The organism is Marivita sp. (assembly GCF_051251565.1).
Lineage (GTDB): Bacteria > Pseudomonadota > Alphaproteobacteria > Rhodobacterales > Rhodobacteraceae > Marivita.
Window position 1 is genome coordinate 1 of sequence record NZ_JBPOFB010000012.1, and the last position, 56,221, is coordinate 56,221.

The 56,221-nt window shown below is 60.1% G+C and carries 52 protein-coding genes (1 of these 52 cut by a window edge); 26 read left to right on the top strand and 26 right to left on the bottom strand.

The genetic code is table 11. The features are described from left to right. Window positions 1-192 precede the first annotated feature (192 nt). The 5 genes from ACSHXH_RS14260 to ACSHXH_RS14280 form a co-directional block, all read right to left on the bottom strand. Entirely contained in the window at window positions 193-948 is a 756-nt protein-coding gene (locus ACSHXH_RS14260) for an ABC transporter ATP-binding protein (protein ID WP_435672481.1), read from the bottom strand. A gap of 51 nt (window positions 949-999) precedes the next feature. After that, on the bottom strand, window positions 1,000-1,755 hold the full coding sequence (locus ACSHXH_RS14265; protein ID WP_435672482.1) for an ABC transporter ATP-binding protein: 756 nt from the start codon (window positions 1,753-1,755) through the stop codon (window positions 1,000-1,002). A gap of 12 nt (window positions 1,756-1,767) precedes the next feature. After that, window positions 1,768-3,009 carry a branched-chain amino acid ABC transporter permease gene (locus ACSHXH_RS14270; protein ID WP_435672483.1) on the bottom strand — a complete coding sequence of 414 codons (1,242 nt, stop codon included), beginning with the start codon at window positions 3,007-3,009 and terminating at the stop codon, window positions 1,768-1,770. Window positions 3,010-3,012: 3 nt separating this feature from the next. Then, entirely contained in the window at window positions 3,013-4,044 is a 1,032-nt protein-coding gene (locus tag ACSHXH_RS14275; RefSeq protein ID WP_435672484.1) for a branched-chain amino acid ABC transporter permease, read from the bottom strand. 111 nt (window positions 4,045-4,155) lie between these two features. Beyond that, on the bottom strand, window positions 4,156-5,499 hold the full coding sequence (locus ACSHXH_RS14280) for a substrate-binding protein (protein ID WP_435672485.1): 1,344 nt from the start codon (window positions 5,497-5,499) through the stop codon (window positions 4,156-4,158). Window positions 5,500-5,718: 219 nt separating this feature from the next. On the opposite strand from ACSHXH_RS14280, the gene ACSHXH_RS14285 reads away from it, so the two are divergent. The 5 genes from ACSHXH_RS14285 (at window position 5,719) to ACSHXH_RS14305 (ending at window position 11,563) form a co-directional block, all read left to right on the top strand. Then, entirely contained in the window at window positions 5,719-7,035 is a 1,317-nt protein-coding gene (locus ACSHXH_RS14285) for a helix-turn-helix domain-containing protein (protein WP_435672486.1), read from the top strand. 93 nt (window positions 7,036-7,128) lie between these two features. Further along, window positions 7,129-7,497, top strand: coding sequence for a response regulator transcription factor (locus ACSHXH_RS14290; RefSeq protein ID WP_435672487.1), 369 nt, complete (start codon window positions 7,129-7,131; stop codon window positions 7,495-7,497). After that, window positions 7,494-7,763 (top strand): hypothetical protein, encoded by a 270-nt coding sequence (locus ACSHXH_RS14295; protein ID WP_435672488.1) that lies wholly within the window; start codon window positions 7,494-7,496, stop codon window positions 7,761-7,763. Before ACSHXH_RS14290 ends, ACSHXH_RS14295 begins: the two co-directional genes overlap by 4 nt. Then, window positions 7,760-10,447 carry an ATP-binding protein gene (locus tag ACSHXH_RS14300; RefSeq protein ID WP_435672489.1) on the top strand — a complete coding sequence of 896 codons (2,688 nt, stop codon included), beginning with the start codon at window positions 7,760-7,762 and terminating at the stop codon, window positions 10,445-10,447. Before ACSHXH_RS14295 ends, ACSHXH_RS14300 begins: the two co-directional genes overlap by 4 nt. Before the next feature lie 87 nt (window positions 10,448-10,534). Next, the gene (locus ACSHXH_RS14305) at window positions 10,535-11,563 is read left to right on the top strand and encodes a FliM/FliN family flagellar motor C-terminal domain-containing protein (protein WP_435672490.1); all 1,029 of its coding nucleotides are present in this window, start codon (window positions 10,535-10,537) and stop codon (window positions 11,561-11,563) included. Here ACSHXH_RS14305 and ACSHXH_RS14310 read toward each other — a convergent pair. The 7 genes from ACSHXH_RS14310 to choX form a co-directional block, all read right to left on the bottom strand. Next, entirely contained in the window at window positions 11,560-11,988 is a 429-nt protein-coding gene (locus ACSHXH_RS14310; protein ID WP_435672491.1) for a TIGR01244 family sulfur transferase, read from the bottom strand. The two genes, ACSHXH_RS14305 and ACSHXH_RS14310, sit on opposite strands and share 4 nt — an antisense overlap. A gap of 9 nt (window positions 11,989-11,997) precedes the next feature. Continuing rightward, a complete protein-coding gene (locus ACSHXH_RS14315) occupies window positions 11,998-12,432 on the bottom strand; it encodes a DUF6691 family protein (protein WP_435672492.1) in 435 nt (144 codons plus the stop codon). Next, entirely contained in the window at window positions 12,432-12,857 is a 426-nt protein-coding gene (locus ACSHXH_RS14320; RefSeq protein WP_435672493.1) for a YeeE/YedE family protein, read from the bottom strand. Before ACSHXH_RS14320 ends, ACSHXH_RS14315 begins: the two co-directional genes overlap by 1 nt. A gap of 4 nt (window positions 12,858-12,861) precedes the next feature. Beyond that, window positions 12,862-13,725, bottom strand: a complete 864-nt coding sequence (locus ACSHXH_RS14325) for an MBL fold metallo-hydrolase (RefSeq protein WP_435672494.1) — start codon at window positions 13,723-13,725, stop codon at window positions 12,862-12,864. Between the two features lie 110 nt (window positions 13,726-13,835). Continuing rightward, entirely contained in the window at window positions 13,836-14,888 is a 1,053-nt protein-coding gene (choV, locus tag ACSHXH_RS14330; RefSeq protein WP_435672495.1) for a choline ABC transporter ATP-binding protein, read from the bottom strand. Next, window positions 14,885-15,721 (bottom strand): choline ABC transporter permease subunit, encoded by an 837-nt coding sequence (choW, locus tag ACSHXH_RS14335; protein ID WP_435672496.1) that lies wholly within the window; start codon window positions 15,719-15,721, stop codon window positions 14,885-14,887. Before choW ends, choV begins: the two co-directional genes overlap by 4 nt. Window positions 15,722-15,776: 55 nt before the next feature. Beyond that, window positions 15,777-16,691: a choline ABC transporter substrate-binding protein gene (gene choX, locus ACSHXH_RS14340; RefSeq protein WP_435672562.1), complete on the bottom strand. Its 915-nt coding sequence runs from the start codon at window positions 16,689-16,691 to the stop codon at window positions 15,777-15,779. A 121-nt stretch (window positions 16,692-16,812) separates the two neighbouring features. Between choX and betI the strand changes: the two genes are divergently transcribed. From betI to mnmH, 8 genes are all read left to right on the top strand, one after another. Continuing rightward, a complete protein-coding gene (gene betI, locus ACSHXH_RS14345; RefSeq protein ID WP_435672563.1) occupies window positions 16,813-17,394 on the top strand; it encodes a choline-binding transcriptional repressor BetI in 582 nt (193 codons plus the stop codon). Next, a complete protein-coding gene (gene betB, locus ACSHXH_RS14350) occupies window positions 17,391-18,848 on the top strand; it encodes a betaine-aldehyde dehydrogenase (RefSeq protein WP_435672497.1) in 1,458 nt (485 codons plus the stop codon). The genes betI and betB overlap by 4 nt, the downstream gene beginning before the upstream one ends. 9 nt (window positions 18,849-18,857) lie before the next feature. Continuing rightward, on the top strand, window positions 18,858-20,516 hold the full coding sequence (gene betA / locus ACSHXH_RS14355; RefSeq protein ID WP_435672498.1) for a choline dehydrogenase: 1,659 nt from the start codon (window positions 18,858-18,860) through the stop codon (window positions 20,514-20,516). Between the two features lie 206 nt (window positions 20,517-20,722). Further along, complete coding sequence (locus tag ACSHXH_RS14360; RefSeq protein WP_435672499.1) at window positions 20,723-21,346, top strand: paraquat-inducible protein A; 624 nt, start codon at window positions 20,723-20,725, stop codon at window positions 21,344-21,346. Next, a complete protein-coding gene (locus ACSHXH_RS14365; protein WP_435672500.1) occupies window positions 21,313-21,939 on the top strand; it encodes a paraquat-inducible protein A in 627 nt (208 codons plus the stop codon). The genes ACSHXH_RS14360 and ACSHXH_RS14365 overlap by 34 nt, the downstream gene beginning before the upstream one ends. A 35-nt stretch (window positions 21,940-21,974) precedes the next feature. After that, complete coding sequence (locus ACSHXH_RS14370) at window positions 21,975-24,080, top strand: MlaD family protein (RefSeq protein WP_435672501.1); 2,106 nt, start codon at window positions 21,975-21,977, stop codon at window positions 24,078-24,080. A 16-nt stretch (window positions 24,081-24,096) separates the two neighbouring features. Continuing rightward, the gene (locus ACSHXH_RS14375; RefSeq protein ID WP_435672502.1) at window positions 24,097-24,669 is read left to right on the top strand and encodes a PqiC family protein; all 573 of its coding nucleotides are present in this window, start codon (window positions 24,097-24,099) and stop codon (window positions 24,667-24,669) included. Between the two features lie 4 nt (window positions 24,670-24,673). Then, a complete protein-coding gene (gene mnmH / locus ACSHXH_RS14380) occupies window positions 24,674-25,729 on the top strand; it encodes a tRNA 2-selenouridine(34) synthase MnmH (protein WP_435672503.1) in 1,056 nt (351 codons plus the stop codon). Here mnmH and selD read toward each other — a convergent pair. Further along, the gene (selD, locus tag ACSHXH_RS14385) at window positions 25,711-27,879 is read right to left on the bottom strand and encodes a selenide, water dikinase SelD (protein ID WP_435672504.1); all 2,169 of its coding nucleotides are present in this window, start codon (window positions 27,877-27,879) and stop codon (window positions 25,711-25,713) included. The two genes, mnmH and selD, sit on opposite strands and share 19 nt — an antisense overlap. 68 nt (window positions 27,880-27,947) lie before the next feature. Then, a complete protein-coding gene (locus ACSHXH_RS14390; protein WP_435672505.1) occupies window positions 27,948-29,354 on the bottom strand; it encodes a helix-turn-helix domain-containing protein in 1,407 nt (468 codons plus the stop codon). 165 nt (window positions 29,355-29,519) lie between these two features. On the opposite strand from ACSHXH_RS14390, the gene ACSHXH_RS14395 reads away from it, so the two are divergent. The 5 genes from ACSHXH_RS14395 to ACSHXH_RS14415 all read left to right on the top strand — a co-directional run bounded on the left by ACSHXH_RS14395 (window position 29,520) and on the right by ACSHXH_RS14415 (window position 35,306). Next, a complete protein-coding gene (locus ACSHXH_RS14395; protein ID WP_435672506.1) occupies window positions 29,520-30,509 on the top strand; it encodes a Bug family tripartite tricarboxylate transporter substrate binding protein in 990 nt (329 codons plus the stop codon). A 119-nt stretch (window positions 30,510-30,628) separates the two neighbouring features. After that, window positions 30,629-31,117, top strand: a complete 489-nt coding sequence (locus ACSHXH_RS14400) for a tripartite tricarboxylate transporter TctB family protein (protein ID WP_435672507.1) — start codon at window positions 30,629-30,631, stop codon at window positions 31,115-31,117. Between the two features lie 14 nt (window positions 31,118-31,131). After that, window positions 31,132-32,649 (top strand): tripartite tricarboxylate transporter permease, encoded by a 1,518-nt coding sequence (locus tag ACSHXH_RS14405; RefSeq protein WP_435672508.1) that lies wholly within the window; start codon window positions 31,132-31,134, stop codon window positions 32,647-32,649. A gap of 32 nt (window positions 32,650-32,681) precedes the next feature. Beyond that, the gene (locus ACSHXH_RS14410; RefSeq protein ID WP_435672509.1) at window positions 32,682-34,211 is read left to right on the top strand and encodes an acyl--CoA ligase; all 1,530 of its coding nucleotides are present in this window, start codon (window positions 32,682-32,684) and stop codon (window positions 34,209-34,211) included. A 117-nt stretch (window positions 34,212-34,328) separates the two neighbouring features. Next, entirely contained in the window at window positions 34,329-35,306 is a 978-nt protein-coding gene (locus ACSHXH_RS14415) for a 2-dehydropantoate 2-reductase (RefSeq protein ID WP_435672510.1), read from the top strand. Here the strand turns inward: ACSHXH_RS14415 and ACSHXH_RS14420 are convergent. Next, complete coding sequence (locus ACSHXH_RS14420; RefSeq protein ID WP_435672511.1) at window positions 35,297-35,638, bottom strand: RidA family protein; 342 nt, start codon at window positions 35,636-35,638, stop codon at window positions 35,297-35,299. The genes ACSHXH_RS14415 and ACSHXH_RS14420 overlap by 10 nt on opposite strands. Before the next feature lie 152 nt (window positions 35,639-35,790). On the opposite strand from ACSHXH_RS14420, the gene ACSHXH_RS14425 reads away from it, so the two are divergent. The 4 genes from ACSHXH_RS14425 to ACSHXH_RS14440 all read left to right on the top strand — a co-directional run bounded on the left by ACSHXH_RS14425 (window position 35,791) and on the right by ACSHXH_RS14440 (window position 39,842). Continuing rightward, on the top strand, window positions 35,791-36,825 hold the full coding sequence (locus ACSHXH_RS14425) for a TRAP transporter substrate-binding protein (protein WP_435672512.1): 1,035 nt from the start codon (window positions 35,791-35,793) through the stop codon (window positions 36,823-36,825). Between the two features lie 61 nt (window positions 36,826-36,886). Further along, the gene (locus ACSHXH_RS14430; RefSeq protein WP_435672513.1) at window positions 36,887-37,471 is read left to right on the top strand and encodes a TRAP transporter small permease; all 585 of its coding nucleotides are present in this window, start codon (window positions 36,887-36,889) and stop codon (window positions 37,469-37,471) included. Continuing rightward, complete coding sequence (locus ACSHXH_RS14435) at window positions 37,468-38,964, top strand: TRAP transporter large permease (protein ID WP_435672514.1); 1,497 nt, start codon at window positions 37,468-37,470, stop codon at window positions 38,962-38,964. Before ACSHXH_RS14430 ends, ACSHXH_RS14435 begins: the two co-directional genes overlap by 4 nt. Before the next feature lie 107 nt (window positions 38,965-39,071). Next, window positions 39,072-39,842 (top strand): FadR/GntR family transcriptional regulator, encoded by a 771-nt coding sequence (locus ACSHXH_RS14440; protein ID WP_435672515.1) that lies wholly within the window; start codon window positions 39,072-39,074, stop codon window positions 39,840-39,842. Here the strand turns inward: ACSHXH_RS14440 and ACSHXH_RS14445 are convergent. Next, window positions 39,829-40,524: a DUF1028 domain-containing protein gene (locus ACSHXH_RS14445; protein WP_435672516.1), complete on the bottom strand. Its 696-nt coding sequence runs from the start codon at window positions 40,522-40,524 to the stop codon at window positions 39,829-39,831. The genes ACSHXH_RS14440 and ACSHXH_RS14445 overlap by 14 nt on opposite strands. A gap of 103 nt (window positions 40,525-40,627) precedes the next feature. Here ACSHXH_RS14445 and ACSHXH_RS14450 point away from each other — a divergent pair, with 103 nt between their 5' ends. After that, window positions 40,628-42,205, top strand: a complete 1,578-nt coding sequence (locus ACSHXH_RS14450; protein WP_435672517.1) for an ABC transporter substrate-binding protein — start codon at window positions 40,628-40,630, stop codon at window positions 42,203-42,205. 88 nt (window positions 42,206-42,293) lie between these two features. Further along, window positions 42,294-43,241, top strand: a complete 948-nt coding sequence (locus ACSHXH_RS14455) for an ABC transporter permease (RefSeq protein WP_435672518.1) — start codon at window positions 42,294-42,296, stop codon at window positions 43,239-43,241. A 17-nt stretch (window positions 43,242-43,258) separates the two neighbouring features. Here the strand turns inward: ACSHXH_RS14455 and ACSHXH_RS14460 are convergent, their stop codons facing one another. Then, entirely contained in the window at window positions 43,259-43,600 is a 342-nt protein-coding gene (locus ACSHXH_RS14460; protein WP_435672519.1) for a hypothetical protein, read from the bottom strand. 127 nt (window positions 43,601-43,727) lie between these two features. Between ACSHXH_RS14460 and ACSHXH_RS14465 the strand changes: the two genes are divergently transcribed. Both ACSHXH_RS14465 and ACSHXH_RS14470 read left to right on the top strand, forming a co-directional pair. Then, window positions 43,728-45,608, top strand: coding sequence for a dipeptide/oligopeptide/nickel ABC transporter permease/ATP-binding protein (locus tag ACSHXH_RS14465; RefSeq protein WP_435672520.1), 1,881 nt, complete (start codon window positions 43,728-43,730; stop codon window positions 45,606-45,608). After that, the gene (locus ACSHXH_RS14470; RefSeq protein WP_435672521.1) at window positions 45,605-46,576 is read left to right on the top strand and encodes an ABC transporter ATP-binding protein; all 972 of its coding nucleotides are present in this window, start codon (window positions 45,605-45,607) and stop codon (window positions 46,574-46,576) included. Before ACSHXH_RS14465 ends, ACSHXH_RS14470 begins: the two co-directional genes overlap by 4 nt. Before the next feature lie 24 nt (window positions 46,577-46,600). On the opposite strand, the gene ACSHXH_RS14475 is transcribed toward ACSHXH_RS14470, so the two are convergent. The 9 genes from ACSHXH_RS14475 to ACSHXH_RS14515 all read right to left on the bottom strand — a co-directional run. Then, window positions 46,601-47,353 (bottom strand): ribonuclease activity regulator RraA, encoded by a 753-nt coding sequence (locus ACSHXH_RS14475; protein ID WP_435672522.1) that lies wholly within the window; start codon window positions 47,351-47,353, stop codon window positions 46,601-46,603. A 24-nt stretch (window positions 47,354-47,377) separates the two neighbouring features. After that, window positions 47,378-48,310 carry a sugar kinase gene (locus tag ACSHXH_RS14480; RefSeq protein WP_435672523.1) on the bottom strand — a complete coding sequence of 311 codons (933 nt, stop codon included), beginning with the start codon at window positions 48,308-48,310 and terminating at the stop codon, window positions 47,378-47,380. Beyond that, window positions 48,310-48,621 (bottom strand): cupin domain-containing protein, encoded by a 312-nt coding sequence (locus ACSHXH_RS14485; protein WP_435672524.1) that lies wholly within the window; start codon window positions 48,619-48,621, stop codon window positions 48,310-48,312. Before ACSHXH_RS14485 ends, ACSHXH_RS14480 begins: the two co-directional genes overlap by 1 nt. A gap of 20 nt (window positions 48,622-48,641) precedes the next feature. Further along, entirely contained in the window at window positions 48,642-49,385 is a 744-nt protein-coding gene (locus tag ACSHXH_RS14490) for an SDR family NAD(P)-dependent oxidoreductase (protein ID WP_435672525.1), read from the bottom strand. 54 nt (window positions 49,386-49,439) lie between these two features. Further along, on the bottom strand, window positions 49,440-51,761 hold the full coding sequence (locus ACSHXH_RS14495; protein ID WP_435672526.1) for a DUF4962 domain-containing protein: 2,322 nt from the start codon (window positions 51,759-51,761) through the stop codon (window positions 49,440-49,442). 79 nt (window positions 51,762-51,840) lie between these two features. Further along, window positions 51,841-53,409, bottom strand: a complete 1,569-nt coding sequence (locus ACSHXH_RS14500; RefSeq protein WP_435672527.1) for an extracellular solute-binding protein — start codon at window positions 53,407-53,409, stop codon at window positions 51,841-51,843. A 27-nt stretch (window positions 53,410-53,436) separates the two neighbouring features. Then, window positions 53,437-54,318 (bottom strand): carbohydrate ABC transporter permease, encoded by an 882-nt coding sequence (locus ACSHXH_RS14505; RefSeq protein WP_435672528.1) that lies wholly within the window; start codon window positions 54,316-54,318, stop codon window positions 53,437-53,439. A gap of 14 nt (window positions 54,319-54,332) precedes the next feature. Then, window positions 54,333-55,328 (bottom strand): ABC transporter permease, encoded by a 996-nt coding sequence (locus ACSHXH_RS14510; protein ID WP_435672529.1) that lies wholly within the window; start codon window positions 55,326-55,328, stop codon window positions 54,333-54,335. Further along, window positions 55,325-56,221: the 3' portion of an ABC transporter ATP-binding protein gene (locus ACSHXH_RS14515; protein WP_435672530.1), read on the bottom strand. 207 nt of this gene lie beyond the right edge of the window; only the last 897 of its 1,104 coding nucleotides appear in the window; its start codon lies off the right edge, out of view; its stop codon occupies window positions 55,325-55,327. Before ACSHXH_RS14515 ends, ACSHXH_RS14510 begins: the two co-directional genes overlap by 4 nt.

The window sequence follows — 56,221 nt, forward strand, 5'->3', positions numbered from 1 at the left end:
TTCGGACTCAGACACGGACCGCGCATACATCTCATCATACCGCGCCGCATCAACATGCGCCCGCAACACCATCTCAGGTGTCGGCGCGTAGGTTTGAACTGTCATTGGGTGTCCTCCTCTTTGGAAAAAGAAAACCGCCCCCACCGGAAAATGGCAAGGGCGGCAAAAGTCGCAGAAAACGGACGGTCCGCCTCAGATTGCCAGGTATTCAGCACGCAGGCTGTCATTTTCGAGAACTTCTTCCGCCGATCCGTCAAAAACGATGGACCCGGTATCAAGAATAATGGCGCGGTCCGCCAATTGCAGGGCGCGCACGGCATTCTGCTCGACAAGGATCGTGGTCATGCCCTGTTCCTTGATCAAACGCAGGGTTTTTTCGATCTCATCGACGATCACAGGGGCCAAGCCTTCGTAGGGTTCGTCCAGCAACAGCACCTTGATGTCACGCGCCAACGCGCGCGCGATGGACAGCATCTGCTGCTCGCCACCGGACAAGGTCACGCCGTCTTGCTTGCGGCGTTCCCCAAGGCGCGGGAACAGATCGTACAGACGTTCAATGGACCAGCCGATGGGCGGGGCGATTTGCGCCAGTTGCAGGTTCTCTTCGACCGTGAGTCCAGGAATGATCCGCCGGTCCTCGGGCACAAGGCCAAGGCCGACACCTGCCGCTTGATACGATGTCATCGTATGCAGCGGTTGGTGATCAAGCCAAATCTCGCCGTGATTAACCTGTGGTTCATCCATGCGTGCGATAGAGCGTAGAGTGGTGGTTTTGCCCGCACCATTTCGCCCCAGAAGGGCAAGAATTTCGCCTTCGTGCACATTAAAGGAGATGCCCTGCACGATATAGCTTTCGCCGTAATAGCTGTGCATGTCCCACACAGACAAAAAGGCGGGGGCCGTTTCGGCCATGTTACGGCCTTTGGAAAAGTCGGGTCTGACGTTCATGTTGGTATCCTCACGAGGGGAGGGGCGGCGGACAGGCCGCCGCCGAATGGGTTAAGCGGCTTCGCCGAGATACGCTTCCTTGACCTTGGGATGGCCCTTGATGTTCTCGGGCGTGTCCTCGACCAAGGGTGTGCCCTGCGCCAGAACCGTGATCCGTTCGGCCAGTGAGAACACGACGTGCATGTCGTGTTCAATGATCGCGATGGTGATGTCGCGTTTTTGCTTGATCTCTTTGAGCAGGTCGATGGTGTTGTTGGTGTCGGCCCGCGCCATGCCCGCAGTCGGTTCATCCAACAGCAAGAGCTTGGGATTCTGCACGAGGCACATGGCCATTTCCAAGCGACGTTTGTCACCGCGCGACATCGAAGCTGAATGCATGTTCCGCTTGTCGAGCATGTTGACATCGGCCAGCATCGCTTCGGCCTGGTCGCGCATTTCGCCCTCGCTTTGGACAGAACGGATGCCATGCAGCGCAAATGACCCGTCACGGCGTGCAAAACAGGGGATCAACATGTTTTCCATCACCGTCAGATCACCGAAGATCTCGGGTGTCTGAAACACGCGACTGATACCCATTTGGTTGATCTCGAACGGGGTGCGGCCCAGCACGCTTTGCCCATCGAACATGACCGAGCCGGTGTCGGGGATCAGCTTGCCGACAAGGCAATTGAGCAGCGTGGATTTACCGGCCCCGTTGGGGCCGATGATCGCGTGGACGGTGTTTTCGGCCACGCTCAGGTTCACGTTGCCCAAGGCTTGCAGGCCACCGAACCGTTTGTTGACGTCTTTGACTTCCAGAAGTCCCATCTGTCCGTTTCCTTATTCTGCGGGTTCGGTTGTGGCGGATTTGGGGTCTTCCGCTTTTTTACGGCGGAACAGCGCCGCGATTTTTTGTCCACCTTGAACAAGGCCCCCCGGCAGGAAGATCACGACCAGCATAAAGATGATGCCAAGCGTGAGGTGCCAGCCCTTGCCGATGAACGGGTAAACCAATGTCACCACAAGGTTTTCCAGACCGTCAGGCAAGAACGCAAACCACGTGTGCAGGATGTCTTCGTTGATCTTGGAAATGATGTTTTCCATGTATTTGATCGCACCGGCGCCCAACACCGGGCCGATCAACGTTCCAACGCCACCAAGGATGGTCATCAAAACCACTTCGCCCGAGGCTGTCCAGAACATGCGTTCCGGCCCGGCAAGCGGGTCCATCGCGGCCATAAGGCCACCGGCCAGCCCGGCATACATGCCAGAGATCACAAATGCCGCGAGCATGTAGGGCTTGGGGTTCATACCTGTATAGCTCAGGCGTTGCTGGTTGGATTTGATCGACCTCAGAACCATCCCAAATGGCGACCGGAAGATGCGGATCGACAGATAGAACGCAATAAGCATGATGATGCCGCTGAAATAGTACCCGGCCGAGAAGGTAAAGACCCAGTCGCCCACGTTGAGCTCCGTGGCGCTGCGCATTTCCAAGCCGAACAGGCTTGGCACCGGGATGTTGCCGTCTGTTGCCGATTGCGCGCTGAAGATGCGCGGGTCTTGCAAGGTTAGCTGAAGGCCGGTTTCGCCGCCTGTGAGGCCCTTTTGCAAGAGGCCTTGCTGGTCCGGTCCGTCCATATCGGTGGCCAGCACCGAATAGGCGAGCGAGTAGGACATCATCGCAAAGGCCAGTGTCAGGATCGAGAAATAGATGCCTGACCGGCGCAGGCTGACGTAGCCGATTAACACGGCAAACAGGCCGGATGTGACGATGGAGAGCGCCAAGGCGGGCAGCACGTTCATGCCAAACAGTTTGAACATCCACATCGCTGCATAAGACCCGACCCCCAAAAAGGCCGCATGGCCAAAGGACAGGTAGCCCGTGAGGCCAAACAGGATGTTGAAGCCGATGGCGAAGATCCCGAAGATCACGAAACGCTGCATCAGGTCGGGATAGCCCGCGTTGAACTGCGCCCAGCCCGAACTTTCGGGAAACGGGTTGAGCAGGAACGGCGCAAAGGCCACCAGCGCTGCCACAAGCAGCAGGAGGGATGCGTCTTTTTTATCCAGTCCGAACATGGATTATTCCTCCATCACGCCCTTGCGACCCATAAGGCCGCGCGGACGCGTCAATAGAATGATAATGGCCACCAGGTAGATGATGATCTGGTTCAAGCCGGGCAGGATATTGAGCACTTCGCGCATCGAGGCGAAGCTTTCGAGGATACCCAACAGGAACCCCGCGAGAACGGCGCCGGGCAAAGAACCCATGCCGCCCACAACCACCACCACGAAACTCAGGACCAGAAAGTCCATGCCCATGTGGTAGTTCGGCGACGTGATCGGTGAATACATCACCCCGGCCAGACCTGCGACCGCTGCCGCCAGACCGAACATGATGGTGAACCGCTTGTCGATGTTGATGCCCAATAGACCCACGGTTTCGCGGTCTGCCATACCGGCGCGCACAACCATCCCGAAGGTGGTGAATTGCAGGAAGGCAAAGACGGCGCCGATGATCACAGCAGCAAAGGCAAAGTAGACCAGACGCCAGTAGGGGTAGATGATCGTTCCGGGATCAAAGCCAATAAGCGCGCCGAAGTCGAACGATCCAACAAATGCCGATGGGGCAGGGGTCGGGATCGGGTTCGCGCCGTAGTAATACTTGATGATTTCTTGCAGCACGATGGCAAGGCCAAAGGTCACAAGGATCTGGTCGGCATGGGGACGCTTGTAGAAATGCTTGATCAGCCCGCGCTCCATGATCACGCCGATCAGGATCATCACCGGGATGGCCAGCAGAATTGACAGGGGCACTGCCCAATCAATGATAGCGGCGCCGGTGCTTTCCCCAAAAATGCCATATATATATGGGACATCTCGGGTTGCCTGATTGCCAAGGAAATCAACCTCTCCGGGGATTTCGACCTTGTGGCTGATGCTGAAGATGCGCGACAGGGTGACGGCGCAGAACGCACCGATCATGAACAACGCGCCATGCGCAAAGTTCACCACGCCCAGCGTGCCGAAGATGAGTGTCAGACCCAGCGCAATCAGCGCATAGGCAGAGCCTTTGTCGAGCCCGTTTAGAATTTGCAGGATTATGGCGTCCATTGCCCCACCCTTTGCGGTCAGAAGTGTGGAAGTGCAGACAGCCCCGGCGAATGCCACGGGCTGAGGCAGAGAAGGGGCAGACCGTGAGGCCCGCCCCGGAGAAGATCAGCTTTATGCGCCGTTGTTGCACGAGCCCAGCGACCCGCCCGCGAATTGCGGGTGATCGGGTTCGTATGTGACCTGTGCCACCGGCGTGACTTCGACGATTTCGAGCAGGTCGAATTCCGATGTCGGGTTTTCTTTACCCTTCACGACGAGCACGTCTTTGAAGCACTGGTGATCTTCGCCACGATACAGCGTCGGACCGTTGCCCATGCCATCGAATTCGAAATCCTTGAGCGCTTCGCCAACCGCACAAGGTGCGAACGATCCTGCACGTTCGACCGCATCTGCGTAAAGCAGGGCCTGAACGTAGCATGTGTGCGCGGCCTGTGACGGCGGGAAGCCGTACTTGGTGCCAAAGGACTGAACGAATGCTTTGGAGCCTTCGTCCTGTAGCGACCAGTGCCAGTTTGTGGACCCGAAGATGCCTTTGACGTTGGCACCCGCACCTTTCGCCATGAGGCGAGAGTAGAGCGGAACAACGATTTCGAACTGCTTGCCGTTCACAATCCGGTCACGCAGGCCGAACTGAACCGCGTTTGTGAGCGAGTTCACCATGTTTCCACCGTAGTGGTTCAGAACCAGAACGTCCGCGTCGGATTGCAGAACCGGTGTGATGTAGGACGAGAAGTCGGTCTGTGTCAGCGGCGTCAGAACTGTGCCGACGGTTTCCCAACCCATGGCTTCGGTCGAAGAGCGGACGGCTTCTTCTGTGGTGTAACCCCAGTTGTAGTCCGCTGTCAGGTGATAGGCTTTGCGGTCTGTGCCGTAATTCGCGGCAAGCACGGGTGCAAGCGCAGCGCCGGACATGTATGAGTTAAAGAAGTGGCGGAAACCATTGGCTTTTTTGTCTTTACCCGTGGTGTCGTTGGAGTGCGTGAGGCCCGCCATGAAGATGATGCCAGCCTCTTGGCAAAGCGCCTGAACAGCCACAGCCACGCCCGAGGACGAGCCGCCGGTGATCATCACGGCGCCGTCTTTTTCGATCATCGACTTTGCCGATGCGCGCGCCGCGTCCGATTTGGTTTGCGTGTCGCCGGTGACGTACACAACCTTTTTGCCAAGGATGCCGTTGCCCTGGAGCGCCTTCGACGAGAAGGTGTTGAGCATGCCGCCATCGCCTTCACCGTTGAGGTGTTCGACGGCCAATTCATAGGCGCGGAGTTCGTCTGCGCCTTCGTCCGCATAGGGGCCGGACTGGGGTACGTTGAAACCCAGTGTAACGGTTGCGCCTGTTGGTGCGTTCGTGAAGCCACTTTCCTGTGCCGACAGATATGTGGGCAGAGCAAGACCTGCGCCTGCCACAGCACCTGTCTTGAGCACGCCGCGACGTGTCAGGTTGCCTTTGGACATATAATCCTCCCAATGTCTTTAAGGGTCTGGCGGAGTTCCTCCACCCGCCAGCACCGCACTTATGTGCACAGTGAGTATCGGCTATGCGTGGAAAACATAGCAATAAGTGCTTTGCACCAAACGAATTTTCTGTCAAAAAATACACAATGCACCGCAGAAATCTGTAAATATGTTTTTTCTGCGACGCAGAAAGGGTTTGATTCATCACAGGATTTCACCATGCCCCGCGACACATTGACCGGAAGTCGAATCCGCGAACGCCGCGTCATGGCGGGGATAAAGCAATCCGAACTGGCCAAACGGGCCGAAATCTCGCCGTCCTACCTAAATCTCATCGAGCACAACCGGCGTAGAATCGGCGGCAAGTTGTTGGTCGACATTGCCTATGCCCTCGGGGTTGAGCCGACGTCTTTGACCGAAGGGGCGGAAACGGCGCTGTTGGCGACATTGCGCGAGGCGGCAACTGGCACCATCATGTCCGAAGCGGAATTTGGCCGGGTGGAAGAATTCGCGGGGCGGTTCCCCGGCTGGGCCGCCCTTTTGGCCGACAGCCAGCGCAAGGTCGAAACGCTGCAACGCAGTGTTGAAGCATTGACTGACCGTCTCACCCATGATCCGCATCTGGCGGCGTCGCTGCACGAAATGCTGTCCACCGTCACGGCGATCCGGTCTGCTGCGTCGATCCTTGCCGAACCCGGCGATATCGAACCGGAATGGCAACGTCGCTTCAACCGAAATATCTATGAAGACAGCGGTCGTCTGGCAGACAGCAGTCGCAGCCTTGCGCAATACCTCGAAGAGGCGGATTCAGAGGCGTCCGAGACCAATGCGCCGCAGGACGAAATTGATGCCGTGTTCCAGAAATCCGGGTTTCACCTGCCCGCCCTCGAACATGCGGGGGCAAGTGTTGATGCCGTTGCAGACAAGCTTGGACAGGGGCTCTCGCAATCCGCGCGGTGGCTTTTGCATGGTGCCTTGACGCGCTACCACCGCGACGCGCAGCGCTTGCCGCTGTCCGATTGTGCCGATGTGGTTGCTGTGCATGGCAGTGATCCGTTGGCTTTTGCCGGGCAGCTTGGATGCGACCTGGCCAGCGCAATGCGGCGCCTTGCGCATTTGCCAGACGAAATTCTGCCTGATGCGGTTGGGCTTGCCATCTGCGACGGGTCGGGAGTGACCACCTTCCGCAAGCCGTTGCCGGAATTCCCCTTGCCGCGCCTTGGTGCGGGTTGTGCGCTTTGGCCGCTCTACCGGGCTTTGGCGCGCCCCATGATGTTGCACACGGACGTGATGGAGCAATCGGCCCGCGCGGCAGCACGGCACCGGGGCTATGCGATTGCGCAACCCACCGGGCTGATGCGCGCTGGCGAAGATGTTTTGTTCGAAAGCCATATGTTGATCGTGCCGGAGCCCAAGCGCGACACGTCTGAGTCAATCCGTCAAGTCGGGTTAACCTGCCGGATTTGCCCACATCCGACATGTGACGCGCGGCGTGAACCGTCGATCATGGTGGCGTCTGCGCCCCGGAGGCTTTGACACGATGCCCGCTGTCCGCAATACTCGCGCCAAGCTGGCAAAAAATAACGGCAAAAGCCGACCAGCAACTTGCGGCATCGGGGGAGGGCACGCATGTCAAAACAGGTTCTGTTGATCGAAGATGAACCCAATATCATCGAAGCGATCAGCTTCATCCTGTCTCGGGACGGTTGGACGGTAAAAACCCATTCAAATGGGGCGGATGCAGTTGAAATGATCAAGGAACGACAACCTGACGTAGTTATCCTCGATGTGATGCTGCCGGGCAAAAGTGGCTATGACATCCTGCGGGAACTGCGCGAAGACCCGCGGGGCGCAGAGCTTCCGGTTCTGATGCTGACCGCGCGTGGCCAGACCAAAGACCGCGAGATCGCAGAACGCGCAGGCTGCAATGCCTTCATGACCAAGCCGTTTTCGAACGCGGATGTTCTGGAAACTGTGCGCGCCCTTGCCGCCAAATGACCGAGCCGACCGAAAGGCCCGGAGTGCCGACCGTCTTTCACGAAAAGCGGACCTATCGTGTGCGCCGCGTTATGGATGCCGCGCGTGTTGCGCCGGTGTTGGCATTGGCGTTGTGGCTGCTGCCTTTGGTATGGCCTCAAACGGGGGTGAACACGGTCAGTAGCGCGACGGCGCTGATCTATATATTTGGGGTCTGGGCCGGTATCATCGTGCTGACATGGGGCCTGTCTCGGTATCTGGATGACCCGTCGGACCCTGACCCATGAGCACGCTCAATCTGCTGGTTGCGGTGTGTGCGGCCTATGTTTTGTTCCTGTTTCTGGTGGCCTTTGTTGCGGACCGAATGGCGCTACAGGGCAAAAAGGCGTGGCTGCGCTCACCGCTCATTTATACGCTATCGCTGTCTATATACTGCACCGCTTGGACGTTTTACGGCGCGGTTGGGTCGGCGGCGCGCAACGGGTTTGAATACCTGACCATCTATCTGGGGCCAACGCTTGTCATGGTCAGCTGGTGGTGGCTGCTGCGCAAGTTGATCCGCATCGGGCGGACGCAAAAGATCACATCAATCGCCGATCTGATCTCGTCGCGCTATGGCAAATCCAGCTTGTTGGCCGCTGGAGTGACCATACTCGCCGTGATTGGGACCACGCCGTATATCGCGCTTCAGTTGCAATCCGTGACGCTGTCCTTTTCGGTGTTTGCCGCGCAATCGGATGGCGCGACACCTCAGGATCAGGGAGACCTTGCCCTTTGGCTGTCGCTGGGCCTTGCGGTATTCACCGTTCTGTTTGGGACCCGGAACCTTGACGCGAAAGAGCGCCATGACGGTGTTGTCATGGCCATCGCCGTCGAGGCGGTGGTCAAGCTGGTTGCGCTCTTGTCTGTCGGCATCTTCGTGGTCTGGGGCGTGTCTGGCGGTCTGACCGAGACGCTCAACCGGATCGATGCGTCCGAGTTCGGGCACTGGCACACAGACCGCAGTCGGTGGGCCGGGCTGATCTTTCTGTCAGCGGCCGCGTTTCTGTGTCTGCCGCGCACGTTTCAGGTGCTCGTGGTGGAAAACGACGATGAAAGCCACCTGCGCACGGCGGCTTGGGCGTTTCCGCTGTATCTGTGCCTCATCAGCCTGTTCGTCGTGCCCATCGCTGTTGCAGGGCTGGATATTATGCCCGCGGGATCAAACCCGGACCTGTTTGTCCTGACCGTGCCGCTTGCCCTTGGCGAAAACGGATTGGCGATGCTGTCATTCCTGGGTGGGTTCAGCTCGGCTACATCCATGGTGATCGTGGCGGCGATTGCGCTGTCGACGATGGTGTCAAACCACATCGTCATGCCGATCTGGCTGCACCTGCGGCCCAGCGGGGCAAGCGTGTCGGGGGATGTGCGCGCCGCCGTTCTGATGGCGCGGCGCATTTCCATCGTGGGGGTGGTGATGCTGGGCTATCTCTATTTCCGCCTGTCCAGCGGCGGTGAGGCGCTGGCCTCTATCGGTTTGGTCGCATTTTGCGGTCTGGCGCAGGTGTTGCCAGCGATGCTGGGCGGCATGTTTTGGCGCGGTGCCACGCGTCTGGGGGCGTTTGCCGGGCTGACCGCCGGGTTTGTGACATGGCTTTACACGCTTTACCTGCCCAGTTTCGGGGCCGGAACGATCCTGCCCATGTCGATTGTCGAGAACGGATTGTTCGGTCTGATCTGGCTGCGCCCGGATGCTTTGTTCGGGATAATCGGGTTGGATCAGCTGATGCATGCGCTGCTGTGGAGTATGCTGTTCAATGTCGCGGCCTTTGTGACGGTCTCGCTGGTGACGTTCCCGTCGCCGTTAGAGCGGTTGCAGGCGGCGCAATTCGTCAACATCTTCGATCATTCCACCAGCGCCAGAAGCTGGTCCGGCGGCACTGCACAGATCGAAGACCTGATGGTCATGGCGCAACGTATCCTTGGCGCCGGCGAAGCGGTGGCGCTTTTTTCGCGCCACGCCAAACGCCAGGGTGCGCGGGGTGATATGCCCGCGCCCACCCCCGATTTTCTTGAGGCACTGGAACGCGAGCTGGGCAGTTCTGTGGGCGCGGCCACGGCGCATGCGATGGTGGGTCAGATCACTGGAGGCATGGCGATTTCGGTGCAAGATCTGATGGCGGTCGCGGATGAGACGGCGCAGATGCTCGAATACTCGGCCCGGCTCAAAGAACAATCCGAAGAACTGACCCGCACCGCACTGGAAGTGCGCAATGCGAACCAAAAACTGACCCGCCTGTCGATCCAGAAGGATGCGTTTCTCAGTCAGATCAGCCACGAGCTGCGCACGCCCATGACGTCGATCCGCGCGTTTTCGGAAATCCTGCGCGATACCGATGAAATGCAGCCCAAGGACCAGTCACGCTATGCGTCGATCATCCATGATGAAGCCCAGAGGCTGACGCGGTTGCTGGACGACCTGCTGGATTTGAGCGTTGTTGAGAACGGTCAGGTGAACCTGAACCTGCGCGATGGCACCTTGCGCGATACGCTTGATCGTGCGGTGTCGTCGGCTGGCATCGGGGAAGACGGCGTCACGCTGGACATCGTCCGTGACCCCGTCCGCGAAGACATCCAATTGCACACGGATCTGGACCGGCTTAGCCAAGTTTTCATCAATCTGATCGCCAATGCGCGCAAATACTGTGATGCCGCCGCGCCACGACTGGCGATCCGCGTCATGCAAGAGGCCGACCGTGTGGTGATTGATTTCCAGGACAATGGCACCGGGATAGCCCCCGAAGCAGTGGATATGATTTTTGAAAAATTCGCCCGCGTCAGCGATCAAAAGGCCGGTGGGGCCGGGCTTGGCCTTGCGATTTGCCGTCAGGTGATGACGCGCCTTGGGGGAACCGTTGACTATGTGCCAGCAGCACGCGGCGCGAATTTCCGGGTGGTTCTGCCCTATCGCACCGCTTTGGCCGCGCAATAATCCGATACGCACGATTTTGCTAAACCCTTGGTAACCAATTCCCGGCATAACCGGGGCTTAGGGCATCAAGGGGCAATGGCGCGAACCATGAGCGACGACACCGGCGATACGGTTCTGCAACGCAAGGCGCAGGCGCAGCGCAAGGCGCTGGGCGGCGGTGCCGTGTCGATGCCACGCGCGTTGGGCCGTGGCCTGTCTGTGGCGGCGGATGCACTTTGGGGGTTGGCCCTTGGGGCCACTCTGGTCGCCGACGAAACACTGCGGACAGAGCGCGCGCTGACCCGGATCGGGGAGGGCAGGCTGCTGATCCTGCTGGAAAACGATGCCGGTCCCTGCGGGCTTGTGGCGCTGGACCGGGACATTGTCACCGGCGTGATCGAAGCGCAGACACTTGGCAAGGTCACGCGCTTTCCCACCGATGACAGGCCTTTCACACCCACCGATGCTGCCATGATGGCCCCGCTTTTGGATGCGGCCCTGCCGCGCTTTGCGTCGATGCTCGCGGGACAGCCAGACATGGCGCATCTTCAGGGTTACGGGTTCGGTGCGTTGGTCGACGATGTTCAAAGCGCGGGGCTGGCGCTGGATGCGGAGCACTACCAGATTGCCGCGTTTCAGATCAGCCTGTCGCAAGACATTCGCACAGGGCATGTTGTATTCCTGTTTCCCGAACCGCCCGAAACTGCCGATACGGCGCGCGCGCCGGTGACTGGCAAACATGAAGCGGTTTTGAAACTGGTCCCTGCCCGCATGCAAGTGGTGCTGACGCGCATCCACATTCCGCTTGATAAGGCGCGGGCGCTTCGGCCCGGTGATACTCTTGCAATCTCGTCACAGGCGATGACCTCGGCCGCGCTGGTGGTGGGCGGGGGACATATTGTGGCGCGGGGAAAACTGGGCCAGATGAACGGCTTGCGCGCCATTCGCATTGGCGGTGAGGCGACATCGCTGCACAAACCCGTGGCCCTTCCTGCGCAGGCGGGGCAACCCGCACCACCGCCTAGGGATGTTGCAACAAACACCTCTGCGACATTCGATTTCGAAAGCTCGTTCGATATGGCGCTTGAGGAACTGGCCGCCGATTTGCCGATGGTGCAGACGATCGACAGCGTCTAGCGCTGTGCAGCCGCCGCATCAAGGGTCGGGCGCAGGGCGGACAGATCGTAACCCGCCTGTGCCACTGCCGTCAAAATTGCATCTGCCGGTTGCTGCCCCGCTTGGCTTAAGGCCCAAAGGACGGAACAGCGGGTGCCTGATGCGCAATAGGCCAGAACAGGGCCGTCGGACGCCTCAACAATCGCCATTTGTTGCGCAACGCGGTCCGGGGTCATGGTTTGATGTGTGATCGGCAGAACTTCGAACCGAAGCCCTTGGGCCTCGATCGCAGCGCGCATTGTGTCGGCGTGATGCGACGGGGGCACCTCGTCGTCGGGGCGGTTGCAAATCACGGTGGTGATGCCTGCGGCCTTGATGGCGGCGGCGTCTTCCGGGTCTATCTGCGGGGACACGCTATAGCGGTCAGTGATTGTGCGAATATCCATGTCTCTGACCTACTGCGCTGCTGCGGGTCTGTCCAGCCATGTGCGCAGGCCGGGCATTGCGCTCATTCCGGCGACCATCGCGCCAAGAAACACAAGCCCCTCCATCCCACCATAGCTGAGCGATGCAATCGCAGGGCCGGGGCACAGCCCGACAAGCCCCCAGCCCATGCCGAACAACACCGAGCCAACAACAAGGTTGCGGCCCAGTTTGGGCTCAGGGGCAGGCGGCATGGCATCGCCGGTCAGCGCATAGCGGCGCTTTTCGGCCACGCGCCATGCAATGGCCATGGGCAGGATCGCACCGCCCATCACAAAGGCCAGCGTCGGATCCCAATCGCCGAAGATATCGAGCCAGCCCTGCACTTTGTGGGTGTCGGTCATGCCCGAGACGAACAGACCGGCGCCGAAAAGACCCCCGGCCAGAAATGCAAACAGATTGCGCATCAGATGATCCCCAGAAGATGACGGAACAGAACGACGGTCAAACCGCCCGCGCCGATATAGAACACGGTGGCCACCAGCCCGCGCAGGGACAGGCGCGAAATTCCACAAACCCCATGCCCCGAGGTGCAGCCATTGGCCAGCCGCGTGCCGATGCCGACCAACAGACCCGCCGCAATCAGCAGGGCGAAGTTACTGGTGGCATTGGTTTCTTTCGGTCCTAGTGCTGTAAGAAGGATGAATGGGATCAGCACCAGCCCCGCAAGAAAACTTGCGCGTTCCCACATCGTGCTGCGCCCGCTGCCATCGACCAACCCGCCGATGATGCCGCTGGCCCCCATGATGCGCCCATTGGCAAGCAGATAGACTGCGCCGCCTGTCCCGATCAGCAACCCGCCGACCAGCCCGTAAATCCAATCTGGGTTCATGTTCTTACAATCCGTTTACTGGAATCTTGAGGAAGACTTTGCCGTCAGTGTCCGCAGGCGGCATGTGCCCCGCCCGCATGTTCACCTGAAGCGACGGGATGATCAGTTTTGGCATCGGCAGAGTGGCATCGCGCGTATCGCGCATTTTGACAAAGCTGTCCTTGTCGGCGTTGCCGCCGACATGCACATTCTTGGCCTTCTGGTCGCCGACGGTGGTTTCCCACGCATAGTCTTCGCGGCCCGGTGCCTTGTAATCATGGCCGACGAAAATCCGGGTCTGATCTGGCAAGGCAAGGATTTTCTGAACAGACTCGTAAAGCTGCTCGGACGATCCACCGGGGAAATCACAGCGCGCAGTGCCGAAATCGGGCATGAACAGCGCGTCGCCGACAAAAGCCGCATCGCCCATCACATAGGTCAGACAGGCTGGCGTGTGGCCAGGCGTGTGCAGGACATCGGCGCGCATCTGCCCTATATGAAAGCTGTCACCGTCGACAAACAGCCTGTCGAACTGGCTGCCATCACGTTGAAATTCAGTGCCTTCGTTGAACACCTTTCCGAAGGTGTCCTGCACCACCTGAATGCGGTGGCCGATGCCGATCTTTCCGCCCAGAGCCTTTTGCAGATAGGGCGCAGCGCTCAGATGGTCGGCATGGACATGGGTTTCCAGAAGCCACTGAACCTCTAATCCGCTTTCCCGAACAAAGGCGATAAGCGCGTCCGCAGACCGGGTGTCTGTGCGACCGGAAGCATAGTCAAAATCAAGCACGCTGTCGATGATGGCGCAGGCGCTGCCTTCGGGATCTTGAACGACATAAGAAATGGTATTCGTGGCGTCGTCGAACAATCCTGTGACTTTGGGTGTCATCTTTTCGCTCTCCTTGGTCTGCTCAAACATATATATAAATATGAATATGTCGCAAGGGGGCATGTCGAAGAAAATACGCGCTTTTTGCATGTTTTGCGCGCGACGCAGGACTACGGAGCGCTGCCTGCAGGTGTTCCTGTGGGATCGGACAAAGAGGCAAGCACGTCATTCTTGCCGATCACTCCTATCGGGATGCCGCGGTCAACCACGACAAGATCGATATCGCTGGTCACCAGCGTCGACATCACTTCCTGCACCCGCGCGTCTGCGTCGACATGTGGGGCATTCGCGGTGGGCGTGCCGGGGCGCATCACATCGCGCGCGCGCAGCACACCAAGCGGGTTCATATGTGTGACGAAATCGGCGACGTAATCGTTTGACGGGTTGCGGAAAATCTCTTGCGGGGTGCCGCATTGCACGATCCGCCCACCTTCCATGATGGCAATCCGATTGCCGATCTTGAATGCCTCATCAAGATCGTGGCTGACAAAGATGATCGTGCGCTTGAGCCGCTGTTGCAACTCCAACAGCTCGTCCTGCAATTTCGTGCGGATCAGCGGATCAAGTGCCGAAAACGGCTCGTCCATCAAAAGGATAGGCGCATCCGTGGCAAAGGCGCGGGCCAGTCCGACGCGCTGTTGCATGCCACCGGACAGCTCTGCCACCTTGCGATCGGCCCAGTCGGACAGCCCGACAAGCGCGAGCTGGTGTTCAACCCGGTCTTTGCGTTCCGCCTTGGACTGCCCCCCCAGTTCAAGACCAAGCCCCACGTTTTCGCGCACCGTTCGCCAAGGCAGCAGACCGAATTGCTGAAACACCATCGCCACATGGCGCAGGCGAACCTCGCGCAGCACCTCGGGGGACGCGTTGGTCACGTCCACCAAACTTTTTCCGTCATGCACCCGCACGCAGCCCCGCGCGACCGGGTTTAACCCATTGACTGCTCGCAAAAGCGTGGATTTTCCAGACCCGGACAGGCCCATGAGAACAAGGATTTCACCCTCGGACACGGACAGCGAACAATCATGCACACCCAGAACCTGTCCAGTTCCGCGCTGAATGTCGCCGCGATCTTGGCCCGCATCCATCAGCGGTAAGGCGGTGTCGGGTTTGTCGCCAAACACGATGGATACATTGTCGAATTCAACGCGAATGTTGCTCATTTCGGACGCTCCATTCGCAGCATCCGGTCAAGGATGATTGCCACGACCACGATCACGAAGCCGCTTTCGAACCCGCGCGCCGTGTTCACTTGGTTGAGCGCGCGCACCACTGGCACACCCAAACCGTCCGCGCCCACAAGGGCCGCGATCACCACCATCGACAGCGACAGCATGATCGTCTGGTTCAGCCCCGCCATGATCTGCGGCAACGCAGAGGGCAGTTCGACCTTCCAAAGCAATTGCGATTTTGTTGCGCCAAACGCCTCTGCCGCTTCGATCAAGGGGGTCGGGGTCGAACTGACGCCAAGATGGGTCAACCGGATTGGGGCGGGCAACACAAAGATCACCGTGGCGATCAGGCCCGGCACCATACCGATGCCGAAAAACACAATTGCTGGAATAAGATAGACAAAGGTTGGCAAGGTTTGCATGAGGTCCAGAACCGGACGCATCCATGCATAAAGCCGGGGCCGGTGCGCCACTGCTATGCCGATGGGCACACCGATGCCCATGCACACGACACAGGCCGACAGGACAAGGGTCAGGCTTTCGGTTGTTTCCTCCCAATAGCCCTGGTTGATGATAAACAGGAACCCGACCGCCACGAACAGCGCGACCTTCCAACTGCGTTGCAGATAATAGGTCAGCGCTACAAACACTCCGATGATCACCAGCGGATGTGGCGTTTGTAACAGCCACAAAAAGCCGTCGATCATTGCCTCAAGCGCGTCTGACAACGCGTCGAAAAAGAACGCTCCGTTGCTTTCAAGCCAGTCAAACGCTGTGCCGGCGGTTTTCCCGACCGGGATCTTGTGGTCCGTCAACCAATCCATGAAACGTCCTTATTGGTGAGGGTCGAAAGGGCGGCGCAAAGCCGCCCCGCCGCCTTTACTGAAGCGCGGCTTTGACCGCGGCTATGGCGTCGCCGCCATCCTTTGCGGTCACGCCGTCAAGCCAAGCCATATACGCATCCGGGTTCGCCTGAAGCCATGCAGTGGCCGCGTCGCGCGCCTCTTCACCATCATTCAAGATTGCGCCCATGATCTCGTTTTCCATGGCCAACGTGAATTCGAGGTTGTTGAGCAGCGCACCGACATTGGGGCAAGCATCGACATAGCCTGCGGTGGTGTTGGTAAACACTGTCGCGCCGCCAAGGTTGGGCCCGAACCAGTCATCGCCGCCTTCAAGATAGGTCATGTCGAAATTCGCGTTCATCGGGTGCGGCTCCCAACCCAGGAACACAACGGGCTCTCCCCGTTCATCGGCGCGCGCGACCTGCGCCAGCATCCCCTGTTCGGAGCTTTCAACCACGTCGAACCCGTCAAGATCAAACGCGTTGGCCGCGATCATGTCCATGATCAGGCGGTTGCCATCGTTGCCAGGTTCGATGCCGTAAATCTCGCCTTCCAGCGCATCGCGCTGTGCGGCAATCGCGGCAAAACTGGTGATGCCCAGATCGGCACCGGCCTTGTTGGTGGCCAACGTGTATTTCGCGCCTTCGAGGTTCGCGCGTACCGTGTCGACCGTGCCCGCCTCGCGGTACGGGGCGATGTCGGCCTCCATCGTTGGCATCCAATTGCCAAGAAATACATGCACATCGCCTTCGGCCAGCGCGGTGTATGTCACGGGAACCGACAGCACTTTGATGTCGGTGTCATAGCCAAGCGCATCCAGCACCACCGTTGTGGCCGCGGTTGTTGCGGTGATGTCGGTCCAGCCAACATCGGAAAAAACAATCGTGTCGCAATTGGCCGACGCGGCCCCGGCGGCGCAGATCGCGAGTATGGAAAGTGAGGATTTCATCATGTGATTTTGTCTCCCTGAACAGAGGTCGGTTTTTTGTTGATTGACGCGTCAATTAAAAACGCCATACGGTCCGGACGTCAAACCCCAGATCAAGGAGTCGTACGTGCCGAAGCTCGGGATGGAGCCTATACGCCGCGAGGCATTGGTGAAAGCAACGATTGCAGAGATCGGGCAGGCGGGGTCTTTGGATGTGACCGTGGCCCAGATCGCGCGCCGTGCGGGCATGTCGTCGGCGCTGGCGCATCACTATTTTGGTGGCAAGGATCAGATCTTCCTCGCTGCCATGCGTCACATTCTTAGCCTTTATGGGGCCGAAGTGCGCGGCGCGCTGATCATGGCGCAGGGCCCGCGCGCGCGGATCGAGGCGGTCATCCGCGCCGGGTTTTCCAGTTCCAACTTCCGGCGTGAAGTGATTGCCGCGTGGCTGAATTTCTACGTTCTGGCGCAGTCGGACGCTCAGGCACACCGCCTGCTGACGGTCTATCAGCGACGGTTGCATTCGAACCTGCTTTACAATTTGCGCCCCTTGATTGGCGCGCGTGCCGCCGAAGTTGCGCTGCGTATCGCGGGCCTAATTGACGGGCTTTATCTGCGTGAAGCCCTGCGCAAAGAACTGCCCTCAGGGGATGAGGCAACGCGTCAGGTTTTAACGGCGCTTTCCCACGAACTCACTCAAGCAGACAGGGGTCCAGTTGCATGAGCTACGACACACAGCCCAAAGCGAGCCATTTCATTGACGGTGCCTATGTTGAAGACACCAGCGGGGTGCCGATTCCGGTGATCTTTCCGGCCACCGGCAAACAGATAGCCACGGTCTATGCCGCCACACCCGCCATCGTCGATCAGGCCCTCGCGTCGGCGCACCGCGCGCAAAGGCAATGGGCGGCGATGTCTGGCACTGAACGGGGCCGTATCCTGCGCCGTGCCGCCGACATGATGCGCGACCGCAATCACGATCTGTCGGTGCTGGAAACCTATGACACCGGAAAGCCGTATCAGGAAACCATCGCGGTGGATGCCACCAGCGGGGCAGACGCATTGGAATATTTCGGTGGCTTGGCCGGGAGCCTGACCGGCGAACACATCCAGTTGGGCGAAGACTGGGTCTATACCCGCCGCGAACCATTGGGCGTTTGCGTAGGCATCGGCGCGTGGAACTATCCGACCCAGATCGCCTGCTGGAAAGGCGCGCCCGCGCTGGCTTGTGGCAATGCTATGGTGTTCAAGCCGTCGGAAATGACACCGCTTTGCGCGTTGAAAGTGGCGGAAATCCTGCACGAGGCGGGCCTGCCCGCGGGGATTTACAACGTGGTTCAAGGGCTTGGTGAGGTAGGTGCATCCCTTGTCACCGATCCGCGGGTGGCGAAGGTGTCTCTCACGGGGTCCGTGCCCACGGGCAAGAAAGTGTACGCAGCGGCGGCGGCGCAGATGAAGCATGTCACGATGGAGTTGGGCGGCAAATCGCCCTTGATCATTTTTGACGATGCCGATCTGGACAACGCGGTGGGCGGGGCGATCCTGGCTAATTTCTATTCCTCCGGGCAGGTTTGTTCGAACGGGACGCGGGTATTTGTGCACGAAGGCATTAAAGAAGCGTTTCTGAAACGGCTGACCGAGCGCCTGTCAAATGCCGTGATCGGGGATCCGATGGACGAGGCCACGAATTTCGGCCCGATGGTTTCCGAGAAACAAATGAAAATCGTCCTCGATTATATCGAAAAAGGCGAAAATGAAGGCGCGCGTTTGGTCACTGGTGGCAAGCGGCTGAACCGCGACGGATTCTACCTGCAACCTACTGTTTTCGCGGATGTAACCGATGATATGATCATCGCCCGTGAAGAGATTTTCGGCCCTGTGATGGCGGTGCTTGATTTCTCTTCTGAAGAAGAGGCGATAACCCGCGCCAACGCAACGGAATTTGGCTTGTCGGCAGGCGTGTTCACCCGCGACTTGTCGCGGGGCCACCGGGTTATTGCGCAGCTTGAGGCGGGATCGTGCTTTATCAACTCCTACAATGACGCCCCCGTTGAGGCACCGTTTGGTGGTACAAAAATGTCTGGTGTCGGGCGCGAAAACTCGAAGGCTGCGATCAACCATTACAGCCAATTGAAATCCGTCTACGTCCGTATGGGTGACGTTGAGGCCCCGTACTAAGGCACTGAAATGCAAGCGGATTACGTAATAACTGGTGCAGGCTCTGCGGGCTGTGCTATGGCATACCGCCTGTCCGAAGCAGGGCGGTCGGTGATCGTTATTGAACATGGCGGCACCGATGTCGGACCATTCATCCAGATGCCGGGTGCGCTCAGCTATCCGATGAATATGAAGCGGTACGACTGGGGATATAAGACGGAACCCGAGCCGCATCTTGGCGGTCGCCAGCTTGCGTGTCCACGGGGCAAGGTCATTGGGGGATCGTCGTCGATCAATGGCATGATCTATGTGCGCGGTCATGCGCGTGATTTCGACCTTTGGCGCGATCAGGGTGCGACGGGCTGGGGCTATGCGGATGTTCTGCCCTACTATCAGAGACTTGAAAGCTGGCATTCAGGCGGTCATGGCGGCGACACTGCATGGCGTGGCAGTGACGGCCCGCTGCATGTGACGCGCGGCGCGCGTGACAATCCGCTCACCCGCGCTTTCGTTGAGGCGGGTGCACAGGCAGGATACGGTGTGACCGGCGATTACAATGGGCAACGTCAGGAGGGAGTTGGACCCTTCGATATGACGGTCTGGCAAGGGGCGCGCTGGTCTGCGGCCAAGGCGTATTTGCGGCCTGCGTTGAAGCGCGAAAACTGTCGCCTTGTCAGAGGCTTTGCGCGGAAAGTTGTGATTGAAGACGGGCGCGCGATTGGCGTGGAAATTGAACAAGGCTCTGAGATCAAGGTGATCCGCGCTGATGTTGAAGTGATTGTTGCCGCTTCGGCCATCAATTCCCCGAAATTGTTGATGCTTTCTGGTATTGGTCCGGCGGCGCATCTGCGCGACACGGGGATTGACGTGGTCGCGGACCGGCCCGGTGTGGGGCAGAATTTGCAGGACCACCTTGAGGTCTACGTGCAGGCGGCGGCCAGCCAGCCGGTCAGCCTTTTCAAGTATTGGAACCTTTTGGGCAAAGCCTATGTCGGGGCGCGGTGGCTGCTCACAAAAACTGGGCCGGGTGCATCGAACCAGTTTGAATCATGTGGCTTTATTCGGTCACGAGCGGGCGTGGAGTACCCGGATTTGCAAATTCATTTTCTGCCGATTGCTGTTCGCTATGACGGGCAAACAGCGGCTGAAGGGCATGGGTTTCAGGCGCATGTTGGGCCGATGCGTTCGCCGTCTCGAGGGGCGGTGACGCTGGCGTCAGCGGACCCCAAAGCGGACCCTCGGATTTTCTTCAATTACATGAGCCATGAGCAGGATTGGATCGACTTTCGGCAGGGCATCCGTCTGGTCCGGGAGATCTTTGCGCAGGACGCGTTCAAGCCTTATTTCAAGCATGAAATTCAGCCGGGGCATGCCGCGCAAAGTGATGACATGCTTGATGATTTTATCCGCGAACACGCCGAAAGCGCGTATCATCCCTGTGGAACCTGCAAGATGGGAGCAAAAGACAATCCTATGGCAGTAGTTGACCCGGAATGCCGGGTGATCGGGGTGGATGGGTTGCGGGTCGCGGACAGTTCGATTTTCCCTCGGATCACCAATGGCAATCTGAATGCGCCATCGATCTTGGTTGGAGAGAAGGCGTCGGATCATATTCTTGGGAAACCCGCGCTGCCGATGGGAAATCTAGAGCCATGGATTCATCCCAAATGGCAGACGCAGCAACGTTGAGCTGTGTGGCTTGGAGTTGGATACAATCGTTCGATTTGATTTGTTGAAGTGAGGCTGGTGCTAAAATAGTGGGAAAGACGCTTCATTTTGGTAAATTCGCGCGGGTCCGAACCAAAATCAAAGTTGTGTGGAACCAATTAGGTCTCTCGCGGGGCTGTCGCTGCAATGGCCTGTCACACGCGCCCTGAATCACGTATGACGCGCGCATGAACGAGTCGATGTCCGACATGATTGCCTGTCCCAAGTGTGATGCGTTGCATAATGTGCCAAGCCTTGCGATTGGCGCAGAGGCGAAATGCGTGCGCTGTGGAACGGTTCTGATGGCACCGCGCGAGGGGGCGATGACGCGGATCGTTATGCTGTCGGCGACGGGGCTGATCCTTATGGTCGCTGCCGTGTTTTTCCCGTTTCTGGAACTCAGCACACACGGGCTTGGCCGCAAAAGCTCGGTCTTCGACGCAATTTTTGCGTTCTCGGACGGGTTGATGCTGCCTCTGTCCTTCGCGGTGGCGGCGTTGATCGTGGTGCTGCCGATCCTGCGCTTTGCCGCGCTGATCTATGTGTTTGCGCCAATGGCGCTGGGCTGGAGCCCGGCCCGACGCGCCAAAGGCGTATTCAGAATGGCCGAAGCGATCCGGCCCTGGGCCATGGCCGAGATTTTCATCATCGGTGTCGCGGTGGCATTGGTCAAGGTGGCGGGTCTGGCGCAGGTGACGTTGGGACCGGCCTTTTGGGCGTTCGTGGGATTGGTGATTATCACCGTCCTTAAGGATAATTTCATGTGTCGGGTGACAGTATGGCAAACGCTGAACGCGCGCAGCCCGTCCTGACGGCGCGCGCCGCCGGGCTCGTGGGATGTGCCGAATGTGGGCACGTGCACCCGCTTGGAACCGAAAGCTGTTCGGTCTGCGGGTCGCGCCTTGTGAGCCGCGATGTGGCCAGTCTGCAACGGGTCTGGGCGTGGCTGATTGCCGGGATGGTCGTCTATATTCCGGCCAATGTGTACCCGATGTTGCGGACGTCGACCTTGGGCCATGTGCAGGAAAGCACGATCGTCGGCGGTGTGTTCGATCTGATCGATCATGGCGCGTTCGGGGTGGCGTTGATCGTGTTTGTCGCGTCAGTCATCATCCCGGTGAGCAAATTTATCGCCATTTCCTATCTGGCGTTGCGGGTGCAGCGCGGCAAGCCCGGCACGGCAAACCATTTTCACCTGTACGAGTTCGTCGAATTCGTGGGCCGCTGGTCGATGATCGACGTTTTTGTCGTGGCCATTCTGTCAGCTTTGGTGCAGCTGAATTTTGTGGCCACCATCAATCCCGGAATCGCGGCTGTCAGCTTTGCGCTGTCGGTTGCATTTACGATGATTTCGGCAAATAGCTTTGATCCCAGACTGATCTGGGACGCCCCGCGTGAAGGATAAATGGTTTGAACGATATACCTCCCTCTGCTGCTGACATGACGGTCACCCCCCGCAAAAGATCGGTGCTGCGCAACCTGTCTTTGGTCTGGTTGGTTCCGGTCTTTGCGCTCGTGATTTCGTTGGGCATCGCGTGGCAGAATTTCGCGGATCGCGGGACGTTGATCGAGATTTCCTTTGCCAATGCGTCGGGTGTTGTCGCGGGCGAAACCACGCTGCGGTACCGGGATGTCGTGGTCGGGACGGTTGAGGATGTGACCTTTACCGAGGACCTGCGCAACGTTTTGGTGCAGGCGCGGATCGATAAAGACGTACACCCGTTCATTGACGAGGATGCGCTTTTCTGGGTGGTGCGCCCCGAGGTTTCGGCGCGCGGGATCAGCGGGTTGGCCACGGTGTTGTCCGGGGTCTATATTGAAGGCGCGTGGGACAATGTTGCGGGGACTCCGGCGTTTGAATTTCGTGGTTCCACATCGCCCCCGTTGAACCAGCCGGGCCGCCCCGGCCGCAGGATCACACTGGCCACGGATGATGGTACGACGATTTCTTACGGTTCGCCGGTGCTGTTTCGCGGCGTCGAGGTGGGTCGGCTTGAGACACCGCGGCTGTCGGCGGATGGGCGCACGGTGTTGGTGGATGCGTTCATCGACTCGCCGCATGACCTTCGGCTGACGCAGGCGACACGGTTCTGGGACACGTCCGGGTTCGAGATGTCGTTTGGCGCGTCCGGTTTCGCTGTGGATTTCGACAGCCTTGCATCGCTGGTCACCGGGGGCGTCGAATTTGACAATGTCTACGACAACGGCGGCCCGTTGCCATCCAGCTATGTGTTCACGCTTTACGGAGCCGAAGACGACGCGCGGCGCAACACCTTGGTGCGCGGCCCGTCGCAAGGTGTACCGTTTGCGATCCAGTTTTCTGAGTCGGTGAATGGGTTAGAAGCTGGTGACGATGTGACGTATCAGGGGCTTGAGGTGGGGGTGGTCACCGAATTGCGGTCACGCATCGTCGAAACGCAGCTTGGGCCTGAATTGTCTTTGTTGGTGAGCGTGTCAATTGACCCGCAGCGTATGGGTTTGGCTGCTGGCGCGTCGCCTGACGAAACAGTGGATTTTTTCCGCTTTGCCGTTGAGACCGGCATGCGCGCGCGCTTGGCGACCGAAAGTTTGCTCAGTAGTGATTTGCGCATTGAGCTGGTGGTGTTGGACGATGCGCCAACCGGCCAGTTGATCGAGGCCGAGGGCGAAATCCCGCGTTTGCCGAGCATCGACTCCAACCTGTCGGATTTCACCGCAACAGCCGAAGGCGTGCTCGAACGGATCAACGCGCTGCCCATCGAAGAGGTGATGCAGCAGGCCATCAACCTGATGGAAGCGTTTGAACAGCTTGCGCGCAACGAAGACCTGCAACGCGTGCCGGGATCGGCGGTGGCGCTGATCGACGACACACGCGCGCTTGTTGGCAGCGAGGCGCTTCAGGCAATCCCCGCCCAGCTTGAAGCGGTGGTTGCGGATCTGTCGCAATTGGTGGCCGAGGTGCGCGACGGCGGCGCCGTTGGATCGCTGAACAGCGCGTTTGCGCGTCTGGATGCAGCGATGGCCGATATTGCGCTGGCGTCGCAGGATGCGCCGGCGCTGACTGCGAACCTCAAGAAGATCACCGAGACAGATATCCCTAACCTGTTGAACGAACTCGAAGCGGTGGCGACCACGGCCAGCGCACTTGAGTTGCAGGCGCTTGTGGATAGTGCGACAGGCACGCTCACCCGCGTGGATGCGCTTTTGGGCAGCGACGACACGATGGAGCTTCCGGGTACGCTCAACGATGCGCTGACCGAGATGCGTTTGGCGCTGTCAGAATTGCGCGAAGGCGGGGTGGTCGAGAACCTGAACGCAACGCTGCAATCGGCGTCAGATGCCGCCGGATCGGTGGCCGCCTCTGTTGAAGACCTGCCGCAATTGACGGCGCGCCTTGAGCGGTTGGTTGCCGAGACGGAAACGGTGGTCCGGTCTTATGGTGATCGGTCGGACTTCAACGCTCAGACGCTTTCGGCGCTGCGCGAAGTACAGAATGCGGCAAAGTCGATTTCGGAATTGGCCCGCGCCATTGAGCGTAGTCCCAATTCGCTGATCTTTGGCCGCTGAGAAAGGACGTATGAGTATGACCGTTTTGAATTTGCGCAGCTTGGCTGTCGTCATGGTTTTGCCCTTGGCAGCATGTAGCGGGACGGGCACTGCACGCTATCTGATTGACGCACCGGTGGCGTCAGGGGCAGAGACGCGTGTGTCGGTCACCAGCGTTGAACTGCGGGATGTGTCGCTGCCCAGCCATGCCTCGGGCGCCGAGATCCTAATCCGCGAAGAGGGCGGCGCGCTGCGTCCCTTGGGGGACGCGGTCTGGGCAGATGACCCTGAACGCGCAGTAACCGGCGCATTGGCGCAATTGCTTGATGATCGCAGCACGGCGACCGTGTCGGCAGAACCTTGGCCGTTGCAGGACGGTCCGGCAGCCCGACTGGATGTGCGCATCGACAAGATGCTGGCCACTGCTGCGGGCGTGTTTGAGATCACAGGGCAGGCGGCTGTCAGCGCTGTGGACGGCACGCCGCGCGAACGGGTCGAACGCTTTGCCATCGCGGTGCCCCTCACCGAGATCACGGCGGGTGCGGTGACAGAGGCGCAGGGACGTGCGCTTGTGGCGTTGTCGGACGAACTGATCGGGTTGATGCGCTAGTCTGATGGGGTTGATTCCGTCCACGCTGCCCGACCTTCTGGATCACGGGTTTGATACCGTGATCGACGTGCGCAGCCCGGCGGAATATGCCGAAGACCATGTGCCCGGCGCGATCAACCTGCCGGTTCTTGATAATGACGAACGCGCGCGGGTGGGCACGATCTACAAGCAGGTCAGCCCGTTTGACGCGCGCAAGATCGGGGCGGCGTTGGTGTTTCGCAATGCAGCGCATCATGTGGACACCGCGCTGATGGGCTATGGCGGGGCATGGAAGCCTTTGGTCTATTGCTGGCGCGGCGGACAGCGGTCTGGGTCGTTTACGTGGCTTCTCAAGGAAATTGGCTGGCGCGCGGACCTGATCCAAGGCGGCTACAAAACTTACCGCCGTCTGGTGGTCGAGATGCTGCACACCAGCGTGTTGCCCTATAAATTTGTGCAACTGGGCGGCTATACCGGGACGGCCAAGACCGAACTGTTGCCGTTGTTGGCCAAACGCGGAGTGCAGGTGATCGACCTTGAGGGTTTGGCAAATCACCGGGGGTCGTTGCTGGGCTCAATGGGCGTGCAGCCGTCGCAAAAGGCGTTTGAGAGCGCCTTTGCGGGTCAAATCTGCCGCCTTGATCCATCGCGGCCCGTGCTGGTCGAAGCGGAAAGCAGCAGGATCGGTCAGGTACTTTTGCCGCCCTCGCTTTGGGATGCGATGAAGTCAGCCCCTTGGATCGAGGTCGCCGCCCCGCTTGAGGCGCGGACCGCGTATCTGGTGCAGGCCTACGCCGACATTCTTGCGGACAGCGCCGCGTTAGAGGCAAAACTGGCCCCGCTCAAGGCGCATCGCGGAGAGGCGTTGCTGGCCCGGTGGCGCGAGTTAAGCCACGCGGGCGACACCGCCGCCCTGACCCGGTCGTTGATGGAAGACCATTACGATCTGGCCTATGCCAAATCGATGAAGGCGATGGCACCCAATGTCATCGCCCGCGTTGAAACGGATGGCTTGTCTGCGCCGCATCTGGATCAGATCGCATCTCAGGTTGAGGCGGTGCTTCAGGCGATGTCGATCTGACCCACCGGGCCTGTTTTCAAATGACCGATGATTGCCGTGTTTGGATGGCCCGCTGTGCGCAGGGCTGTGACGATGTCTTCGGCCTGATCCTGTGGCACAGCAGCCAGCAACCCACCGCCAGTTTGCGGATCAAACAGCAGGCGGGTGTGCGGGCTGTCGGGAATGTTTGAAAATCCAGCGCGATTGTTCGCGTAAAGCGAAGAATGTTCTCCGCGTTCGGACATCTCCAGCGCACCCGGCAAAAGCGGAATGGTTGTGAGCGTCAGCAGGGCCGACAGGTTTGACGCGGCACAGATGTTCTGTGTGTGCCCGGCAAGACCAAACCCGGTGACATCGGTCATGGCTTGTGCCACCGCGCGCAAGATATGCGCAGCGGTTTTCTGGCCGTGCTGCATGGCCTCCAATGCGGACGCCACATCCGCGCCGCGCGCCTTGCCCGACATAAGGGCCGCCATGATCACGCCTGTGCCGATGGGTTTCGTGAGGATCAACGCGGCCCCGTCTTGCGCACCGCTCAGAGTGATCGGCGTTTGATCGCAAAGCCCGGTCAGGGCCAACCCGATGGACAGCTCATCCCCGATGGTGCTGTGGCCACCGACGATTTCGGCACCGGCTTCTTGCAGGATTGCTTGGGCCGCGTTCAGGATTTCGGTCAGGCTGCGTTGCGCCAGCGTGTCTGACAGGCGCGGCAGCGTGATCGACAGGGTCGCGGCCTGCGGATTGGCCCCCATCGCCCAAATGTCGCCAAGCGCGTGCTGGGTTGCGATGCGCGCCATGACCGCCGGATCTGCCCAAAAGCTGCGCAGGTGATCGGTGGTGAACACCTGCTGCGCGCCGCCTGTTGTGAGCAGCGCCGCATCATCGCCGGGCAGAGAGGTGATGTCCGACCGCTGCACCGGCGCAAGGGTTGAGAGCGCGGCAGAAAGCGCATCACGCCCCAGCTTTGCGCCGCATCCGCCGCACAATGGCTTGGGGCCCATCGCATCCCGCATTCCCGTGGCGCGGGGGTAGGGCAAGGCAGGCACGGGCATCCGGGGCAGGTCGTTGAACTGATCCATGAATTTTCGGTCGATGCGGTCTTTCCAGCCCCAGACCCACGCACCCTTAAAGGTCAGACCAAAGCGATCTCCAAGGGCTGATTTTTTGCCGAGCGAGATAAGCTTTAGGTAATCATTTTGTGGAATGTAGGATTCCAGAGCGCCACGAGAAAGCGAGGACAACAGGTTGTTAAGTAAAACGGGCGCTTGTCGCACGGCATAGACCCCCGCCTTGGGCCGCGGGGATTGGGCCATATGTGCGCAATCACCCACCGCAAAGATACGCGGATCGCTGGTTTGCAGGCGGTGGTTCACGGTCAGAAAACCGTCATGGGTGGCAAGACCCGTGTCGGTGAGCCACGCGTAGGGCCGCGCGCCAGCCGCGCCCGTGATAAAGTCCGCAGTGATGGTGCGACCATCGTTCAGGTGCACGGTGTTCGCGCTCAGGTGGGTGATGGCCGCATTTTCGTGCAGCACAATGTTGAGCGTGGTCATCGCGTCGCGCAGGGCATGGGCACTTTTGGCAGGCAGGGCCGACAGCACGGTTGCGGTGTCGATCAGGTGGATCGTGCACGGGCGGTTGCGCTGGGTCAGGGCATGGGACATCGCCATGGCAAGCTCTGCTCCGGCCACGCCGCCGCCGATGATGGCAACGTCCGTCGGGCCATCGCCGTTGCGGAACGCGTCCCATTTGGCGGCGAAGGGGCCAAGCGGTTTCGCCGGCACAGCATGTTCGGTGAACCCGGGCAGCGCGGGCATGTCCGAGGTGATGCCGACATCGACGGAACAGACGTCAAATCCTATGGGCGGGTGGGTGTCGATCTGGAGGTGCCCCGCAGTGGGATCAATGCCTGTGACCGACCCGATGATCAGACGCGCGCCTGCGAACTGCGCCAGTTTGACAAGGTCGATGTCCAGCTGATCGCGGCTGTAGTGACCGGCGACAAAACCGGGCAGCATCCCGGAATAGGGCGCTGTTGGGCCGGGGTTGACAAGGGTCAGCCGCGCACCGGGCAGCGGTTTCATCGCCCATTTGCGCAGGACCAGCGCATGGGTGTGCCCGCCGCCGATCAATACGAGGTCTTGGCTAAGTGGCAGGGGCGCGGTGTGCATGGGGCGTGTCCTTTGGTCGTTGGACCGGGCTTAGCATGCGGAAGCGGGCACGCCCATGCGACGGGCGGTCAACTTTCGTAACGTGTTTGTCCGCGCCGATTGGCATCGACGGGCAGCGTCACGTGCAAGGGTTGATGCGCGCGCTGCGGGCAGGCGGTGCGGGGGCAGACATGGCAGCTTGTCCCGATCTGGGCAAACAGCGTGGTGTCCTCCATGTTAAACCGCTGCGCCGCGCCGATGCGGTGGGCCTGTTCGGTGTCGCAGCCGATGGCCACAACAAGGCGGCGTTCCTGAAGGCGTGCGCCCACAACCGGCCGGTCCGAGGTGCGGGACAGGGTGAAGAAGCGGCCACCATCGGGCATTTCCACGAATTGCGGCAGCAGTTGACCGGGCACCTGAAACGCGCCGTGGATGTCCCAGACCGGGCAGGCCCCACCCTCTTCTGCAAGGCTGATCGTGGTTGCGTTAAAGCGTTTGGACACATTGCCCGCGCGGTCCACCCGCAGGAAAAAGAACGGGATGCCGCGCTGGCCGTCGCGTTGCAGCGTGGTCAGGCGTTGGCAGACCATCTCAAAGCTGACGCCAAAGCCCGAGATGATGCGGTCGATGTCATAGCGCGTTGCCTCGGCCAATGTCAGGAAATCCGCGTAGGGCATTAGCAAGGCCGCTGCGAAATAGTTGGTTAGCTCCACTGTTAGGCGTGCGCGGCCTGCATCGGCGGTGATGCCGCTGGCGACGACATAGCTTTGCACGGTGTCGCGGGCCTCTAGCAAACCAATCACATGAGCGAGCTGAAACACGCGGTTCGGATGATCCAGCGCTTCGGACAGGTGCACAATGCCATCGGTTTCGCGGAACAGGCGCAGCGCGCCGGGCATGTCCGACAGTTTTTTCACCGTGCAGGTGACGCTGTGTTCCAGCCGCAAATGGCGTTTGAGCAGCGCGTACATGTCGTCATGCGATCCGCCCAGCCGAGCGCGCAGGTCTTCGGCTTGCCGTTCCAGCGGGTCAAAGTGGTTTTCATGTGCGCGGAATACATCATGGATCGCGGTTTCCGGCGTCTTGAACCGCAGGTCACCCCCTGCGGTTTGTCCTGCAAGGCGGCGAAATTGTTCGGCCATGGACCTATGGGTCTTATGCAGGTGCAAGAATCGGTCTACGAGGGTGGGCGCGTGATCCAGTGCACCGCGCAATTCAGTCAGGTCGGGCGGTTCGTCGCCAAACACCGGGTCGCGCACGGCGGCGCGCAGATCGGCGAGCCTGGTCGCTTCGGTGTTGCTGACCAGGCTGCGCATGTCCACGCCGTAAGCTTCGGTCAAGGCGACAAGCACTTGCACCGATAAGTTGCGCTGGTTGTTTTCCAATAGGTTAACATAGGCCGCAGAGATTCCGAGCCGCTGTGCCATTTCGGCCTGCGTGTGCTTGTTCTGACGGCGGAGTTGCCGCAATTGCGGGCCAATGAAGGTTTTGCTCATGTTCACAACATTACAAAAATCCTTTTTTTTATGGCAAGAATTAACATGATGACCGCATTAATCGTGAAATTATATTTCGTGAGGGTATCTATCGTCCAAGCCTGAGGGAGGATTAGTGGTCAAAGCCGCCGACGGGAGCGGGCTTTTTGATCGGGAGGATATTACATGATCTACAAACTGACACGTCGTGCAGCTTTGGCGGGTGTTGCGTCTATCGCATTGATCGCAACGGGGGTCATATCGGCGCTGGCCGAAGGGTGGAAGCCGCAAAAGCCGATTGAAATGGTCATTATGGCGGGTCAGGGCGGCGGTGCCGACCGTCTTGCGCGGCTCTTCCAGTCGATCATCCAAAAGGAAAACCTTGCCTCAATGCCGGTTCTGCCGGTGAACAAGGGCGGCGGATCGGGTGCCGAGGCGCTGCGCTACCTCAAAGACAATGAGGGCGACGCGCACAAGATCATGGCGACGTTGAACAGCTATTACACCACGCCGCTGCGCACCGATATCGGCGTTGACATCGAAGAGTTCCAGCCGATTGCGCGCATGGCGCTGGATACGTTCGTGCTTTGGGTCAATGCCGACAGCGATATCACCACAATCGAGGAATATGTCGCTGCGGTAAAGGCGGCCGGCACCGAATGGAAAATGGGCGGCACCGGCACCGGGCAGGAAGACAGTCTTGTGACTGCAATGCTCGAAAAGGAATTTGGCATCGAAGTGACGTATGTGCCGTTTGGTGGCGGCGGTGATGTGGCCAAGAACCTTGTCGGTGGACATATCGACAGCTCGGTCAACAACCCGTCCGAAGCGATGGGGTTCTACAACGCCGGAAAGCTGCGCCCGATTGTTGCGTTCACCGAGGACCGGATTAGTGGGTTCGCGGACGTGCCGACCGCGACCGAGCTTGGGCATGACATCGTTTACACGATGCAGCGGTCTTTCGTGGCCCCCAAGGGAATGCCCGCCGAAGCGGTGGCCTATTACACCGAGATGTTCCGCAAGGTCGCCGAGACCGAGGAATGGCAGACCTACATGTCGGAGCAGGCTCTGATGGGCGATTTCCTGACCGGCGATGCGCTTCAGGCATATTTCCTTGAAGAGCGGGAAAAGCATGCCGCGATCCTCGCGGATATGGAAGGCGATGGGTCGTCGTGATCCCAATCGCGTTGTGACGGGGTGACCAGAGGCCGGGGTGCAGACCGCCCCGGCCATTTTTCGCCAAACCGGATCGGGTCATCCGGGAAATGATTTTCAAGATTTCGAAGGAGACTGCGATGCTTGTTGCGGACAGAGTGATCGCCATCGCCATCATGGCGCTATCGGCCTATTTCATGTGGCACGCCACGGCGTTGCCGATCGGGTGGAACGGCATGACCGGCGGACCGGGTGGCGGTGCATTTCCGTTCTGGCTATCGCTGGTGATGCTGTTGTCCGCTGCCGGCGTGTTGGTGCGCAGCCTGATGCAGGCCCCGTCATCGCAGCATTTCTTTGACAGTCAGATGTTGCGCAGCGTGCTCGCGGTCGTCATCGCGCTTTTCGTGACCATTGCGCTGATCCCTGTGCTGGGGGCCTATGTGGCGATCCCGCTGTTTATCTTTTGGTATATCCGCATTTACGGCGAGCATGGCTGGGTTTTGACGGCGAGTCTGGCCGTTTGCACGCCGGTATTCTTGTTTTTCTTCTTCGAAGTAACGCTGAAGATCCTGTTGCCCAAAGGCGTGACAGAGCCGCTTTTCTTTCCGCTTTACGCAATGTTCTTCTGATCGGGGTTTGAAATATGGAAACGCTTGGTCTTTTGGCGGATGGGTTTGCGACGTCATTGTCGCCGCTCAACCTTATGATTGTGATTCTCGGCGTGACCGCTGGCCTGTTCATCGGTGCAATGCCCGGGTTGGGATCGGTCAACGGGGTGGCAATTGTTCTGCCGCTGACGTTCATCGTGCCACCCAGTTCGGCGATCATCCTTCTTTGCGCCATCTACTACGGGGCCATGTACGGCGGTGCGATTTCGTCGATCCTGTTAGGCATTCCGGGCGCATCGACGGCGGTGGCGACCACGTTTGACGGGCGACCTATGGCGCAGCAGGGAAAGGCGGGACTGGCCCTGATCGCGGCTGCGGTCGCCTCGTTTGTCGGTGGGACAATTTCGGTTGTGCTGTTCACGCTGTTCGCGGTCCCGCTGGCCGATCTGGCGCTGGCATTTGGCCCGGCGGAAGAATTCGCACTGGTGCTGATGGCGTTTACCACGTTTGTGGGGCTGGGGGGTGATGATAAGCTCAAGACGATCATCATGATCTGCCTGGGTCTGGTGCTGAGCACGGTCGGGCTTGATATGATCTCTGGCCAGCCGCGCCTGATCTTTGGGGATATGCCGGGGTTCTATTCCGGGATCAGCTTTCTGGTGCTGGCCATCGGGGTCTATGGCATCGGTGAGATCCTCTACACCATCGAAACCTCCCGCACCGCACCGCAGGTGACACCCGCCAAAATCACGCTCCGCGATCTGTGGGAGGGGCTGCGGACCATGAACCGGCTGTGGCGGACCATGAGCCTTGGATCGTTCCTTGGCTTTTTCGTCGGCATGTTGCCTGCCGCGGGCGCAACGCCTGCCGCGCTCATGGCCTACGGGATTGCGCGGTCGACGTCGAAAGACCCCAAAAGTTTCGGCAAGGGCAATATCGAAGGTGTGGCTGCGCCCGAAACGGCGAACAACGCGGCCTCAACCGGATCGCTTTTGCCAATGCTGACGCTGGGCATTCCCGGCTCGCCCACCACCGCGCTTTTGCTGGGGGGTATGGTGATGTGGGGGCTGATGCCGGGGCCGATGTTGTTCATTGAACAGCCGGATTTCGTCTGGGGTCTGATTTCATCGCTCTACACCGCAAATTTCGCCGCTGTGGCCATCAATATCGCGCTGATCCCTTTGTTTGTCTGGGCGCTGCGGATGCCGTTTACCGTGCTGTGCGCTATCGTGATCGTGCTGTGCATCGTGGGCGGCTTTGCCCCGAGCCAGAAAATGCACGACGTGTGGCTGATCGCAGGGTTCGGTGTGGCAGGGTATCTGCTGCGCAAGGCGGATTATCCTTTGGCCCCGCTGGTATTGGCGCTTGTGTTGGGGCCGCTGATGGAGAAAAGCTTTCGTCAGACGTTGATTTCCGAGCAGGGCAACGTGCTGGCCTTCATAGAGCGACCTTTGTCGGGGACATTTATTGCCATTGCTGCACTTTTCTTTGTGCTTCCATTGGTTAAGTATCTGCGCAAGGGAGGACGTCGGCGCATTGCTCCGGCGGAATAATCTGAAAACATGACGACGGAGGGGACAGGGCAATGGCAACGAACGTCAAGGCACTGATAGACGGACATGACGCCAGCGCATTGGCGTTGGGGGCACCGGGGCGCGACTGGCTGAGCTATGGCGCGCTGCGCGACCTGTCGGCAGAGGTGCGCGCGTCGCTGCGAGGCTTTGGCATCGGGCCCAGCGACCGGGTGGCGATTGTCCTGGCGAACGGGCCAGAGATGGCATCGGCTTTTGTGACGATTGCGCAGGCCGCGACCACGGCCCCGCTGAACCCGGCCTACCGCGAAGACGAATACGCGTTTTACCTTGATGACCTTGGGGCCAAAGCGATTGTGCTGGCCGATGGCTATGACGGGCCAGCTCTGGCGGCGGCTCAGACCTTGGGCTTGGTGGTGCTGCGTACCGTTGTGGCCGCCGGTGCTGCGGCGGGTGCGTTTACGCTGTCTGCCGATGGAGCGACGGGCGCGGAACTGCCCGACAGTGTGCCGACGGATGACGATGTGGCGCTGATCCTGCACACGTCGGGTACAACATCGCGGCCCAAGATCGTGCCGCTCTTGCAGTCCAATGTCGCGGCGTCGGCGCACAACATCGCGGCGTCTTTGAACCTGACGGCGGCGGATCGCTGCCTCAACGTGATGCCGTTGTTCCACATCCATGGGCTTTTGGCGGCGGTGTCGGCATCGCTGTCCGTGGGTGCGTCGATCTGGTGCGCGCCGGGATTTGATGCGCTGCGGTTCTTTGGCTGGATGAAGGACGCGCGGCCGACATGGTACACTGCCGTGCCGACCATGCATCAGGCGATCCTGAGCCGCGCCGGGCGCAATGCGGATGTGATCGCAGAGGTGCCTTTGCGATTCCTGCGATCATCCTCGGCGTCCTTGCCAGGGCAGGTGATGGAGGCGTTGCACGCAACGTTCCAGGCCCCGGTGATCGAGGCGTATGGCATGACCGAAGCGGCGCACCAGATGTGCTGCAACCCGTTTGACCGGCAAAAGCCCGGCGCGGTGGGTGTGGCCGCTGGCCCAGAAGTGCGCGTGGCGCATGAGGCCGAGAACATGCTGATCGACGGCACCGGCGAGGTGGTGATCTCTGGCCCGAACGTGACACCCGGTTACGAGAGCAACCCGGACGCCAACGCCAAGAACTTCTTTGACGCCGAGGGCAAGCGCTGGTTCCGCACCGGCGATCAGGGGGCGTTTGACACCGATGGATTCCTGCATCTCACCGGGCGGTTGAAAGAGATCATCAATCGCGGCGGCGAGAAGGTCTCGCCGCTCGAGGTGGATGGCGTGTTGCTGGATCACCCGGATGTGGCGCAGGTGGTGACCTTTGCGCTGCCCCATCCCAAGCTGGGCGAAGAGGTCGCCGCGGCGGTTGTTTTGGCCGAAGGGTCGCAGGCGACAGAGCGCGATATCCGCGATTTCGCGGCCACCCGCATGGCGGACTTCAAGGTGCCGCGCAAGGTAATCATCCTCGATGAGATCCCCAAAGGTGCGACGGGCAAGATGCAGCGGATCGGTCTTGCGGAAAAGTTGGGGCTGGTTGAACCCGCTTAAGCCAACACCGTGATTGAGCGCCGGGTGGGTCCTGTGGGAGCCTCCGGCGGGAGTTTACTTTGCAAGATGAAGGAGGAACGGTTCGCACCCTATCAGCGGATCGTTTCGGGGTGAGCGATGAAGATTTGCGTATTCGGAGCAGGCGCCATTGGCGGCTATATGGGTGTGAAACTGGCGCAGGCCGGGGCGGATGTCAGTCTTGTGGCGCGCGGGCCGCATCTGGCAGCGATGCAGGCCAATGGGCTGCGGTTGATCGAGGAAGACAGCGAGGCGCGCGTTCAGGTTACGGCGTCGGACAACCCGGCGGATTTGGGTGTGCAGGACTATGTCATTGTCACGCTCAAGGCACATTCCGTGCCGCCTGTGGTTGAGAAGATGAAACCGCTCATTGGGCCGAACACCACGATCGTGTCGGGCGTGAACGGGGTGCCTTGGTGGTATTTCCACAAGATCGGTGGCGCACATGAGGGCACGCGGCTTGAGAGCGTCGATCCGGGCAATGCGCAATGGGACGGGTTTGGCCCGGACAGTGTGTTGGGCTGTGTCGTCTATCCGGCGGCAGAGGTGATCGAGCCGGGAGTGGTCAAGCATATCGAGGGCAATCGTTTTTCGCTGGGCGAACCGGATGGGTCCAAGTCTGAGCGCGCGGTGGCTTTGTCGCAGGCGCTGTCGTCGGCTGGTTTGAAGGCACCCGTACGGCCGCGTTTGCGTGACGAGATCTGGGTCAAGCTGTGGGGGAACCTGTCGTTCAACCCGATCTCGGCGCTGACCCATGCGACGCTGGACGTGCTGTGCACCGATGTCGGCACCCGCGGTGTTGCCCGTGGCATGATGCTTGAGGCGCAGGCGATTGCCGAGGCGCTGGGCGTGAAATTCCCGATTGACGTTGAGCGGCGGATTGACGGTGGGGCGGCTGTTGGCGCGCACCGGACGTCAATGTTGCAGGATCTGGATCAGGGCCGTCCGATGGAGATCGACGCGCTGGTCGGATCGGTGCAGGAATTGGGCCGTGTGGTCGGTGTGCCAACACCGACGATCGATACGGTGCTGGCCTTGGTGCAATTGCGCGCGCGCACGGCAGGGCTTTATGCGTAAGCCGCTGTCACAATCACTTCGACCTTAAGTTCGGGGCGGGCCAGTTTGGCCTCTCCGCAGGCGCGGGCAGGGGCGTGGCCTTCGGGCACCCAGGCATCCCAGACGGCGTTCATCTCGGCGAAGTCGGCCATGTCGGCGACCCAGATGATCGCTTGCAGGATCTGGTCGCGCGACGATCCGGCCTGTTTCAGCAACGCATCGACGCGGGCGAGGCAGTCCTCGGTCTGTTCCGTGGCGCTGTCGCCTGCGCCCACTTGGCCGCAGAGATAGACGGTGCCATTGTGTTTGACGATCTTGCTCATCCGTTGGCCGATTTCGAGGCGCTCAATCATGGGGTGTCTCCTTTTGAACATTTGCCCGCACCCTCGGGGTGATGGGCGCGATTGTCCAGCCTGTCAGCATCGGGGCGCGTCGTAAATTCCCCTTGGTATCGCAACGGGCTTCGTGCGTTTATATCTTTATAAATTCAGGGAGGATTTACGACATGATCAAGCGCGCATTTCTAAAGCTTGCGGGAACGACGGCACTGGCGACGATGCTGGCCACAGGGGCGTTTGCCCAAGAGGTCACGCTGCGGATGCACCAGTTTTTGCCCGCGCAGGCCAATGTTCCCAAGAATGTGCTGGTGCCTTGGGCCGACCGGGTGATGGAGGCGTCGGGAGGGCGGATCGAGATCCAGCATTTTCCGTCGATGCAATTGGGCGGCACGCCGCCGCAGCTGATTGATCAGGCGATTGATGGGGTTGCGGACATTATCTGGACCGTAGCGGGGTATACACCGGGTCGTTTTCCGCGTGCCGAGGTGTTCGAGCTGCCGTTCCTGATGACGGATGCGGGCGATATGTCGGCCGCCTATTGGGAACTGGTCGAAGAGCAGATGATGGATCAGGACTTTGCCGATTTCAAAGTGCTGGGCGTCTGGGTGCATGGCCCGGGTGTGATCCATTCCACCGATCCGGTGGCAACGCCGGACGACCTCAATGGGATGAAGCTGCGCGCGCCGACGCGGGTAACGACCAAGCTGTTTTCCAATCTTGGTGCCACCACGGTGGGGATGCCGGTTCCGGCCATTCCTGAATCGCTGTCCAAAGGGGTTGTGGACGGGGCCGTGATTCCGTGGGAGGTGACAGCCGCGTTGAAAGTGGCCGAGCTGGTGGAGAACCATACCGAATTCGAGGGCAATGCGATCTACACCACGACGTTTATCTTTGCGATGAACAAGGATGCCTATGAGGCGCTGCCTGATGACCTTAAGGCGGTGATCGACAGCCAGTCTGGTGCGGAGTTCAGCCGGATGGCGGGTACCCAGATGCAGGCGGATGATGGTCCGTCACGCGAGGCCGCGTTGGATGCGGGCAACAACATTATCACCATCTCCGAGGCAGATGCCGGCGCGTGGCAGGCCGCAGCCGACACCACAACGGCCGAGTGGATCGCAGAGATGGACGAGAAGGGCATCGACGGGGCCGCGCTGATTGCGCGGGCGAATGAGCTGTTGGAAAAGCACAACACGCAGTAAAGCGTGATGCGCGGCCCGGCCCTTTGGCCGGGTCGCGCCATGGGTGACAGGGGGCACAGGCATGAAGACGGCGATAGACCGCCTTGCACGGGGCATGGCCGTTTTGGGCGGTGTGGTTCTGACCGCGCTTGTGGTGTTGACCTGTGTGTCAGTCCTTGGGCGCGGGCTCAATTCCATGGGGCATTCCGATTGGTTGATCGGGCTGTCGCAAGGGGCGGCGGACGGGCTGATCGCGGCGGGCGTCGGGCCGGTCACAGGCGACTTTGAGCTTGTCGAGGCCGGGATCGCCTTTGCCATATTTGCGTTTTTGCCGATCTGTCAGCTTTATGCGGGCCACGCGACCGTCGATGTGTTCACGTCACGCCTGTCTGACCGGGTCAACGGCTGGCTTGTCGCGTTCTGGGACGTGGTGCTGACGCTGGTCATCTTGCTGATCACATGGCGATTGTCGGCGGGGCTTTGGGACAAATTCGGCAATGGCGAGACGACGTTCTTGCTGCAATTCCCGATCTGGTGGGCCTATGCGGCCAGCTTTGTTGCGGCTCTGGTCGCGTCGGTAACAGCGATCTATTGCTCGGTGGGTCGGGTGATTTTGGCCGCGACGGGCCGGTCGATCCTGCCATCCTCCGGGGCTGACGCGATATGAGCTTGCTGGAGCTTGGCATCTGGTCCTTTCCGGTCCTGCTGGCGCTGATCTTTGTGCGCGCGCCGATCGGGCTTGCGATGATGCTGTGCGGGATTGGCGGGCTTTGGTTGGCGCTGGGCAGTCCCGATGTGGTTCTGGCGCGGCTCAAATCCGAGACATATTCAACATTTTCCAGCTATTCGCTGTCGATTATTCCGATTTTCTTGTTAATGGGCCAGTTTGCGACCCTGTCAGGCATGTCGCAGGCCCTTTTCAAGGCGGCGGAATCCTGGCTGGGCCACCGCAAGGGCGGGGTTGCGATGGCGTCGGTCGGGGCCTGTGCGGGGTTCGGGGCGATCTGCGGATCGTCCTTGGCGACGGCGGCAACCATGAGCCGGGTCGCGCTGCCCGAGTTGAAGCGGAATGGCTATTCCGGCGGGTTTTCGACGGCGACCCTGGCGGCGGGCGGCACCTTGGGCATCCTGATCCCGCCCTCGGTGATCCTTGTGATCTATGCGATCTTGACCGAACAGAACATTGCCAAGCTGTTTCTTGCTGCCTTTATCCCCGGTTTGCTGGCGGCTCTTGGGTATATGGTGACGATCTCTCTTTACGTCCGACGTCACCCGGACGCGGCAGGGCACCGCGATCCGGTGCCCTATGCGGACCGGTGGCGCGCGCTGTTTGACGTGTGGCCTGTTTTGTTGGTCTTCGGGCTGGTGGTCGGAGGGATTTATGCAGGGTGGTTCACGCCAACAGAAGGTGCGGCAGTCGGGGCAGCAGGAACCGGATTGATCGCGCTGGTGTCGGGGAACCTGACATGGGCGGTGTTCAAGCAGAGCATCGTTCAGACGGCGGTGGCGACTGCGATGATCTTTTTCATCGTGCTGGGCGCGTCTTTCTACAATGGGTTTCTGGCGCTGACGCAGGTGCCGCAAGAATTGTCGAACTGGGTTGTGGACATGGGTCTGAGCCCATTTATGGTGCTGACGCTGATCCTCGTGTTTTACCTGATCTTCGGGTGTCTGATGGACAGCCTGTCGATGATCCTTTTGACGATCCCGATCTTTTTCCCGGTGATTTCGGTGATGGATTTCGGGTTTGTTGATCTTGCGGTGATGCAGGCCGATGCCGCGCGCGAAGTGTTGGCGGTGGGTATCCCCGAGGGCATGACGCAGGATATGCTTGCGTCGATCCAGACGGCCATGGCCACGGGCGCGGAACTGACCCGCGACCAGATGAGCGCGCTGGACATTCGCGTGACCCAAGGCATGGCAAACCGGATCGAGGCGGAATGGGTTGCGATCTGGTTCGGTATTCTTGTCCTGATCGTGGTTGAGGTGGGGCTGATCACGCCGCCGGTGGGTATGAACCTGTTCATCATCAATTCGATGGACCGCGACACCCCGATGATGGAAACGTACAAGGCGGTGATCTGGTTTGTAACCTCGGACATTGTGCGGGTGATCCTGCTGGTGTTGTTCCCGGCGATTACGCTGTTCTGGCTGTATTGACAGGCAGGCGGATGCGGCGTGGGGCCGTGCAAAGGGTTGTATTCATCATGATAAATTGGTTGCATGGCACGGCTGTCTGCTAAGGGCTGCGTGAACCAAGGGCACAGATGACACTGAGCATCAAAACCGATCTTCCCGCGCGCGCGCCACGCCGGTCACGGCCCGTGCGGGTCGCAGAGGCAATAAAGGACTGGGTGGTCGAGCAGGGCTTGATGCCTGGTGACCGTCTTCCCGGCGAGGCCGACTTGATCGACCGTTTCCAGATGTCCAAGGGCACCATCCGCGAGGCGATGCGCATCCTTCAGGCGCAGGGGCTGGTCGAAACCAAGACCGGGCCGGGAGGCGGCAGTTTCGTGGGCGAGGTGTCGCGCGACCGGGCGCATGCGCTTTTGGCGAATTACTTTTATTTTCAAAATGTCACCATCGCGGATATCTACGCGGTGCGACTGTCGCTCGAGCCTGAGTTGGCGGCGTCTTTGGCCGGGAACCTGTCTGACGCCCAACTGGCCGAGCTGGAGGCGATCATGGAAAACTATGCCGCCCCCGCGAAAGACGCGCGCGAAGAGCGGTTGCAGCATGTGGCGTCCCTGCGGTTCCACGCGCGCTTGTCTGATTTTGGCGACAACGCGCTGTTGAGTTTCTTCATCAGCTTCATGGCGCAGATCCTGACGGATTTGACGGTCTATAAACGGCTCTATGCGACGCCGAACCATGACCTGTGGAAGCGTGGGCGCGATCACCAGTTGGAATTGATCGCTGCGTTGCGCTCTGGCGATGGGGGTGCGGCACGGCGGGTGATGGCAAGCCATATGGAAATGGCGCGCGACCTGATGGAGGATCAAGAGGCCGAGGTCATGAAACGCTTTATCGCGGAGTGACCGGGCCGTTCGCTGCGATGAACGGCGCGCTGCGGTGTGGGTCGTCGGGTGTTGGCACATGGGTGACCCAATCGCCGTAATGCCCCGTTGTCGCGCGACGGTGCAGGGCGCGCAGATCGGCCAGCGGTGTTTCCGAATAGTCGATGCGCAGGGACATGGGTGGCTGCGTCTGGCTGACCATCAGCAGGGCGGAAGAGAGCACCCCCCGGCTGTCGCCCCCGGCGCTGTTGGCGGCATCGAGCGCGGCCAAAAGTCGAGAGTCGAGCAAGCCTTTGGCGGTAAGAAATCCATGGAGACAGGCGTCCAGAACAGTCTGTGACGCCAGCAGATTTCCGGTGACAACCACGTGCCGCGCGGTGCGTGCGTCGGCCACGGCAATGCTGTTGGCCCCGGTGAAATGGCCTGTCTGCCCTTTGGGATCAAGTGCCGCCAATTGCCGTTCGGCGCGGCCCGTGTCGGCAGAGGTGATCTGTGCCACGGCAACGGCAGCGCTGGTGCCGCCACGCATCAGGGTCAGAACGTCAGTGCCCCACATGGTGCTGGGCAGCGATCCCTGCGACGCCGAAAGCCCCGATTCGGCATCGCCACGCAGAACCCAGCCACCAACACAGAGGCTTCCTGTCATTGCGGCCCCGCCATAAGCGCCCGTTTTTTCATCAAAAGCCAGAATTGAAATGGTCATGGGCGGCTCCGTTTTCTGTGGACTTGAATTTATCATGAAAATTTGGCCTGATGCAATTTATCATGATAAATAAAAACTGATATCTCAGCAGAGGACGTCACCCATGTCGCTATTCCATATCACCCGCCGCAGCCTGTTGGCCGCTGGCACAGCCTTGGCCCTGACCCTTGGAGCGGTCGTGCCGGGTGCCGCGCAAACTCCGCCCGGAGTTCTGATTGTCGGGCAGATCGCAGAGCCCAAGGCGCTTGATCCGGCGGCTGTCACGGCTGTGAATGATTTCCGCATTCTGATGAATGTCTATGACGGGTTGGTGCGCTACCGCGACGGCACTCTTGAGGTGGAACCGGCGCTTGCGACCGATTGGGAGATCAGCGCGGATGGCACGGTCTACACCTTTACCCTGCGCGACGGGGTGACGTTTCACGATGGCAGTGCGTTTGATGCCGAGGCGGTCAAGTTCAACTTTGACCGGATGCTGAACGAGGATCATCCCTATCACGACACCGGCCCTTTCCCGCTCGCGTTTTTCTTCTCGTCGATTGACTCTGTCGAAGCAGTGGACGATCTGACTGTGCGTTTCACGCTGAACGGGCCCTATGCGCCGTTCCTGTCGAACCTCGCCTATCCGACCGGTTTGATCGTGTCGCCTGCCGCCGTTGCGCAGCATGGTGCCGAGTTCGGGCGCAACCCGTCTGGCACCGGCGCGTTCACGTTTGGTGAATGGCGGTCAAACGAGGCGGTGGTGATCGAGGCGAACCCAGATTACTGGGACGGCGCGCCCGAGTTGCAGGCGGTTGTGTTCCGCCCGATCACAGACGCCAACACCCGCACGGCGGAAATGCTGGCGGGGGGTATTGATCTGATGGTCGAAGTGCCCCCCGTGGCGTTGTCGGAATTTCAGGGCGATGCTTACACGGTGCATGAACAGGCCGGACCGCATGTCTGGTTCCTGATCCTGAATGCCAAGGAGGGCCCGTTTGCCGATGTGCGGGTGCGTCAGGCGGCGAATTACGCGGTCAACAAGACGGCGCTTGTGAACGAGGTGCTGGAGGGCACAGCAGACGTGGCCGCCGGCCCGACGCCACCCGCCTTTGCCTGGGCCTATAACGAAGAGCTGGAGCCCTATCCTTATGATCCCGATCGTGCACGGGCGTTGATCGCCGAGGCCGGGGCCGAGGGCGCAGAGCTGACCTTTTTCGTGACCGAAGGCGGGTCCGGGATGCTTGATCCGGTGGCGATGGGCACCGCCATTCAGGCCGATCTGGAAGCGGTTGGGTTTGATGTGAGCATTGAAACCTATGAGTGGAACACGTTCCTGGGAGAGGTGAACCCCGGGCTTGAGGGCAAAGCAGATATGGCGCAGATGGCGTGGATGACCAACGATCCCGACACGCTGCCGTTTCTTGCGCTGCGCACGGATGCGTGGCCGGACGCCGGTGGGTTCAACTCGGGCTATTATTCCAACCCCGAGGTGGACGCTTTGCTGGAGGCTGCGCGGGTGGCCACCGATCAGGACGAGCGCGCGCGGCTTTACAAAGAGATGCAGGTGATCGTGCAGCAGGATGCGCCCTGGGTGTTCGTGGCCAACTGGAAGCAGAACGCAGTGACGCGTGCGGGCGTCGAGAATTTCGCGTTGCAGCCATCGTTCTTTTTGCTGTTGGACGAGGTTGTGAAGAACTAGGTTTCGCACGGGCTGCGGCCCGTCTGACAGGCGGGGGGCCAGCCCCCCGCACCCCCCGGAGTTTGTCTGGCAAGATGAAGGGCCGTTCGTGAGCGGATATATCCTCAAGCGATTGTTGTCGGCGATCCCGGTTCTGCTTGGGATTACGGTGATCGTGTTTCTGATCATGGCGCTGATCCCCGGTGACCCGGCGACGGCGATTTTGGGCAGCTATGCGACGCCCGAGAATGTTGCCAAGCTCAACCGCGATCTGGGTTTGGACAAACCATTGGTGCAGCAGTATTTCATCTGGTTGGGCAATATGCTGACCGGGGATTTTGGCACGTCCTTTGCGCTCAACCGGCCGGTGTTGGACGAGGTGCTGGAGCGGTTCAACGCGACATTGGTCCTTGCGGGCACGGCCTTTGTGTTGTGTTCGGTGCTTGGTATCGTGGCGGGGGTGATTTCAGCGGCGCATCAATATGGCTGGGCGGACCGGGGCATCACGTTTGTGGTGCTTTTGGGCATTTCGATCCCGTCGTTTTTCCTTGGCATGATGATGATATTGTTCTTTGCAGTGACCCTGCGCTGGTTTCCGGTCTCGGGCATGTGGCCCATCTATGGCGACCGGGATCTGGGGGCGCTGGTATCGCATCTGACCATGCCGGCATTGGCGCTGGCAGTTGTCGCCACAGGCGTGATCGCGCGCTTGTCGCGGTCGGCGATGCTTGAGGTGTTGCGGCAGGATTTCATCCGCACGGCGCGGGCGAAAGGCGTGCCTGAGCGCGGTGTGATCTGGCGCCATGCGCTGCGCGCGGCGATGGTGTCGATCATCCCGGTTTTGGGTATACAGGCGGGGTTCGTGTTGTCGGGCGCTGTCTATATCGAGATCGTGTTTCAGTGGCCCGGTGTCGGGCGGATGCTGGTGGATGCGATCCTCAAGCGAGATATCCTGCTGGTGCAGGGTGGCGTGGTGTTTGTGGCTGCGTGTTATGTGCTGTTCAACATCGCAGTGGACGTGGCGCAGAGCCTGCTTGATCCAAGGATCAAGACATGACCCCGTGCCGGTCCGCGTCAGTCGTAGCGCTTGTCAAAGGTCACGGTGCTGCCGTCAGACAGGAGCGCCGTCTCGGCGTAGATTTCGCGTGGGCCAAGCAGATTGTCATCAACGAAGCCAGAGATCGTGACGGTGTCGCCATTGCGCACCGGCATGCGGTTCGGGCCGATATAGATGCGGATATCGTCCGAGGCATCGGTCAGGCGGAAGGTGTCCTCGTCCATGATGCGGGTCACTTCGCCTGCGACAGTCACGAACGTGCCGCGCTCTGCATCCGCAATCGGGATGAGCGGGTCGGTTGGGTCTGCAAGGACGGGACTGGTGGCAAGGAAAAGCGCAATGACTGCGGTGCGGAACATCGGAACGGTCTCCTTTTGGCGATAGGCGTGGCCGTGGGGCGCGGCAGCGCGTTCACACCCTTGTGAGATGGGCGGGCACGCGCGGCGCACAAGACGCGATAACGCAAATGTCAGGGCATGGTGCGGCATGGCGTTTCTGACGCTTTTGGCGCGCAACCGTCTGGCGCTGGCGGGCGGTGTTGTGATGGCGGTGGTGGTGCTTTTGGCGCTGCTGACGCCGATCCTGCCGCTGGCGGACCCGGATGTGACCAACACGAGCAACCGGTTTCAGCCGATCTTTTCCCAAGGTGCTGTGTTGGGCACCGATCATCTGGGCCGCGATTTGCTGTCCCGGCTGATGTGGGGGACGCGGTTGTCGCTGGCTGTGGGGTTTGCAGCGGCGATTGTGGCAGCGACGCTTGGTGCGGCCATTGGGATCATTGCCGGGTTTTACGGGGGACGCACCGACAACATCATCATGCGCGGCGTCGATATGGTGATGGCGTTTCCGTATATCCTTTTGGCGCTGGCGATCGTCGCGGCGTTGGGGCCGGGGTTGTTCAACGCGTTGATCGCAGTGGCGGCGGTGAACGTGCCGTTTTTTGCGCGCAACATTCGCGGCATCACCGTGGGCATCGCGCATAAGGAATTTGTCGATGCGGCGCGGCTGGCGGGGTTGTCGAACACGCGGATCATCCTGTCCGAGATCCTGCCCAACGTGATCCCGGTGATCGTGATCGCCATGTCCACCACCATTGGGTGGATGATCCTTGAGACCGCTGGTTTGTCCTTTCTTGGGCTTGGCAGCCAGCCACCGCAGGCCGATCTGGGGTCGATGCTGGGCGAGGCGCGGGCGGCGTTGATCACCAATCCGCACACCTCGGTGGTGCCGGGGGTGATGATCCTGATCATCGTCATGTCGATCAACCTGCTGGGCGACGGGGTGCGCGATGCACTGGATCCTCGGCTCAAGTCAGGTGCGCTGTCGCGGCCCATGGCGACAACGCGGGTGGATCGAACCGGGCCGGTGTCCGCGCCCACGGGCAAGGGGCTGCTGGAGGTGCAGGGGCTGGAGACACAGTTTCACGTCAAAGACCGGGTGTACCGGGCTGTTGGTGGTGTCGATCTGCATGTCGAGAAAGGTGAATGTCTTGGCATCATCGGCGAAAGCGGATCGGGTAAGTCGGTGACTGCGCTGTCGCTGATGGGGTTGGTGGCGTCCCCGCCCGGTGTGATCACCGGGGGCACTGTGCATTACGACGGCGAAGACCTGATCGGTGCACCTTATAAGAGGTTGCGCGACATGCGCGGGCGCAACGTGGCCTATATCTTTCAGGATCCGCTGTCGACGTTGCACCCGCTGTACCGTGTTGGCGATCAGTTGATCGAGGCTATCCGCGCGCATCGCCCCATCGGGAGGGCCGAAGGTCAGGCCAAAGCAGTGGACTTGCTGCACGCAGTGCGCATCCCGAACGCCGAACAACGTATCACCGATTATCCGCATGAGATGTCGGGCGGGATGCGCCAGCGGGTTGGTATTGCCATGGCGCTGGCCAATGATCCCGACATCATCATCGCGGACGAGCCGACAACGGCGCTTGATGTGACGGTGCAGGCGCAAGTGTTGACCATTCTGGACGATCTGCGCCGGTCACGCGGGCTGGCGATTGTGTTCATCACCCATGACTTTGGCGTGGTGGGGCAGCTGTGTGACCGGGTCGCTGTGATGTATGCCGGTCGCATTGTCGAAGAAGGCAGCACGGTGGATATCCTTCATGCGCCGCGCCATCCCTATACTGCGCGGCTGATGGCCTGTGTGCCGGAACTGGGTGGCGGCAAGCGGCGGCTGGAGGCGATTGCTGGCCTGCCGCCTGCGGTGGACCGCCTGCCCGAAGGCTGTGCCTTTGCGGATCGGTGTCTGCGTGTCCAACCAGAGTGCCGCGCCGGGGTGATCGCGTTGGAACAGACGGGCGCGCGCAAGGTGCGGTGCCTCTATCCCGAGGGCGGCACGCGCGAGGTGGCGGGATGACCGATGCGCTGAAACTGACCGGGGTGTCCAAGACCTTTCCCGTGGGTCGTTCGCTGTTTGGCGCGGCAAAGGGATCGGTCAAGGCGGTGCACCCGGTGACATTGACGGTGCGGCAGGGGGAGACACTGGGCGTCGTTGGGGAGTCGGGTTGCGGGAAATCGACCCTTTCGCGGATGCTGGTAGGGTTGTTGGAGCCGACCACCGGCACTATCGAGATCGAGGGTGAGGCGCTCGACAATGCCGACCCTGCGTTGTTCGGCAAAAAGATCCAATATGTGTTCCAGGACCCGATTTCCTCGCTCAACCCGCGCAAGACGATCCGGCAGGTGATGGATGCGCCGCTCAAGCATCTGCACGGGATGGGCGCGGCGGAGCGTGCCGCGCGGATTGCCGAGATTTTCGACAGTGTGAACCTGCGCGAGGACTTTCTGGACCGCTATCCGCACGAGTTTTCCGGCGGGCAGGCGCAGCGCATCGGGATCGCGCGGGCGCTCGCGGCCAAGGCGCGCATTCTGATCCTGGATGAGCCGGTGTCGGCGCTCGATGTGTCGGTGCAGGCGCAGGTGTTGAACCTGTTGGCAGATCTCAAGGCGCAGTTTGATCTGACATATCTGTTTATCAGCCATGATCTGGCGGTCGTCGAAGCGGTCAGTGACCGGATTGCGGTGCTGTATTTCGGATCGGTGGTCGAGATCGGACCGGCGGTCGATATCTTTGCCAACCCGCGCCATCCCTACACCCGGCTTCTGGCGCAAAGCGCGCCGGTGGTGGGGCGGCCTTTGGCCGAGCCCGAGGCCACGGGAACAGAGCTGCCAGACCCGTTGAACCCGCCGCAGGGCTGTGCCTTTGCAGCGCGTTGTCCGCGTGCGCAGGACAGGTGCCGGGTCGAGGTGCCCGCGCTTGCGACCGCGGGACAGGCCAAGGATGTGGCCTGTTTCTATCCGTTGGAATCCAATGCGCCGACGTGAGCTAGCGGCCTCAGAATCGGTGGATCACGGCCGCTCTGCGGCGGTTTTTTCGCGCCATGCCGCGAACCGCGTCAGGCTGTCGGGATCGGTCGGAGGGTAGAGCCCGATGATCGGGACGCCGCGTTTGACCTCGTCCAGCACAAATGCTTCAAATTCCTCCATCCCGATGGTTTCAGTGGCGATCTCATCGGCAAGGTGGCGGGGGATCACCATCACGCCGTCATCATCGCCCAGAATGATGTCGCCGGGATAGACCGCCACACCGCCGCAGGCGATGGGCAGGCCGATATCCACCGCGTGATGTTTCGTGAGGTTTGTGGGGGCTGAGGGTTTGGCCGCAAAGACTGGCATGTCCAGCGCAGCTGCACCGGCTGCGTCGCGGATGCCGCCATCGGTCACCACGCCAGCCGCACCGCGCACCTGAAGCCGTGTCAGCAGGATCGACCCTGCCGAGGCCGCGCTGGCGTCCTGACGGCAATCCATCACCAGAACCGCGCCTTTGGGACATTCCTCGACCGCGACGCGCTGGGGGTGATCGGGTTCGCGGAAGGCATCCAGCGGGTCAGTATCAGGCCGGGTTGGGATATAGCGCAGCGTGTAGGCTGGGCCCACCAGCGTGCGTTTGCCTGCGCCCAAGGGCATCGTGCCCTGCACATAGGCGTTGTGATACCCGCGCTTGAACAAAAGCGTCGCCACGGTTGCGGTGCTGGCCTGTTGCAACCGGGGCAATGTTTCGGGATGCAGGGCAATCGTGTCCGCTGGCATTGGATTGGGCATGTGGGGGTCCTTTGTGACTGCGGATCAGGGATCAAGCAGGTCGAGATTGATCGAGACAAGCGCGCCTTTGCCCTGCACGACCTGACTGGCCAGACGGCAGGCATGGGTGGTGCTGTCATCCAGCGGTGTGTCGTCAAGCAGCCCCGCAAGGACAACGGCATTAAAGCTGTCTCCGGCGGCGGTGGTGTCGACGACCTTGGTGACCGGGCATGCGGGCACAGTCCCTTGGGTGCCGTCATGCTGGAAATAAACCGGGTCCGCGCCGTTCTTGACCACGATCGTCGTTGCCCCGGCGGCGGCATAGCGCTTTGCGGTTGTTTGTGGGTCGGCATCGCCGAACCAATCGGCTTCGTCCTCGAACGAGGGCAGAACAACGTCGCTGACGGCGGCCCCTTGCATTGTGGCGTCCAGCATGGCGTCGGTGTTGTCCCACAGGCGGGGGCGCAGGTTGGGATCAAAGGCAATGGTCTTGCCCGCCGCACGCGCGGTTCTGAGCGCGTCAAACAGCGTGTCGCGGGCAGCGGCATCAAGAATGCCAAGGGTGATGCCCGAGAAATAGATCAACCGGGCCTCGGCCATGGCAATCGCCAACGCCTTGGGATCATCGGCAAGCTGGCGCGCCGCCGACTGCCCGCGCCAGTAGGAAAAGCTGCGTTCGCCGTTGTCGAGCGAAATGAGGTAAAGACCCACCGTCCGGTTGGGCACCGTTTGCACATGGCTGACGTCAATGCCCCCCGCCGTGATGGCGGCGCGCATCTGGTCGGAAATGGCATCCGTGCCCGCGGCGGTGAAGTAAGACACGTTCAGATCCGGGCTCAGACGAGCGAGATACCACGCCGTATTGAACGTGTCCCCCGCAAATCCAAGCTGGTACTCGGAGGGCGCGTCTGCCGGGGCAAGCTCTGCCATACATTCGCCAATGGCCAGAACGTGCACGTCGTGTGTCCCGCGCCGCATCACAGGAAATCGTCGCGGCGCGGTGTGAAACAATCGACCAAGGTGCCCGGCTCAAGGCACACACAGCCATGGGTCACGCCCGAGGAAATGACAAAGCTGTCGCCGGGTCCAACCTCGCGCTCTGTGGCGCCAAGAGAGAACCGAAAGCGGCCACTTTCGACATAGGTGGATTGCACATGCGGGTGGTCATGCAATGCACCAACCGCGCCCGCCGCCCCAAAGCGGAAGGCCACGACCATCATATCGGGATGATCGGACAGCACTTGCCGTGTGACGTTTTCGCCCGTCGAAACAACCGGATACTCTGACATATGGCCTCCTCTTTCTTGGCTCAACTGAACAGCATGCCGCCGTTGATGTCGATATTTGCCCCAGTGATAAAGCCACTGTCGTCACACGCAAGGAAGAGCACAAGATTTGCCGTGTCATCGACATGACCCTGACGTTTCAAAGGCGCGTTCGCCTCATAGCCGCGGCGGCCTGCGTCGGGGGTGTGGATGTTGTGGAAATCGGTGTCGATCATTCCGGGGCAAAGCGCGTTGACGCGGATCTTTGGGCCCAGCTCTTTGGCCAGGCCGCGCGTCATGGTCATGACAGCGCCTTTGGACGTGGCATAGGCCACAGCGCCCGGTCCTCCACCATCGCGTCCTGCCTGGCTTGCCAGGTTCACAATCGCGCCGCTGTCCATATGGGGCAGACAGGCTTTGACCATCAGAAAGGTGCTGGTCAGGTTCAGGTCTATCACCGCGTTCCAATGGTCAAGCGGCATGTCGGCAATTGTCTTGCGCGAAATCAGGCCGCCTGCATTGTTCACAAGGATATCTATACCACCGAATTCGGCGACGGTTTTGGCCACAAGCGCATCGACATCCGCCGGTTTGGTCAAATCGCCCTGCATCGCAAAGGCCTTGCCGCCATTGGCGGTAATCTCGGCCACGGCGGCATCCGCGCCTGCACTGCTTGAGAAATAGTTGATGGCGACATTGGCCCCTTCGGAGGCGAGTTTTTTCGCCACGGCCAAGCCGATGTCACGTCCGCCGCCAGAGATGATGGCGCTTTGGCCTGCAAGTTTCATGAACTGTCCTTCTCGTTTATTGGATGTCCCACGCGCTGCGCGGGGCCTGTCGGGTTAGGTGTTCGCCAGTTTCTTCATCACCACTTTGAAGGTGTTTTCGTCGGCGTCGGTGAAATAGAGATCGGCGTCGTAGCCTTGATCATCCATGAAGTTGAAAATGCGCTTGGGGGCGTCCAGCCTGTAGGGCACCAGCAGCGTCGCAATCCGGTGCCGTGTGGCCGCGGGATAGCGTGCTGTCATGAAAGTGCTGACCGGCAGACCTTCGTAATCGGCAGGGTCCACATCGGGAAAGCCGGTTTCCTGCACCATTTCGGGCTTGCCGGCTTCGGACCAGACAACCTGACCGTAGAACCCGGCGCGGGTGCCGGTGTTGCGGAATGAGGTCTTGCCCAGATCGAACGGGGTGTTTGCATGCAGCAGCCATTCCAGCGTGACCGGCGTTTGCGCATCAACCTTGTCGATGATGACGAAATAGCTGTTGCGGACAAAGTAGATTTCCCGCTCGGCCAATGTCACCTCGGGGGACAGGCTTTGATAGGCGGCGGTGGCGTCGCCATGGATGAAAATGTGGTCTTCGCGTTCCTCGGCTGCCACGATGCGGCCGGTGGCGGCCATCGCGCGGGCCTTGTCCTTTTCTGCGTATTGTCCTTTGCCATTGATCAGAATGGCGTTTTTGGACCGGGTCTGCCGCCGCCAATTGCGGTGCATCGAAGAATTGAACGCCACGTAATAGCCGGACTGGATGGCCATGTCTTCGCCGTAGGCCGAAAGGCAAAAGGCGTTCTGATCGCCATGGCTGTGGCTGATCGATCCGAAGGGTGAGGATTTGAACACGAATTGAATATGGTTTTCTGGATCGGCCATCGCGTGTTGCAGGCCAACCCAGCCGATGCCCCGAAAGTGGCGCATGCCATCTTCGGGCGGCGTGGCCGCGACCACTGGAAAGTCGGTCTGAAAGACCATTTCGTCGAAATGGGTGTCCCACCAGCCCCAATTGTAGAACGCCATTTCGGTGCCGGGGTTCAGGCGCAGGTTTTCTTCGCAATACCACTGGTATGCGCCATTGCCGGTCACGCCGGCGAATTGGCGCATGTTGAGGCCGGTTTTGATGCCGGGAAAGTCGCCTTGCGTGCTGTCATCGCCAAAAGTGGCGCGCCGCGTGTTGGGCGCTTTGCAATAGAGCGGGAAATCCCCGGTGTTTTGCAAGAAGGGCCGTTTGTAGAGGTCGACACCGGTGAAAGATTTCAGCCGGTTCGCCGCATCGATCAGATAGGCCATGCCCATCATCCAGTAATTTGTCCCTTCGGCCCAGCCGCCATCGCTGTCGCCCCATGGGGAATAGACGGTGAAAAGGAACTCGATGCAGTAGTTGAGCCAGTCGCGCGCCTCGTCCGCGTCGTCGTCGCCAAGCAGGGCGATACAGGCAGGCACAAGGGTCAGCGACACGGACCGCACCGCGTGGCTGTCATAGGGAAAGAGATGGATCTTGGCGTTCAGGATTGCGTGTTCTGCGATGTCGCGGGTGCGGACCAGAAGCGCCGTGCGCACGGTTACGCGTTCTTCTTCGCTCAGAACATCATAAAGCCAGTCATAACCCCATGCCAAACCGTTGCAGACCCGGTAGGCCCATTCATCTGTGTAGGCGCGCGACGTGACGCCCATTGGATCCCATGACGCAGCTTCAAGCAGCCATTCCTTGGCGCGGGCGGTCATCTCGGAAGTGCCGGTGACCTTGCCGCCGATGGCAAGGTGGCGGATCGCGTACCAGTGTTCTTGCAGGTCGATATAGGTTTGGCGCCACACCGGCGCGACGCGCTTGTGATCGGGATAGCCCGCAGGTTCTGACATCACATCCCGCTCCATCCAGGGCAGGACGGAGTTCTCAAAAAACGTGGACCAGGCGTATTTCGTGGGGTCTGCTTTGACCTCGGCGCAAAAAGGGGCGAGCCGGTCCGGTGTCATCCACAAGCGCGGGTGTGCACAGGATGTACCGGCAAACCGTGTGTCGCGGGCGGGCAGGGGCGTTTCGGGCAGGCCTGCGGTGATCTCAAAGCTGCGCGATGTGCTCCAGGTGGTTGTGGGCGTACCGGACTTGGGATCACACACCGCGTAAGACCAGTGGTGTGTGCCTTCGGGAAAGGTCACATCCGGGGTAAAGAAATTTAGCGGGATCGGGCCAAACACCTGCGTTGCCTTGGCCGGATAGGTGGGATCGGTTGACACCCGCAAAACGTAATGCGCTTCGTCCTCGATCACCGGCAGCCATGTGAATCGGGGCGGGTTTTCGACCAGAGCGTCGGTTGCAACCGGGGCGTATTGGATCGTCAGGCGGCCTGCCTTGGGTTCATCGAGCGTGGACAGAGCTGTGGCGGACATGTGCGATCCTTGATGGGCAAGTCGTTGGGAATAACAGGCGGCCGGAGGGGACCGGCCACCTGTGGTTGGCTGGAGAGGATCAGCCGTATTGGCGCGCGTATGCGGAGTTCAGAACTTCGATCACCTGATCGTAGCCCATGTCATTGAGCGTCTCGACATAGTCAGCCCAGTCGTCCTGGATGTTGCCAGAGCCCAGAACCCATGCCTGCTGGCGTTCCAGCATGTAAGTGCGGATGGACGGCCAATAGCGATCATAGATTTCTTGTTCGTCCTTCGTAAAGGCAACGCCCAGGAACTGATCCACAAGCAGGTCGTGCTGGTCATACAGCTCGATCCCTTTGCGGGCCGCTTCGGCGGTCCACTGCCATTCATACCGGTAATCCTGCCAGTAGCCGCGCTGGATTTGTGCGCCGACGGCCCACATCTGTGCATTCACGGGTTGATCGTTCGACAGAACCGCGTCTTTGTAGATCGGCTCTCCGTCGATGATGTCGTAGTGCACGCCTTCGATGCCAAAGTTCGACAAAAGCCGCCCTTCTTCGGTGAACCAGAAGTCGAAATACTTGATCGTTTCGACTGGGTTTTCGTTGGTGTGGCTGATCGCCCAGCCATCCGGCTTGATCGGAATGCGGCGGTGCTCTTCCATGCGGCGACCGCTGGGTGACGCCGGGGGCAGGAACGGGATAAAGTTGAAGCCCTCAACCTTGTCCGCCAGCGCGGCGTTGTACCCGGACGTGGACGCGAACCAGTCATGGGTCATGCCGCCCAGGTTTTCTGACAGCAGGTATTCGCGTGCCGACGATCCACGGGTAAACACCTCGGGGTCGATCAGGCCTTCGGCGTACCATTTTGCGACATTGGTCAATGCATCACGATACGCGTCCTCGGCATATGGGTGAACGACCATGCCCTTGTCTTCGTTGACATAGAAATCGTGGAACGTGTCCGACCCCGAAGAGCGCGCATCCCACAAGGTGACGAGGCGGATGGTTTCTTCCCAGTTGCGCGCAAAGAATGGCACTTCGTCCTTCATGCCATTACCGTTGGGATCCTGATCGCGGAACGCCACCAGCACCTCGTAAAGCGCGTCTACGTTTTGCGGCTGTTCCAGCCCCAGCGCGTCAAGCCAATCCTGACGGATGAAATAGGCCCGGCCATATTTGCCGTCGGGCAGGTAGGGGATATAGTAATAGTTCCCATCATAGGCCGAAATCGCCTGTTGCAGGCCGGGATGGCTGTCCCAGAAGGCCTGAATGTTGGGGGCGTGTTCCTTGACCAGGTCGTTCAGCGGGGCAAAGGCGCCTTGTGGACCGAATTCATTGACCGGCTGTTGGATAAGGTGGCCCCCGACGATGTCAGGCATGTCGCCCGAGGCGATCAGCAGGTTCATCGCTTCGCCGGAATCCTTGGTGTTCTTGCCAAAGGTCTGGTCAACCAGATGCACACCCGTCATGGCGCGCGCGGCTTCTTCCACGGGGTAGATTTCGTTGGCGTCGCCGCCAACACCGTAGCCCTGTGCGCGGGGCCAATGCATGTGGATTGTAAGCTCAAGCGGTTCGTCCACGATGCGCAAGTGGTCTTCGGCAAAGGCTGGTGCCGTGATAGCCGTTGTGGCCAACATGGCGAGGGTCAGTGACAGTTTTCGCATGATTTCCTCCCTTGGATGCGAGCGTCGTTATTCCTTCACTCCGCCCAGCAGGATGCCCTTGCTGAAATACTTCTGGAGAAAGGGGTAGATGAGCAGGATCGGAATGATCGAGCAGACAATGATCGCGGCGCTGACCGTTTCGACCGAATAGGGCGCATTGATCAGTTCGGCCCCAAAGGTTTCGTCATCGGTCAGTTCGGTGATGATGTGGCGCAGGTAGACTTGCAGGGGGATCTTGTCTTCGTCCTGCAAGAGCACCATCGCCCAAAAGAACCCGTTCCAACGCGACACGATGCAAAACAGCGCGACGGTGGCGATGGCAGGTTTGGAAAGCGGCAGGTACACCTTCCAGAGCACCTGAAATTCATTGGCCCCATCCATCCGCGCCGCCTCTTCAAAGGATTGTGGAATGGCTTCGAAGAAGTTGCGCAGCAGGATGATGTTGAAGCCGTTGACGGCAAAGCCGATGATGATGCCGAAATAGCTGTCCAACAGGCCCAGATCGCGCATGTTCAGGAAGAACGGGATCAGGCCCGCGTTGAACCACATGGTGAAAGCCACCATCAGGTTCCAGAACCGCCGACCGTAAAGCTGTGGACGCGACAGGGCATAGGCACCGGGGATGATGAACGCGAGGCTCATCAGGGTGCCGCCGATCGTGTAGATGAAGGTGTTCTTGTAGCTGATCCAGAACTGCGGTTCGATCAGAACACGCTTATAGGCCTCCAGTGTAAATTCCACCGGCGTGAGGACCACATTGCCCGCGCGCGCCTCGAACCCGCTGCTGAGCGACAGGGATGTGATATAGATGAACGGGTACAGAGTGGAGATTGCGAAGAGCGCGATCAACACCATGTTCACGATCACGAAAAGCTTATCGCCACGGGAGTAGAGGTTCATATTCGCCATTGTCTCTTTCCCTCTTACCAAAGCGACGTGTGCGAATAGCGCCGTGAGATGGTGTTGGCGGTCATCACCAGCGCAAAGGCGATCACGGCGTTGAACAGACCGGCGGCCGCGGCGAAGTCATACTGTCCGCCCTGCAAGCCCTGCCGGTAGATAAAGGTGTTCACGACATCAGCGGTCTCGTAGGTGGCGGGCTGATAAAGCAGGATGATCATCTCGAATGAAATTTCGAGAATGTTGCCGATGCGGATGATCAACATGATGATGATCGTCGGCAGGATCGATGGAACGGTGATTTTCCACATCATCTGCCAACGCGATGCCCCATCGACCACGGCGCTTTCGTAGAGCGTCGGAGAGACCCCCGCGATGGCGGCCAGATAGACGATGGATTGGAAGCCTGCCTCTTGCCAGATGCCTGTGCCGATAAAGATCGGGCGGAACCATTCGGGTTTGGTCAGAAAGTAGATCGGGTCCGCGCCAAACCAGCCTAACACCGTGTTCACGATCCCGGCCGAGGGCGAAAAGGCTGTCATGACGATGCCCGCAATGATCACGGACGAGATGAAATGCGGCAGGTAGACGATGGTTTGCGCGGTCTTCTTGAAGGTCTGGTTCAGGACTTCGTTGAACATCAGCGCCAAAAGAATGGGCACCGGAAAGCCAAACAGCAGACCATAAGCGCTCATGATGATTGTGTTGCGCAGGGCCCGGAGGAATTGATCGTTGTTGAACAGGGTTTCAAAATGTTCGAACCCGATCCACTGGCTTCCGGCCACGCCCCGGAAAATCGAGTAATCCTTGAAGGCGATTTGCAGGCCGTACATCGGCTTGTAGAGGAAGATCACCAACCAAAGGATCGTCGGCAAGAGCATCGCGTATAATTGCCATTCCCGTTTCAGGTGATCGATGATCCGCTGACCACGGCTCTGGCGGCGATCGCGTTGAGCCGCTTGCGCATCGCCCGACCGCCGTGCGCGGGTGCCGTCTGTGACGTTGGGATCGCTGCTCATTGTTCCGACACCTGACCGGGCAGCGCCTGACCTGTTTTCGCGTCGAATATGCGGATCAGGTGTGGGTCGATGGTAAAGCCCGAAATCCCGTTAAGAATGTGCATCTGGCCAACTGTTTCTGTGCGAATGACAAATGTGTCGCCTTGCAGGGTGCCGTGGATCAGCGCCTCGGACCCCAGAGTCTCAATCAGATCCACATCAATCCGCACGCGCCCTGCGACGGAATCGTCGGCGACGGTGACGAATTCGGGGCGAATGCCCAGCGTAACGTATGTGCCCACCGCGTTTCGAAGCGAGGGCAGTGGCGCAAGCGGCAGGCTGTTGCCGCCAAACTCGGCCATCGGACCCTGATCGCCTGCGACGATCTTTGCGGTGACCATGTTCATCGGGGGGGACCCGAGAAAACTGGCAACAAAGGTGTTCACGGGGTTCAGGAACAGGTCCATTGGTGTGCCGATCTGTTCGATCCGTCCGTCATGCATCACGACAATGCGGTCAGCGAGGGTCATCGCTTCGACCTGATCGTGGGTCACATAGATTGATGTCACCCCAAGGCGGTTGTGCAGGCGCTTGATCTCGGCGCGCATTTGGGTGCGCAGCTTGGCGTCGAGATTGGATAGGGGCTCGTCGAACAAAAACACCTTTGGGCGGCGCACAATCGCACGGCCCATCGCCACGCGCTGACGCTGACCACCGGACAGATCGGCGGGGCGGCGGTCCATATAGGGGGTAAGGCCAAGGATTTCGCCCACCTCAGACACCGAAGACGCGATGACCTCTTTGCTTTCCTTGCGGATGCGCAGGCCAAAGGCGATGTTTTCGGCCACGTTCAGATGCGGGTAGAGCGCGTAGTTCTGGAACACCATCGCAACATCCCGGTCCTTGGGCGCAAC

What these genes read in the sequence shown, in the direction of transcription:
- ACSHXH_RS14260 (WP_435672481.1), bottom strand. Translation starts at nt 948, where the DNA reads ATGAACGTCAGACCCGACTTTTCCAAAGGCCGTAACATGGCCGAAACG.
- ACSHXH_RS14265 (WP_435672482.1), bottom strand. Translation starts at nt 1,755, where the DNA reads ATGGGACTTCTGGAAGTCAAAGACGTCAACAAACGGTTCGGTGGCCTG.
- ACSHXH_RS14270 (WP_435672483.1), bottom strand. Translation starts at nt 3,009, where the DNA reads ATGTTCGGACTGGATAAAAAAGACGCATCCCTCCTGCTGCTTGTGGCA.
- ACSHXH_RS14275 (WP_435672484.1), bottom strand. Translation starts at nt 4,044, where the DNA reads ATGGACGCCATAATCCTGCAAATTCTAAACGGGCTCGACAAAGGCTCT.
- ACSHXH_RS14280 (WP_435672485.1), bottom strand. Translation starts at nt 5,499, where the DNA reads ATGTCCAAAGGCAACCTGACACGTCGCGGCGTGCTCAAGACAGGTGCT.
- ACSHXH_RS14285 (WP_435672486.1), top strand. Translation starts at nt 5,719, where the DNA reads ATGCCCCGCGACACATTGACCGGAAGTCGAATCCGCGAACGCCGCGTC.
- ACSHXH_RS14290 (WP_435672487.1), top strand. Translation starts at nt 7,129, where the DNA reads ATGTCAAAACAGGTTCTGTTGATCGAAGATGAACCCAATATCATCGAA.
- ACSHXH_RS14295 (WP_435672488.1), top strand. Translation starts at nt 7,494, where the DNA reads ATGACCGAGCCGACCGAAAGGCCCGGAGTGCCGACCGTCTTTCACGAA.
- ACSHXH_RS14300 (WP_435672489.1), top strand. Translation starts at nt 7,760, where the DNA reads ATGAGCACGCTCAATCTGCTGGTTGCGGTGTGTGCGGCCTATGTTTTG.
- ACSHXH_RS14305 (WP_435672490.1), top strand. Translation starts at nt 10,535, where the DNA reads ATGAGCGACGACACCGGCGATACGGTTCTGCAACGCAAGGCGCAGGCG.
- ACSHXH_RS14310 (WP_435672491.1), bottom strand. Translation starts at nt 11,988, where the DNA reads ATGGATATTCGCACAATCACTGACCGCTATAGCGTGTCCCCGCAGATA.
- ACSHXH_RS14315 (WP_435672492.1), bottom strand. Translation starts at nt 12,432, where the DNA reads ATGCGCAATCTGTTTGCATTTCTGGCCGGGGGTCTTTTCGGCGCCGGT.
- ACSHXH_RS14320 (WP_435672493.1), bottom strand. Translation starts at nt 12,857, where the DNA reads ATGAACCCAGATTGGATTTACGGGCTGGTCGGCGGGTTGCTGATCGGG.
- ACSHXH_RS14325 (WP_435672494.1), bottom strand. Translation starts at nt 13,725, where the DNA reads ATGACACCCAAAGTCACAGGATTGTTCGACGACGCCACGAATACCATT.
- choV (WP_435672495.1), bottom strand. Translation starts at nt 14,888, where the DNA reads ATGAGCAACATTCGCGTTGAATTCGACAATGTATCCATCGTGTTTGGC.
- choW (WP_435672496.1), bottom strand. Translation starts at nt 15,721, where the DNA reads ATGGATTGGTTGACGGACCACAAGATCCCGGTCGGGAAAACCGCCGGC.
- choX (WP_435672562.1), bottom strand. Translation starts at nt 16,691, where the DNA reads ATGAAATCCTCACTTTCCATACTCGCGATCTGCGCCGCCGGGGCCGCG.
- betI (WP_435672563.1), top strand. Translation starts at nt 16,813, where the DNA reads ATGGAGCCTATACGCCGCGAGGCATTGGTGAAAGCAACGATTGCAGAG.
- betB (WP_435672497.1), top strand. Translation starts at nt 17,391, where the DNA reads ATGAGCTACGACACACAGCCCAAAGCGAGCCATTTCATTGACGGTGCC.
- betA (WP_435672498.1), top strand. Translation starts at nt 18,858, where the DNA reads ATGCAAGCGGATTACGTAATAACTGGTGCAGGCTCTGCGGGCTGTGCT.
- ACSHXH_RS14360 (WP_435672499.1), top strand. Translation starts at nt 20,723, where the DNA reads ATGAACGAGTCGATGTCCGACATGATTGCCTGTCCCAAGTGTGATGCG.
- ACSHXH_RS14365 (WP_435672500.1), top strand. Translation starts at nt 21,313, where the DNA reads ATGGCAAACGCTGAACGCGCGCAGCCCGTCCTGACGGCGCGCGCCGCC.
- ACSHXH_RS14370 (WP_435672501.1), top strand. Translation starts at nt 21,975, where the DNA reads ATGACGGTCACCCCCCGCAAAAGATCGGTGCTGCGCAACCTGTCTTTG.
- ACSHXH_RS14375 (WP_435672502.1), top strand. Translation starts at nt 24,097, where the DNA reads ATGACCGTTTTGAATTTGCGCAGCTTGGCTGTCGTCATGGTTTTGCCC.
- mnmH (WP_435672503.1), top strand. Translation starts at nt 24,674, where the DNA reads ATGGGGTTGATTCCGTCCACGCTGCCCGACCTTCTGGATCACGGGTTT.
- selD (WP_435672504.1), bottom strand. Translation starts at nt 27,879, where the DNA reads ATGCACACCGCGCCCCTGCCACTTAGCCAAGACCTCGTATTGATCGGC.
- ACSHXH_RS14390 (WP_435672505.1), bottom strand. Translation starts at nt 29,354, where the DNA reads ATGAGCAAAACCTTCATTGGCCCGCAATTGCGGCAACTCCGCCGTCAG.
- ACSHXH_RS14395 (WP_435672506.1), top strand. Translation starts at nt 29,520, where the DNA reads ATGATCTACAAACTGACACGTCGTGCAGCTTTGGCGGGTGTTGCGTCT.
- ACSHXH_RS14400 (WP_435672507.1), top strand. Translation starts at nt 30,629, where the DNA reads ATGCTTGTTGCGGACAGAGTGATCGCCATCGCCATCATGGCGCTATCG.
- ACSHXH_RS14405 (WP_435672508.1), top strand. Translation starts at nt 31,132, where the DNA reads ATGGAAACGCTTGGTCTTTTGGCGGATGGGTTTGCGACGTCATTGTCG.
- ACSHXH_RS14410 (WP_435672509.1), top strand. Translation starts at nt 32,682, where the DNA reads ATGGCAACGAACGTCAAGGCACTGATAGACGGACATGACGCCAGCGCA.
- ACSHXH_RS14415 (WP_435672510.1), top strand. Translation starts at nt 34,329, where the DNA reads ATGAAGATTTGCGTATTCGGAGCAGGCGCCATTGGCGGCTATATGGGT.
- ACSHXH_RS14420 (WP_435672511.1), bottom strand. Translation starts at nt 35,638, where the DNA reads ATGATTGAGCGCCTCGAAATCGGCCAACGGATGAGCAAGATCGTCAAA.
- ACSHXH_RS14425 (WP_435672512.1), top strand. Translation starts at nt 35,791, where the DNA reads ATGATCAAGCGCGCATTTCTAAAGCTTGCGGGAACGACGGCACTGGCG.
- ACSHXH_RS14430 (WP_435672513.1), top strand. Translation starts at nt 36,887, where the DNA reads ATGAAGACGGCGATAGACCGCCTTGCACGGGGCATGGCCGTTTTGGGC.
- ACSHXH_RS14435 (WP_435672514.1), top strand. Translation starts at nt 37,468, where the DNA reads ATGAGCTTGCTGGAGCTTGGCATCTGGTCCTTTCCGGTCCTGCTGGCG.
- ACSHXH_RS14440 (WP_435672515.1), top strand. Translation starts at nt 39,072, where the DNA reads ATGACACTGAGCATCAAAACCGATCTTCCCGCGCGCGCGCCACGCCGG.
- ACSHXH_RS14445 (WP_435672516.1), bottom strand. Translation starts at nt 40,524, where the DNA reads ATGACCATTTCAATTCTGGCTTTTGATGAAAAAACGGGCGCTTATGGC.
- ACSHXH_RS14450 (WP_435672517.1), top strand. Translation starts at nt 40,628, where the DNA reads ATGTCGCTATTCCATATCACCCGCCGCAGCCTGTTGGCCGCTGGCACA.
- ACSHXH_RS14460 (WP_435672519.1), bottom strand. Translation starts at nt 43,600, where the DNA reads ATGTTCCGCACCGCAGTCATTGCGCTTTTCCTTGCCACCAGTCCCGTC.
- ACSHXH_RS14465 (WP_435672520.1), top strand. Translation starts at nt 43,728, where the DNA reads ATGGCGTTTCTGACGCTTTTGGCGCGCAACCGTCTGGCGCTGGCGGGC.
- ACSHXH_RS14470 (WP_435672521.1), top strand. Translation starts at nt 45,605, where the DNA reads ATGACCGATGCGCTGAAACTGACCGGGGTGTCCAAGACCTTTCCCGTG.
- ACSHXH_RS14475 (WP_435672522.1), bottom strand. Translation starts at nt 47,353, where the DNA reads ATGCCCAATCCAATGCCAGCGGACACGATTGCCCTGCATCCCGAAACA.
- ACSHXH_RS14480 (WP_435672523.1), bottom strand. Translation starts at nt 48,310, where the DNA reads ATGCGGCGCGGGACACACGACGTGCACGTTCTGGCCATTGGCGAATGT.
- ACSHXH_RS14485 (WP_435672524.1), bottom strand. Translation starts at nt 48,621, where the DNA reads ATGTCAGAGTATCCGGTTGTTTCGACGGGCGAAAACGTCACACGGCAA.
- ACSHXH_RS14490 (WP_435672525.1), bottom strand. Translation starts at nt 49,385, where the DNA reads ATGAAACTTGCAGGCCAAAGCGCCATCATCTCTGGCGGCGGACGTGAC.
- ACSHXH_RS14495 (WP_435672526.1), bottom strand. Translation starts at nt 51,761, where the DNA reads ATGTCCGCCACAGCTCTGTCCACGCTCGATGAACCCAAGGCAGGCCGC.
- ACSHXH_RS14500 (WP_435672527.1), bottom strand. Translation starts at nt 53,409, where the DNA reads ATGCGAAAACTGTCACTGACCCTCGCCATGTTGGCCACAACGGCTATC.
- ACSHXH_RS14505 (WP_435672528.1), bottom strand. Translation starts at nt 54,318, where the DNA reads ATGGCGAATATGAACCTCTACTCCCGTGGCGATAAGCTTTTCGTGATC.
- ACSHXH_RS14510 (WP_435672529.1), bottom strand. Translation starts at nt 55,328, where the DNA reads ATGAGCAGCGATCCCAACGTCACAGACGGCACCCGCGCACGGCGGTCG.